Below are 56,378 nucleotides of genomic sequence, written 5' to 3'. Positions count from 1 at the left end.
AGCTTATTATATTTATTAAATAAGAAATTTACCGGATGATCTTCCCACCTAGGAAGATCTTTTTTTGTGAATTCTTGTACGTAAACTCCTTCTGTTTGTTAACTATGCCTTGCAACGTTTATACTCGTTTTGCAGAAGACCATACACATCAACATCCTCGTACGTATTTTGCAAACGTTTATTTTGCCTTAATGTTCCTTCCTTTTGTAAGCCTGCCTTCTTTAATACTTTTTTCGATGCGTTGTTTCTTGTTATCGCTGATGCGCAAATTTTGTTTAAGCTCAAGTTAAATCCAAATTCGATTATCTTCTTTACCGCTTCCGTCGCAAACCCTTTTCCCCAATAATCTTTCCCAAGCCAATACCCGAGCTCACCTTTATTATGATGTTTATCAACCCTTAACGTAATCGTGCCGATTATTTCATTTAATTCCTTGCAAACGATTTTTAAAGGGTATTCGTCCCCTTCGTTTATTTGCTTTGGTTGAATTGATATCCATTCCTTAGCATGTTTTAATTCGTAAGGATGTGGAAGACCGATGATATCCGCCAATACTTTGTCGTTTGCTAAATCTCGAATTCTAATTGCATCTTCTTCTTTAAAAGGCTGTAAAATTAAACGTTCAGTTTCTAATATCAAATTCATCCTTTATCCCCATTCTTATTAATTGTTTTATATCTTTATCCTCAGCAAGTCTTATATTTATCTATTTCTCTCAATAGTAAGAAAAGGCAACGGATCCTCCGCCGCCATTTTCGTTCTTTTCTAAGAAAAGCAATCTAGCCTTGCATTTTACTTTTTTGCCGAAATCATTAAAAACATAGGTCTGCGAAGTTCATCTTTCATGTCAGGTATCGTGTTTAGCATTTCCTCAGAAGGGATCGGTTCTTCAACAGCACTAATCGTAAAACCAGCCTTCATTACGTCATTTAAATAAGTTGAAATCGTCCGGTGATATTTTATGACGTTATTCGTTAGAAATGTTGTTTCACGAATTCCTTCTGATTGATAATGGTCAACTGCCCAATGCAATCTGTTCCCTTTGTCATCATAATACCAGTCTTGCTCATCTCGTGACGTGAAAATTGGATGCTCTACTGAAAAAACAAAAGAACCTTCAGGCTTTAGACTATCATATACCTTTTTGCAGACTTCCCTAAAAGACCGAATGTAATGAAAAGCTAACGAACTGAGCACGATATCAAATTGACCGTTTGAAAAGTCTATTTCCTCTATCGGCATTTGAATATATGAAATCGCTGGATCATCCGTTTTCTCACGTGCCTTTTGTAGCATCTTTTCAGAAATATCAACTCCGATAACAGAGCTTGCTTGTTGCTCCCTTGCGTACCTACAATGCCAGCCGAAGCCACAGCCTAAATCAAGTACACTTTTATTTTTCAGCTTAGGCAGCAGTGCTTTAAGAACATGCCATTCACCAGCAGCCTCAAGTCCCTTAACTGAGCGGGGCATTTTTTCATATTCTGAAAAAAACTGAATATCATCATATTTATTTTGCTTCATCTTCATCCATCTCCTATAAGTAAAATAGCCTCCTAAAAACAATCTAATATTCTATTTAGGAGGCTATCTATCTTCTTCTAACCACTTCCTACACCCCAATCAAATTATTTATGCACTTTTTCCGTTCTCAAGATGTCACTAGTCGTGGATTAAATAAGCTAAAATTCATTTATCAGATTTTCCCGTTGGCAAATATTTTGTAAAATACGCTGCAGCAAGGATACAAATGACCGATAATGACCAAATAATGATTCCTTCCCACGGAAAATCAATAGCTAAGCCAACCGTTTGGATGACAACGCTTAGTAAAAGAAAAAGCATCGTTAATCTTTTTTTCAACGTTTTTTCTCCTTTTTTACTATATTAATTCAACGATTTTTCTGTACATTCCTGCTTTAAATGGAACATTACGGAAAGATGTAAGCTGATTATTAGCTTTTTCAATGGCTTTTATTGATTGAAGCGAAGGACATGAGACCTCTGCTTAGAGAAGTGTGTCAACGGGAGACACACAGACGTTCACGAAATCAACACTCAAATTTAATAGAGCGCTCTAAAAAGGGTATGAAAATTTTCCCAACAGTACATTGAAACGAACATATATTCGTGTATAATATTCATAAGCGAGTAAAGGAGGGAGTTCTTTGAATTCTATTGATTTAATTATTTTAAATTTTAATGAAGTTAGAAGAAGAAGCATAAAGGTTTGGACATCTATCCATGAGGATAAGCTCCATTGGAAGCCTGATGCTGAAGCTATGAGCTGTATTGAAATGATTCGACATGTACTTGAAAGTGAACATTATTACCATCTTGCCCTTTTAAATAGAGGGAGTTTATCTGCCTTCAATTCCCCTTTTGAAAACAGACCATTTACTACAGTTCATGCTGAATTGGAGTTTGCAGACCCTTATCGAGCTAAGTTCATCGACACAGTTCAGTCATACTCTGAAGAAGATTTACAAACGATAAAAATTGACCGCTCTGACTCAGGATACATAAGAGATTTAGGTGACATGCTCCTACGTATTGCCTATCATGAATCAGTCCATACAGGTCAGTTACTCGATTACTTAAGAACAGCAGGAGTTCCAAGAATTCGCATCTGGGACTAATTCTATTTATAGGTACTTTCACAATGGTGTACATCTTTTTCTAATCGAATGCCATGGTTATAAGTGCAAGCAATCGTAAAAGGGTGAAGTTATTTATCTTCACCCCTCAATTAAATATCAATTATCTAATTGTTTATTTCAACAAATTGTTGAAGGTTATTTTCAATATACTTATTTATATTGCAAATAGTCATCGGGGCAATTTTTATGAACTCGTCATATAACGAATTGATTGATTCCTGGAGCTCTTTATTAAAATTCAGATGCTCACGGGTAATCGCAAAGTCTTCTAATGTAGCTGGGTGATCATGTCGTTTTAGTACTAATTCAATTTTATCAAGCAATGAAACGAACGAATCATCATCAAAATACTTTATACTAGCTTTAAGTGCTGACCAACTTTTCGGCTGAGCCATAAAATATGCGCTCCACCAATAAAACTCAGGAATTGATTTACTGACATGATGATAATACACATAAAACATAAATAATGCTTGCTGCCCTTCGGTTAGTTGCTTGTAAAACTGTTCTTTCATTTCGGAAATAGGAATACTGGTTTCCTCTTTCATTCTAGCTTTATACACATTAATAAGAGGTTCAAAGCATCCTTTGCTAAGGTCAACACGTGTTAATAATTCATAATCTTGACGATTCATCTTTACTAGCATATAATCACTCCCTATGCGAATTATACAGCATTTGGAAATGAACGTATATTTTATTACGACAAAGTATGAATAAACTTCTTTCCACTTTTTCATCTTGCTCTTATTTTATAAAGAAAATTTCCCACCATGATAACAATAGTAGGTATCTGCTTTAAGATTTTTAATTTTATCCAAAGACTTTTCTGCAGTCTCAATATCTAAACAAAAATGTGGGTTAGCAATGATTAATTTTTGATTTTCATTCACAGCGGCATCACCTGTTATAACACTATGTAAGCTTGGGAAATATAATGAAATATGCCCAGATGTATGCCCTGGGGTAGCGATTACTTTACATTTGTTATCTAAAATCATATCACCATCACGTACCTTTACATCGATTGGAACATGCTTCAAGTTTTTTAACTGCTGGATAAAAAGCTTGCCGAACTCAATTTCTTCATCAGGCATTTTTTCAAGTATTTCTTCAGCTTGAACGAGTCTCTCTGACTTTATTTCTCCACTAATGTATTTGGCTTCCACCTTACTAGCTATTATAGTTATCCAAGGATATTTCTCTTTAAAATCATATAAAGAACCTATATGATCATCATCATAGTGTGTAATAATGATATTTTTTAAATCCTTCATTTCATAACGATTTTTTATGATTTCATTTTCTATTAACGATAGAAAATTTGAATATCCTGTATCTACAAGGGTTAATTCATTATTGTCGATAATTAGACTAGGATAAAGATAATTTTTTTGGCTATTAAACTCAAATTTAATTGGTAGCTCTATTATTTTCATTTCCCTCGCTCCTCACTCACGAGATTTGTTTAATCTCCCTACTTAACCTCTATAACAAATGCATACACGGCATCTCCATTTGATACGTTTTCCTGCTTTTCATCCATCCAACCTATCGCATATGAATAATAATATATGCCTTTTTCCATAGGTGCAGAAAAACGGTTATTTTCAGCCTGAACTTCAGTTTCTTTATTATTGTATATTTTGGAAACGTGGATTTCATTTGGCTTTGGCTCATAATCCATTTCGAACGTTATCTGTTCCCCCGCTTTTACTTCAATCGGCTTTTTCCCCTCTAATAAGTCGACTGTTCCAGCTGTATCAACACATATACCTTCCCCTTTTGAATGCCAACAATAGGATCCAAGTGTTGTAGGATAGCTTTTATTCGCAATTTGTATCGTTGCTTTCGGCGGTTCTTCCCCTGATAAGCCATTATTTGAACATCCCATTATCAACGTTCCAAGCAAAACGAAGATGCTTAATAAATTCCATTTCATCCATATTCCTCCTTTTCAATATAGACGAATTACTTTCACTTGCGTTACCTATTTTTCTCAATTTTTTTGCTTCATCTAATATTGAAGTAGAGAACCGCTATTTTTCACATAAAAAAACGTACCTGCTTTACATTGAGATACGTTTAAATGAAGTTCCATTAGACTAGCTCCTTTAATCGTTTCATTGCAGAGTGAACGGTCAGTCTATGAAAGGAAATTAACTTATTCTTGTAAATAACTCCGTAAACACCATATGGAGTAGGGGAAATGCGCAGTAATTCTTCTCTCGTTTTTAAATCAATGATTTCTAAAGATATTCCTAAATGATTTGCTGCTTTCACAATATTGTCTGTGGAAATATCGATAAATGGGCATTGCGGTGTACGCACGATTGTTAAATCGTTAAATGATTCAAGTCGCTCATCCCAATTATTCGGGAAATATGGCGAAACTGCATGTTTTAGCTTATAAACTAGTAATTCAAATCCATATGGTGCCTCATCAACCTTAATAAAGTTATTTTTCATAAAAATTTCCTTACTAGGTGTCCACGAGGTGTCAGGATTCGTAACGACGATTACACCAGCTTTATTTCGTTCCTTTGCCTCTTGTATACATTGTTCAATCAGCTTTGTAGCATAGCCTTTTCCCGTAATATTTACCCATAAGCAGTGAATAACGAGATAATTTTCCCCATAGACTGCACGTGAACAATATTCAATTGGCGCATATTCAATAAACCCTGCTGGCTTGTTATTCTCCATGATTTTTACATACTTTAAGCCTTCGTTAAATCGCTCAACAAGCCATTTGTTCTTATTTATGTAACCTGTTGAATTTGGCTTACTCCGCAGACAATAGCATCCTGCCTCAGCCATATTCTCTTCAACAATTTGGACCATTTCAATTGTTCTCACCTTTTTCTCTCCTCCATTATTCAGGAACCTAATGAACGATCGTCAAGCTTAAAAAATTTCGGAATAAAAAACAATGGATAGATTAGCAAATAAAGATTTGGTATCCACCATGAAGGATCAAAATCACCCCTTATTGCCCAAAACGATATCGCCTGTAATCCGGAACAGGAAGTCAGAATCAAGGAAATCAGTGCCATCTTACTCCAATTTGGATTTCCTTTTTTATAAAAATAGAGACTAGTAAGTCCAGTTATTGAAATGAAGATATCTAATGGCAGGAATGACCAATTCCAAGCACTTAATATCGGATTGTTATAATCTTTGAAAAGATAGGAGTCAGGAATAATATGTAATAATGTAATGAACCAATATAGGATAAAACCTACATCTGTTATCCAAAAAAATACTTTTAATGTTTTCAAAAAATCCACCTCTTCTAAATAAATGACATTACTAGATTACGTTAATAAAAGGAAAAAGTTTCAAATAATAGATTTAGAGGAGCTGACATTTGAAAAAAATCACTATACCTGTATTTACCTGTTACTAGAATCTAGCAACACTTCTTTGTTTCGTTCGATAATTTCATCTATTGTTAAAACAAACATGATTCAATCTAAATATTTCCCTTTAATATATACATTCCGCCGGCGGATTCGATTTCTATCAAACCTTTAAAATACATCTGAAACGCACTATCCCTGGGTACTTTTCACCTAGGCTTGTTATTTTAAATCCACACTTTTCATAAAAATTCACAGCTTCTATATCGGTCACTGCAAATATAACAGATAAAGCATGTACATCTTTGATATACCGAATCATTTTGCTTCCTATTCCTTTCCCCCGATGATTCGGCATTACAGCAAGATGCTTTATTTCACAACGATTTTGACCTAGCAATTCAATTCCAATACAGCCTATAACATCCTCTTCTAACATAAATCCATATAACCTTCTACCATCTGTTTGAATATATGTTTGGTATATCCCTTCAACCTTTTGTTTTGAGGTTGCGAACGATAAAAGCTCCCGTAATTGAGGATGGATATGTTCCACTTTTATTTCTACCATCCATACACTTCCTTCTGCATTTATGACAAGCTACCACCATGTATCAAAATTACTAATGCCCTACCATTTAGTCATAGTTGCCTTAAAAAATGTTTTGTTCTTTTCATATATAATCGACTGTTCACCTTCAATGTTTCTATATAACTTTGTTCCAGGATTTAATGAATTTGAATCACCATTCTCTACATTGAGTTCAGGGTCTGTATCACCATCAACTATATTTCTAGTAACCTCTCCAATAAATTCACCGACATCATTTTTATGAACCTCACTATTGGTTAATCGGTAAATTTTGTTATCCACTTGAACAAATTCATATCCCCATGAAGCTTCCGCGGTAGTTAAAAGAGTTTTGCGGGAAAGTTCATCGTCATTACATGCAACTAAAATCATTAAAATAAGCAATATAACAATTATTTTCATGATTCTCTCCTACTATTTAATCATCTTAAGTGAAATTATCTATTTTATCGAATAAGAGACGATACTTTCACTTTTTCCTCCCAATATAAAGTAAATGACTAGAAACCCCCAGAATATAGGGATCTGTTGCATGCTCCATAATGAATTGAATGATTTTTTCTTCTTCTCCTTTATCCTTCCAATAATCCCAGCTATCTTCATGCAAAATTGCCCCTACATTTGAGCCTAATAGCTCAAGAGTTTCAAAGCCGTTCTCCTCCATAAACGGTTTCATTTCATCAATATTAAAATAGTATGCACCTGTAAATCGTCCTTCGTCTAAATGATTGAAGCAACCGGTTTTCGAAAAATCATTTATTGCATCCATGCTATCATTTGGCTTCCATTTCTCAGGTGATAAAAGTGACGTAAAAATATGCCTGATTCTTGGCATAAACGCAACAAATATAATTCCTCCTTTTTTTGTAACTCTATTTAACTCTTTGATCGCTTTTACCCGGTCACCTTCATCCTGTAAATGGTACATTGGGCCAAGCATTAGGGAAGCATTAAACTGGTCACTCGCTACCATATTTAGCTCCCTTGCATCTGCGACAAGAAAATCTTTGAGTTTATCGTTTATCGCTAGCTCTTCCGCTTTCTTTTTTGCTTGTTCAACTAATTTAGGTGTCAGGTCAACAAGTGTCACATCATAGCCTTCTTTAGCTAATTCAATTGAATATTTCCCTGGTCCTGCCCCGATATCTATTATTTCCCCTATTTTTGGTAAGTATTTTTTTATGTAAAACCAATTTACTTGAAATTCGATAGGCTCCCTGTCAAGCCTGCCCCATTCATCAAATTGACTATAGTAGTTTATTAGATTCCTCATATAGGTTCCTAAAATTGTTTTCCAATATAAATTTCAGCATTTTATCTACGATCATTTAAGCGCTGCCAAAATGTAAAATAAATAATCTTATTCTTAAGCCTCCCATATCCTCTCAACATAAACTGAATGCCCTAAAACTGTTAATTTATATACATCGGGATTTGTCAGCTGACGCCACTCATTAAATCCAAATCGTTGATCAAAGGAGTGTAAGATTAACGACATTAAATTGCCATGAGTAACAATCGCTATATGTTCTGCATCCTTTTGTAAATACTCCTTAATAACATGAATACCTCGATTCATCGCATCCTTACTTGATTCTCCACCTTCATACGTAAGCTCCAAATCCGCAAATGTTGCCTTTAGCATTTCCAACCAGTTTTCATTTGGTGCCTTACATAGAATCCTTTCAGATAGCCGGTCGTCTACTTGAATCGTACGTCCTAGCTGTTCTGCTAATGGTTTTATCGAGTTTAATGCTCTTGTATATGGACTTGATATGATACAATTGATCGGTTTATCTAAGAAAAATTGTGCAAGCTCCTTCGCTTGCATTAAACCATTATTTGTTAAAGCCGCTTCAGGCTCTTGCCCCTTAGCCTCACAATGACGGATCAAATATATGACTTTTTCTTGTCTATTCATTTTTCCACTCCAATACGCAATAATTATTTGTTCTCGTTATCCTATCTATCAACATAGCTACCCAAGAAAATTTACAAAAAAAGTAACTCTATTTTTGCTAGATTTAATCGAAAGAAAAGCTATATACAAAAAAGGGACTAATCAAAGCGATTAGTCCTCATCTTGATGCTTTATAGGCGTCATATTTTTCCCGAAAAAAATGACTAACTGAAAGTGCCAATGTCGATAAGAAGTCACTTATAACAGATAAAACACCGACAATAAGTTCCATAATTACCAGCTCCTTCAAGTTGATTATCTCATTTTCAACTTGAATATTCCATACATTTCTATTTCAAAAATATCGCTTTTACTCCAAATTGCTTTTCCCTAAAGAAAAACCATCAAATAACCGTCCGCCATAGGGCTGTAAAATATGATCTACTAATTGAATTACTGCCGTTTTGCTGCCAGTTCGGTAAAAACGATCAAAGGCCTCGATCAATTGTTTTGTGAATTCTTCATCATATTTTCTTAACGAGCGAACCGTCCATTTCGATGCACCCATCCATTTACGATTTGTTCTAAGTACGAATTCACTTGCTAGCTCTGCAAGTGTATTGGCAATAAATATTTCCTCTCCACGATTAGAACAACCGATAAAATCTTCAAGTGCATCAGTTATAAAATATCGCTTTGTATTGATCGTTTCAAGAGACCATTCTTCTGGACCTTTGACTAAAAGCTTTTTCGCTTCCTTTTTAATGCATTCAACTACACCATCATCCTTTAGAATTATTCCTTCTGATACCATAGTTGGTAAGGATGGCCTTGCCCGCCTACAGTCATCTTCGAAAAATTGTTGGTATGAGGTAAGATTATGCACAAAGACTTCAATAGCCCAGCCGAAATCTAGTAACGACTCTCGATAAGATGAACGAACGCTTTGATCGAAAATAACAAGGTCAAGATCAGATGTTTCTGTTCCTTCACCACGAATAACACTCCCGGCTAATAAAGCTCCTTGACATTTTGGAAAATACTTATCGATAAATTGATGTGCTGCTTCAAGAGGACTTATTTTATGTAACTCCCCAATTCATTCACCTCTATCTCCTAATGATTGTAACCAAATAAAAATGCTTTTTTTCTATCATAACGAACATTTTTCAACAGTTCAGCTAAAATCTTCAATCAATAAGAGCTTCCCATCATGAAAACGAAAGATTGATGTTCCTTTTAATTGTAGCTTATCACCACGGTTTAATCCGTTTGGCAAATCCATTGCAAGGGTTGCCTCATACTCAATTTGTATCTTTACTCTGTCATCGATTTCTTGATAATCGATCATTGTCTGATGCCGATTAGAAAAAACCTTCGCAGACTTTTCAGCTAACGTTCTAAATTCATCTATACCTTTTGTTTCTGCAGTCAATTCACCATTGGAATAATTTCTAAATACAATCTCTTTATCTAGAAGCTTTATCATTTGCTCGATATGAAACGAATTGTAAGACTCAAGATACTTTTCAATGATTTTTTTACGCTGTTCACTATCCATAAAATCATCACCCCAAAATAGATTATGAAATATATATTCCACAGAACAGATAAATCCCCTTTATATGTAAGAATTGATAATACGATCAAATAATTTAAGAACAATACCTCAGTAAAAAAATAAGACTGTTATATTAAACGTATTTCCTCCAACTATGCAACTAGGTAATTTAAACTATTTATGACCAATCGAAAAACACCATTATTTTCCACTCAGGCGTTCTAGCTTTTTCTATGCTATAATAGAATAGAATGTTGTAAGAAAAACACCACATTTTAAGAATCTTCTCTATTTTATAGGATGAAAGTAATAAGGCTCTTCATTTCCACATTTCTTCATGAATAATCCCCATAGTATTTAGAAAAGCCGAATGAAAGCAACTAATTTCATTCGATTAACTAGGAAAAGGAAAGGGTGTTAAGGATGAATTTAGATGCTGATACGATTTACTGTTTGGAAAACCCTGAAGCAGGGATAAAAAGAATCGCTACTGGTAAAGAGTTAAAATATGAGGATGTCGTTAAAGAGGTTTTTGGTGTTGCGGATATTAATGATCTTATGATGATGATTGAATATAACAAACAGTTTCAATTAAGTGTTTGTAATGCACACGGTATTCAAGAGGACGAAATTAAATTAGAAATGATTTTCCGCGTTGCTACTGCGCAGGATAAGAAACAAGCAATTGCCATGAATACTGAAGGTAATGTATCATCTTAATCGCTTTAATGAAAGAGGTTTCGAAATGCTTCCCTTTACAGAACGCGTAGTACGAATTATCAAACATATTCCTCCTGGAACTGTCATGACGTACGGACAAATTGCAAGGCTAGCAGGAAGTCCTAGAGGCGCCCGACAGGTTGTAAGAATCCTTCATTCAATGAGTGAAAAACACCAATTGCCTTGGCATAGAGTTGTGAATTCAAAGGGGGAAATTGCGCTGAAGGATCCTGAGGCGTTCCATGCCCAATATACCTTTCTGACCGATGAAGGAATTATCATTGGTTTAAATAACCGAATTGATTTGAAATTATACCAATTTATTCCTGCCGAATTGTAATTAAGAAAAAGCCCTCTTTTCGGAGGACTTTTCCTTCAAAGAACCTTTTTTATTGATCCTTTCTATTTTCGTCACCCATATCTTGTGGATCTTCAATGACATCTTCTGGATCTCTATTCCCATCATTTTCATCATCTTTATTGATTGTGTCGTTTTCATCAACACCAGGTACTGTATTGTCTCCATCATTGTTATTACCATTTGTATCTGGTGTTGTATCCCCATTGTTACCATTGTTATTGTTATTGTTATTATCATCCTCTAATACATCATCTGGTGCTGGAGCCGGATCAGGTTCATTATTATTACAGCCGACCGCTACCATAAAAGACATCATAATCGACGCAAGCGTAAGAAGCCATTTTCGATTCAAAGTGAATCCTTCCTTTCAAATTAGTTTTTAATCACGTTTATTTTCTCCACGGAAAACATTAATATGTATCGCTAGCATTATTTTTTTCTTTTTTTACAACCAAGCTAAATAAAAAACCTTCCAACACAATTTCTGTCAGAAGGTTTGCATAGCAGAAGTGTTAAACGTTCGATTTTTCCCATTCTGTGTACAAACCAGTTCCATTGCATGAATGACATTCAACTGTGTGTCCTATATATGTGGTAGTAATCGTTTCAAAGCCAACGCCTTTACAAATTGGACATTTCCCCTCAAGTCGCATTTTTTCTATATGCTTTTTCCGATTTGCATCATACCAATTCGCTAAAAATGTTAATAGCTTCATTATCATCACCTTTTTCATACATTGTATTCAAAGAGTGAGGACAAGGTGATTGGAATACAAAAACTTATTTTAAGAAATACTTAAGATGTATCCTTCACATTTAGTAAAAATTACTCCTCATACTTCGCTGCCTAATAGGTTTTTACATTAGCACACATTGCTTTTAAATGAGTTTTCAAATTCCTAATGTCGCTGAAAAGTCCTTTAAAAGGGATATGCTATACTTCGTACTGTTCATCCAAGAAATCATAGTATTTTCCTTTCATTTCCTTCCGTTTTTCAACAACTAGTACGGAATACAACACACCGTAAAAGTAACCTGCAAACGATGACTTAATAGACCCGAGCTTTTTCGCAAATACCGTTTGTTTAAATGCATAAATGACCTGATCGATAACATCTTCAAGCTCCTTTTGCAATTTCATTTTGTTATAGACAAGGATGACTCGTTTCCAAAGGTGATAAATATCCATTGCAGAGAAAAATGGTTTTGCTGCATTGACAAATAGAGGATTAACTGTATCTGGTAAAAAGCTCGTATCTAACTGTTCAACCGTTGGCTCGATCTCTTTCTTAACGTTATTAGGTTTTAGATCTTTCTCACAGAGTGAGTCTTGCTTTTTCTCTGTTTTATTAGGAGTGTCAGCTGGAGTGACAGCATGCGGTGACACATCAGTTTTTAACGAATCAATTGATGCAAAAGGCTGAATAATAAGGATATTCACCCCTTGCTTCCCGTTCATTCTTGCAGTAGGAATTTTTTTAATGAGCCCCTTCTCAACAAACTTCTTCACAGCACGCATTGCTGTTCGGCGACTTACATTTGCCTGCTCAGCAATATACTCATATTTCGCAAAGGAAACGCCAATGACTTTAACAGAATGTCGCCAAATTTGTTGCAGCACCTTTAAATCTCCTTCTGATAATTCCCATTTATGCTTATATAAAAATCCACGTACAGCCTTATCCATCTCTTCTGTGCTTTCGAACGATTGATATGTTTTAATTGTTTCGAAAGTAAGTTTTTCCATGATTCTACTCTCCCTTAAAAAGATTCTCAAAGGTTGTCCATACTTCGAAAAACCTCTGTCATTTCATATATAGGGATGTAGTGACCGTCGGGTAGCGTCACGGACAAAATTTTTTTAATTTTTTTTAATTTTTTTTAGAAATGAACGCGAATAGTGTGAGACTTCTCCTTAGAAATTAATTCAATCGCAAGGTTAGTATTCATTTTATTAATTCGTAAATTAAATTATTTAATATATTTTGGAATATTTTTTTATTTCTTTAATCTATCTATTTACTTTTTCAACCTCTTTATGTAAGATTGAATTATAAATACTAAAGGAGGGAAATATGGCGTATCCTCTTATTTCAGAGTGCCCTGTTTGTAGTAAGCAATTAAAAATCACAAAGCTACAGTGCACTCATTGTCATACTACAATTGAAAATGAATTTGAACTCTCAAAATTTGCAAGGCTTAACAAGGAACAGCTTAGTTTTATTGAAACCTTTCTAAAGTGCCGTGGAAATATTAAAGAAGTGGAAAAGGAACTTGGTATATCGTATCCTACCGTTCGTGGAAAATTAGACGACATCATCTCATCTCTAGGATTTCCTACCACTAAGAAGGTTGAAAAAATTGATCGTAAAAAAGTAATTTTGCTGCTGGAGAAAGGTGAAATAACAGCCGAAGAAGCAATTAAGATATTAAATGGGGAGGAATCCTAAAATGAGTGAGGAAATTTCAAGAATATTAACAATGGTTGAAGAAGGAAAGCTGGATAAAGAAAAGGCTGCTGAATTAATCAATGCACTGCAAGAAAACGGTAATCAAGTCAATCTAAATAAACAAACCTCTAGTTCCTACTTAAATAAAATGCTAAAAATCCGTGTTACTTCAGAAGATGGTGACAATGTTAATGTTAATCTGCCAATAAAACTCATAAAAGCTGTTTTAAAGGTCGGAACAAATATCGCTGAAAAATTTCCTGAATCTGAGAAATATATAAAGGATTTAGATGTTGAACTTTTAATTGAAGCTATTGATAATGAATTGGACGGACAAATTGTCGATATTACCTCAGCAAACGGTGACAAAGTACTGGTTGTTATTGAGTAAAATGATAAAGATAAAAATTAAAGTGAAAGCCAGACGATTTATTATTCTAGTCCCGTATGCCTTTTTACATTTTTCCCTTAGAATCCTCACTTCAAAGAAAATCCTTGTGCTTGTAAATCGTGCAATTCAAAAGGGAAAGAAGAATTTTCAAATCCCTTATATAAATTGGGATGATTTAAAGCTCTTGCTAAAGGAACTTTCAAAGGAAAAAGGTCTCCTGTTGCTTGAAACAAGCTTTAAAGATGGAACAGAAGTTACTATTAAGTTATAAAGCACAATTCCTCTGTGCATTGGAATTGTGCTTTTTTTCTGCAGGTGGTATGGTTCACTATGCTTGATGGTTTATTGTCATCCTTACTGTACAATCTGGAAAACATCAGAAATGACAATAATCCTTTTTTGTTACCGTACGTGTTAGTACAAGGTAATTTACTTTGATTTTAGATATTAAAACCCTTCAATTCTTCAAAGGTGTTTCTAACTTTATTTTGATTAAACATCATCTTTACTAAGATGAAGAATCAATGCAGAATCTCTGAGAACGAGCACAAATTCATCAATAGCTTTTTGATGTTGAATTTTAGTATTTTCAACATCAAAATTTCAATCCCCATCAGAATACCGTTCCACTTTAACCTTCCTATGAAATACTTATCCAGCCAAAATAACAGCGATCAAAAAAAGTATTTGTAAAATCGTTCGTGGCAAAAGAGAAGTGCTTGGTCTTCCACCAATGGTGATCCCTTTTCGTGCAGCGCGAATATTAGCTGGGAACATTACAATAAGTAAGAGTGCCAAACCAAATGAAGCAATCGTTGAAGTGATGGGAATTAATAAACCTAAGGCGCCTACGATTTCGAATATCCCTGTAATGGTCACGATGAAATCAGGATTTGACAGAGATGGAGGGACCATTTTAATAAGATCCGGACGTCTTTTTCCCCAATGTGCCGTTGCAGTAAATATAAACATTAGAGCAACAGCAAATCGTAAAGAAGTTTCCCAGTCAGCAAAATAAGACAATCCAAGAAAACCGCTCAAGCGAAAAATTAAGAATGACACAATCAATAGAATAAACGGAGCCATTCGTATTCCTCCTCATATTAAAACCTTGGAAGTATTTTACTACTTGTCATAGATTATTTTTTAAATGTCTTAAATTCTTTATATCTCCATTCACGATCACATCAATATGCGCAGAAATAATCTCGATGTCGAAATCCCACCATTTAATTTCTAGCAATTCGGTAACAATTTCTTCTGGAAAACGTTTTTTTATTTTCCTTCCAGGATTCCCACCGACGATCGTGTAAGGCTCTACATCATTTGTAATAACTGATTTAGCTGCTATAATTGCACCATCCCCTATTTTTATTCCGGGCATAATGACAGTATCCATTCCAATCCAAACATCATTTCCAATTATTGTATCACCTTTAAATGGTAGCTGTTCTAACGTTGGCGTATAGTTCTCCCAACCGTGCCCGAAAATATTGAATGGGTACGTAGAAAAACCATCCATTCTATGATTAGCTCCATTCATAACAAACGTTACCCCAGGTGCGATAGCACAAAACTTCCCTATGACAAGTTGGTCACCGAAAAATTCGTAGTGGTATAACACTTGGTCTTCAAAGGATTCACCATTTCTTGCATCGTAATATGTGTAATCACCCACAATAATGTTTGGTCTTGTAATTGTATTTTTAATAAATTGTACAGCATCATTTCCTTTAATCGGATATTTTTCGTTATGATTTGGCCCATGCTGCTTATTTGATTCCATAGCATCTACATCCTTTCATGATTTTTATAATATACTTAGCCTACCTATCTTATTGCATTCCTCAGCAAACCAAATCGCATCATCGGGTCCTAATACAATTCCATGCGGCTCAGCATTTTGTGTAGGAATTTCATATTCTGTAAATTCACCTGTCATTGTCATTCGACCAATTTGATTACTTCCCCATTCCGTAAACCATAAAGCACGATCAGGACCTGTTATGATTGCATGAGGGCGAGCATTAGCAGTAGGGATGGTATACTCACTTATCGTTCCCGAAGGAGTAATTCTGCCGATTTTATTTCCGTTAATTTCTACGAACCAGATGGCGTCGTCAGGTCCACATGTAATACCTACAGGACCAGCATGCTTTGTAGGCAAAAGATAATTTGTTATCTCACCAAAAGGTGTAATCCGTCCAATTTGATTACTTTGATTCTCAGTAAACCAAATCGCATCATCTGGCCCAGCAACAATAAAGGATGGATAGGCACTAGGATTCAGTAAATCATATTCAATCATTTCACCTGAACGCAATATCCGTCCAATTCTATTTCCATTCATTTCCGTAAACCAAATGTCTCCATTGTGCCCTTCCGTTATTCCAAAAGGTGCTGAATTTGGGTGCGGCAAGACATATTCAATCACTTCACCTGCTGCTGTTAGTTTTCCAATTTTATTAGCCTTATTTTCCGTAAACCATACATCCCCCTTTGTTGTGGAGATTATAGACATCACACCTGCATTAGAAGTCGGAACAGCAAAATGAGTGACTTCTCCATTAACTGTTATTCGACCAATTTGATTGGCTTTATGCTGTGTAAACAAAAGCGTTCCATCTTTTCCTGTGGTTATTCCGTAAGGCCCTGAATCTATGTTTAAAAGTTCGTATTCTTCTATTTTTACAGTCATGGAAATCCTCCCTATATAGAATTTGTTTTAATAATTCTTTCGAGAATAATTGGATTCCTGTCAATGAAATTTGTTATCACTCATAAGTCACCCTAGGAAATAGTTTTTGCATCATTTCTTTTTGATTTCTATTATTGTAATCATTTATTATATTGGTCACTTAAGTAAGTAGACTTTTTGATTATGACAAGTTCTCTTCTAGTTGAATAATTTTTTTAATGATTTCTTCTCGCTTACTTTCTTCTAAAGGGAGGAACCTTGGCGGAGCTGGCAAGTTAAACTCAAGATGTGAATGAGATAACTCAAACAGTAGAGTTCCTATCTTTTCTTTATGTTGATTTTCAATCACAATCCAAAAAACGCGTTTTTCATGATGAGGTGTGCCCCACTTAGCCTTTTCCATCGAATTTCTAAAATGTAGACACTCACCAATAACAAAGTCATCTTCTTTCGTTTTTTCTATAGATCGAAAACCATTTTCTTTTAATCGTTTCCAAATGGGTGGAATAAGTTTATCTAAATACATGCCATATGTTGCATCTTCATATTTCGGAAATAGCTGTTCAAGCTCTTTGATATTCCTGTTCAATACTTCTATCCAATATTCTTTTATATAAGTAGATAGCATTTCTCCTAACTCATCGATTGTCATTTCCGGTTGAATATTTACTGTTGTCAAATGAATCCCTCCTTATTTTTTCATCCTATAAATCAAGCTTACAACATTAAAGCCAAATATAAAGTTCTTGGAAAATATGGGTGATTTTGCAACACCTAATTTGATAAACTTTACATATTGCTACAGTTGATAAATTGGGGAGTGGCTTCATTGAAGAAAATAAGACCTATAGATATTGCAAAAAAATTAAATATTAGTACAAGCACTTTAAGAAGCTATGAAGATAGAGGAATTGTTCCGAAACCTGAACGGTCATCCACGGGTTATAGAATATATACAAAGGAACATATAGCATATTTTGAATGTATCGTAGCGATGTCTCCTGGGTTTGGAATGGATATAACATCAGCTGTTTTAAAAAAGTTGCAACAAAAAGAACTAGACGCTGCTCTTTGGATACTAAATAATGCCCAAGTAGCAAATTATGAAGACAAAATGATTATTGATCGCGTAAATAAACACCTGGAAAACTTGAATTATGAACACTCTATGTCTATAGGAGAACTGTCCCTTCAGACAAATATTCCTCCTTCGACTATTCGATATTGGGAAAAGGAAGGATTTATTACGTCCAAAAGAGGAGAACTTAATAACTATCGCCTATTTGACCCATTCCAGCTCATAAAAGTATTATTAATGAAAATAACTCAGAACGCAGTTTATTCATATGAGGTCATTCAACTAAAAAAGGAGATTAAGGAATTAAACCACCATGATCTTGAAGAAGTTAGAACTGTAATAGATGCTATTCAAAACCATTTGAATAATCGTAACCAGAAACAGCTTAAAGGAATATTTTCTCTATATAAATTGACCGAAATATTAAACCTTTATTGAATATATAGTTTTTTCTATGATATTGTTCGTACCTTTAGCATGTATGCAAAAACGCCACCCTTTATTACAGGATTGGCGTTTTTAGCTAATGTAAAGCCATTACCTTTTGTTATCTTTATCTACTCTGACATTTCCTGCCGCAACATTAACTAATTACGCTCTAGCCATTTGCACTAAGCGCCAACAAATGTTTTAAGTTGTCATCAATAAATTTATTATCGACAATGTTGATTCCGCGACCAGCAAAATGACCCCAGATCGATTCAATAGGATGACAAACTGCATTGGGGATAAGCTTAGCTTCGTATTTGTTATCGTCTACTGTACAGAATAAATCTGTGCTCCCTGGCATGATGCAGGTAATTGCTTTAATCGTTTTAAGTGCCGCATCGAAATCACCATGATAAGCGGGGTTTGCACTAATATTTGCATTTTGACCTGTCCATAACATTGCCAGGACATTGTGCGGATTCATCTTCATAAAGCTATCTTCCCAGACCCCAGCTACAAAACCTTCTAATGAGTCATATCCCATTTCACGATAAAGTTCCTCTCTGTAAAACGCTTGCGATACTCCCCATCCCGCATAGACATTGCCAACAGCGCGCATGTCTGCAGAAGTCAACTTGTTTAGTTTATTTGACTCGAAACCAACTGCAGCCATGAGGGCAGCTTTCATTCCGTTCAAGACCACATACGTTTGTGGCCAAGTCTTTGCACCTCCGCAGAAAGGGGCGATTCGTTCCACCATGTCGGGATAGCTTGCCCCCCATTGGAATGATTGTATGGCTCCCATTGACCATCCAACCACGAGGGCAATCTTTTGAATACCGAATTTTTCGGTCACCAGCCGATACTGGAATTTAACGTTATCATAGATGGTTACCTGAGGAAAATTAGCATTGTCAAATGGCGGAGGCGTGTTACTAGGAGACGAAGATAATCCGTTCCCTAGCAGATTTGGAACGATAATGAAATATTTACTCGGATCAAGTGCCATACCGTTTCCGATCAACCATTCATTCTGAACATGCTGGTCCCCAAAAGCAGTTGGATAGATGATGACATTATCTTTCTTTTCATTCAGCTTTCCATAAGTCTTATAAGCAAGAAAAGCATTCGGTAACGTCACCCCTGATTGCAATGTTACGTCACCTAAATTAAAAATCTCATATTCCATTGTCTTGTCGCTCCCTTCAAATGAAACACAAACATTTAGAATGTACTTCTTGTTGTTAGTATAAAGCTGTGATAACCTCAATTAAAGTGAACAAAATTCAAAGTAGTATTCAAAAATATTGAAAGAAAAATGGGGGTAGTATGATGGAATTGCGCCAACTGATTACATTCCGTACGGTTGCATCAACTTTAAATTTCAGTCGGGCAGCGGAAGTGCTAAATTACGTCCCCTCCAACGTCACAATGCAAATAAAAGCATTGGAGGAAGAGCTTGGTGTTCGTCTCTTTGACCGATTAGGCAAGCAGCTCGTTCTCACGACTGCTGGTAAACGCTTCTTAACTCATATTCAAAGTGTCCTAGACAAATTGGATGAAGCTCGCAGTGTCGTTCATGACACTGAAAGTCTAAGCGGCACCTTAACGATAAGTGCCAACGAGGTTCTATGCGCCTATCGGCTTCCAGCTGTCTTTCAGCTTTTTCGTTCGCGTTACCCGAAAGTTCGTCTCATCTTCCGCTCTGTTCCTAATCAGCAACTCAAGCAAACGCTATTCGAGGGTACTGCGGATGTCGTTTTTATGCTAGACGAGTCCATTCTCTCAACAGGACTTACAGTAGAACCTTTGCTAGAAGAAACCTTCCGCTTTTTCGTCTCACCAGATCATCATCTTGCGAAACGAACTGTACTCCAGCATGAAGATTTTCACGAAGAAGTGTTCCTTGTTAATGAAAAGGGTTGTACCTATCGAACCATGTTTGACCGATCATTTGAGAAAAAGGGTATTGATAGTATTACTTATTTAGAATTTCAAAATGCCGAAGCCATTAAACAATGTGCAATTACAGGAATCGGTATTGCCTTTCTTCCTGAAATAACAGTGGAAGCAGAAGTGAAACGAGGTGAACTTGTTGCTCTTCCATGGCAAATTCCCAATTTACACGTATATACACAGATGGCATGGCATAAAGACAAATGGCTTTCACCTATCATCTTATCTTTTATTGAGGCAGCAAGAGAGGTGATGGCTATAGAAGAGGAGAATAAAACCGTTTAGTCTATTTTACGAATATTCCCCTAACTTCTGAGGTTTTCTAATTGGTACTTTCTATCAGGAAATTCACCTATAGTAGTAAGGCATATTAGTGTGACAACTAAGAGCCTTACTCATGCTCCTCTATATACGCACCCTATATTAAGGGATTGGCGTAAACGTAGTTCAATAACTTTAACAAATAACAACTAATCCATTTTGATTTATGTATACAAAATTATTACTTTAAAGCCAAATAAGCAGCCTTCCAAATGTGCCCCATAAAAAAATGATCAGTACCATTAACACTGCAACAGTGAGTAACCAGGCCCTTTCAAATAAATTGTACTGCTTCTTCACTGCATACCACTCGGCAATAAGAATGACGATAAAGAGAATGAGAAAATCACCAACGATATCTAGAAGCTTCCACAGAACAATATTGGTCAAATGATGAGCTAGCATAACGTCTCCCCCTCTTTACATGTTTATTCCAAAAAATCAGGTTAATCTTTTTTATTTTTGACGCTACTCCACCTCTGCTTCCCCTGTATATAAAGGATGAAAGGTGGTGAGGGAAATGGCGGTTGAAACATTACTTGAAACTCAGCTAAGCCTTGTTTTTGACATGGGATTAGATGAAAACGGAAAAGCGAAAACGAAACGGAAAAGCTACAGCAATGTGAAAGCATCTGCAACACCAGACCAATTTCTACAGGCGGCACGGGCGATCGCAAGCTTGCAAACAGAAGCACTTCTTTACGTAGAGCGAAATGATACAAACCAAATCAATGCGTAAGGAGGAAAACCTAACAAGCAAAAGGAGGGAGAAATTTGGCTAAAACGCTGGAACTTCAATTTTTAAATAGTGCAGGGAAAACAGTCAAAATCAGCATTGATTCACCTATCGAACCAGTTGACAAAGCTACACTTAATGCGGCAATGGATTCGATTCTTGCTGCAAACATCTTCGTTTCAAACGAAGGAGATTTTGCTACGAAAAAAGGCGCAAGAATCATTGACCGTAATGTAACAGACATTACTCTTATGTAAAATAATAGGGACAGTCCCCAGAAAGGTATTGGGGACTGTCCCTTATTTAAGCATTATTCTTCTCCTCCAAATGTTTCTCTAAATACGGATTGGCTTTCATCCGTTAATATTCCCCGAACAAAATTATCATTTTCCTGTTCTAAAAATTGGTATTCAAATTGAATTTCATCAACATTTATAAAACCTTGAGCTGATTGTAATACCTTATCAAAGTCACTAAGTTTGCTTTGATTGAGTACATCTAATAACAACTCATCATGACGAAACAGCTCTTCCATTACTGATGCAATACGGTTATTACGGCCAATACCACCCATAGGGTCGGACTTTCTCATATTCATATAATCAACTAGCTGTTCTGCTTCTGTTAATCTCATTTTCCCTTCCTTAAATTCACTCCCACCTTGCTTAAAATCAAACTCGTTGATTATCTCGATTCCATTATTTTTTTCAATATAGCTTCCAAGCATATTAGGGTCAACATCTACAACCTTTGATACCTTTATTGCAAATGCTTCTTCAACTGCTTCCTTTGTCATCGGTTGTTCATAATACTTATCATTTATATAAAGATTTTTAGGAATTGTTATATATTTGGCACTACCAGTTTCTTTATTCAGATTCATTAAAATGATGCTTGGGCCACTTTCCTCAATATGTGTAACAAATAAATAATTAACACTTTGTTTTTCACTGGCTTCCTCGGTTTCCTCACCAATTCCTACACTTGCCAAATTTCTTTTATCGAATGACTCTGAAACATTAAAAAACAATATTAGAGCAACCGCAACAGCTAATAATGAGGCAACTAGAGGTGTATAGTTTTTTCTTTTCCTTTTATTGTATACCTTATCGATCGTCCGCTCCTGCATCCTTTGTTCAAACTTTATATCTTTATAGATGGTTTTATCCAATGAGTCCTTTAATTTGGTCAACTTTTCCTCCATGTTCCATTACCTCCTTTATGTACACATGCCTGAACTTTTCTCTCCCGCGACTTAAGCGGATCTTCACGTTAGATTCACTAATGGATAAAACCTCTGCTATCTCTTTAATTGATAATTCCTCGTAATAAAATAGATTTAATACTTCTCTATAATTTAAAGGCAGCTTAAATAGGCAGTTTGCTATTAAATAAGAATCATCCTTTTCGATTACACGTTCCTCAGCACCTTTTTCCTTACTAAATGCCGATATTTTTCCTAAAGTGAATTGATATAATTTATTTTTCGGGCTTCGGAGAAAATCTTTTGATTTATTAACACCTATTTGAAAGAGCCATGTCTTTAACGTTGATTTCCCTTCGAATTGATCATATTTCTGGGAAAATGTAATAAATGTTTCTTGGACAATATCCTCAGCTGATGACCAATTTTTCACATAGGAATATACGAGCTTCAATAATGCCGTTCCATGTAACTCCATAATCTCCCGTAGAAACTGTTCATCAACAAAATCCTTTTTACTGTTCAACATACTCACCCCCATTTAACAAGCTATCCTTTAGACGGTACATTTGTCATTTGGTTACATTTTCCGCAAAAAAAGAGTGCTACTTAAATAAAAGTAACACTCCTAAATGGAAGAGGATAGGTTTTAATCTCCCCCTCCATCTCCACCACCGTCGCTTCCACCTCCGAAATCAAAGGGCCAATCACCACCACCAGTATCACCGCCAGATGAACTGCTGGTCCGTTTCGAGTTTTTCTTTTGAGGTGAAACCTTTTTCTCTGTTATGTGCTTAAGTGGCTTTATGACAGATTCAATCATATTCATTATCTCTTTATCAAATAACACAATATCGTCGACTCGTTCATGAGGAAATTTCCTTTTAAACCTGGAAATAAATTGCTTTCCGACACCTAGGACAATCGCAGTCTGTACGTATGTCATGAAGCTTTGCTGTCTTTTTTCTGTCGGAATCCCACCGTATTTCAGAATCCTTCTCCATCTCTTCACTGCTTCACGCTTAATAATCATTTCCTTTGATAGCTTTACTCTTGGCGTTAAGATGATGAGTAAAATCGATAAAATAACAAGGTTAAAATGCGTGACAATACTAGTATCATCGTGACTTTGCGCTGCGAAAAAAAAGCTTCCAATAAAATAAAAACATGCAGCTCGCTTTTTTAACGAGTACTTCCAAACGAGAAAGGCTCCTATTATGAAGCAAACGGCCGATAGACAAATAGTTAGCCACGATTTCGCATCAGCAATAAACATCGATAACACGAGAATGAGATGAACGATAACGAGCGCTACACTAAACACCTTTAGCAAGCGATTTTCCTTTATACTAAATTCTACTTGAAACTCTTTTTCAATTGCCTTTTTCCAATCCTTTACTTCACTTAATAGTCTACGTAATTTACGTTTATATCCCTTTTGGTTTTTTTCCTTCTTCGATGGCTCAGCAATACTGTCTAAAATAAGCCCCTGAGTCCCATCAGGATGGTGACGAAACAGCCATCTTAACAGGAATAAATCCGCATCCTTTAACGCCCTTCGTTTACCTGTATAACTAAAAAGCAATGTAATCTTCGGAGCATTTTCTACTTTCTGGAACCGATAACTAGCTGGAACCTTTTTGATACTAAGAAATCCCTTCTGGTAGATCGAAAATACACCTGCAAGAAAATCATGAAGCTTAATTTCCCCTTTTCGGTAAACATAAATCTGGAAAACAGGGCTCCAGCTCTCAATTTCAGACAGTGGTATAGAACGTGCCTTCCATTTTGCTATTAATATATGAGCTTTCAGCAGGGACAAAAGAACGAGTCCAATAAGCACCCATTGTACGTGCGATAATACCTTTGCAACGAGTTCAAATCTCGACTCACGAAGCTGATAATTCTCTTCACGTGCAATCGCATCTTTTAATCGCTCTTCCCTTGTTGTCGAGGAGTCTTTTACACTCATTTCAGATAAATGATTAGCTGGAAATAAATAATACTGTGTCAACGTATCATCTTCTGAAATCAAATCGGTTTTATATGTAATTGAATATCCTTTTTGTTCAGTAAATTCTCCACCATTTCGATTATAAGAAAACATTTCGATTTCTTTCCCTTGATAGCTATGTGGCATGAAGAGAACTTCAATGGTAACATTGTGCAGATCCGCTTCATTGAAGGTGAAAAAGTTCCATTCTAATTCCGCAGTATCTTGATATTTTTTCGCTGCTTCATTTATTCGATACCGATAATAAATTCGCTTCACTTCATCCTCAGCATTAAGCTCCGAAAAATAAGAGCTATATTTATTACTATAGTCAACATTTACTCGCTCTAGATTTTCATAAGAGAATTCCCCTAGCCTTTTTCCTTGAGGTGGAAGATAGCTTTCAAAAAACTCTACACCTTCATGACCTAGTAGTTCTAAGCCTCGTTCAGCATATTCCATCTCTCCCTTAACGTTATAGGTGAAAATCTCCTGAACATATAAATCACCGTCAGGAAGAACTTGAGCCTGAACATCTACTTTGTCAATCTTAAAAGAGTTATCATTTTGACACCCTGTTAAGATGATGATGAACAATAAACCAATGAATCTATAAATTTGTTTCACTGTCTCTCCCCATTATCTGTAATAGTATCCCTTTTAGTCTAACTTACAATCTATTGGAACGTCTCGGTACTAAAGGATGATATAAAGCACCTAATAATAGGTATAACAGACTATAATTTTCCATTCAGTTGAAATTTCATTAAATAAAAAGGTATAATGTACTAGAAATTTATCCCGTTTTTAATTTAAAAGACTGAGAGTGTGAAGAAAATGATAAACAAGAAAAACAAGCTTATGCTACTCATTACAAGTTTAGTCATTATTTTAGTTATTATCGTTAATATTTTAGGTCGTTTTTATCATTTATTTGACCATGGACATGTAATGGAGCATAGTGTTACATCCTATGAAATTGAAAAGAGCTTCAGTCTGCTTTTAAATCTATTACTATTTATTCCAATCTTATTAGTCCTAGCAAGCTTCGGACTATATAAGAAAAAACCATCTCATCAAGCTATTCCCTACCTTCTTACACTTGCATTAACATTTGGTAGCATTGCCATCATCTCAGGTGGAGGGGGTAGAGTCGAGTTTCATTTCAGTATTTTTATGGTTGTTGCTGCACTTGGATACTATCAAAATATTCGATTACTCACCTTGATGACAACCATTTTCACACTTCAGCATTTGCTTGGATTCTTCATTTTTCCTGAGGTTGTTTTTGGTGTACATAGCTATTCATTTTTTATGTTAATTATCCATGCTTGCTTTTTACTTTTAACGTCAAGTGCTGTTGGGTGGCAGGTCGTTTCAACGAAATCAATCGAAGATGCTTTAATGATTCAGCAAAGAGAGCAAAGAGGGAAAATCATTGAGGAGATTGTGACGAGTCTATCTTCGACTTCAAAGCAGCTTACACAGCTTTCACAGCTTTTAAAGAACGATGCCCAATCTACGTTTCATGCGAGCTCACAGCTTTCAGAGGCCATTTCTCAAGTAGCTAGTGGATTTGAAACACAAAAGCATTCAGTTGAAAAGAATGTTGCCATTATTTCTTCTATTTCATCAGGGATTCAAACGGTTAGTCAAAATGCACAAATTGCTACAGAAAAAGCCAACATATCTGCTGAACAAGCTAATAAAGGTTCCAAATTAGTTTTAGATTTGTCTAAACAAATCACTGAAATAAATCAATCAGTTGAGGAGTCATTTCATACAATTACAACATTACATAATAGCTCACAGGATATTGAACATATTATTGAAGTCATTTCAACGATATCGGATCAAACGAATTTATTAGCATTGAACGCATCAATTGAGGCTGCTCGTGCTGGGGAGTATGGAAAAGGCTTCTCAGTTGTTGCAAATGAAGTTCGCAAGCTTGCAGAACAATCAGCAGAATCATCGAAGCATATCGCTGCCTTAGTAAAACAAAATCTTGTCGAGGCAAATAAATCTGTTACCGCAATGGAACGAGTGAAATCTAACGCAAAGTCTGGTTTGGCGTTAATTCAAGATTCGAATCGTGTTTTTAACCAAATCTTTGAGTCATCGAATTCAGTTGCAACTCAAATAGGTGAGATTTCTACGCTTGCTGATAAGTTAAGCTTATCATCTGAAACAGTCAATTCTTCTATGGTCGATATGGCATCAGTTACAGAAAAATCAGTCCAAAGTACACAGCACGCTCAACATACGACTGAGAAACAGCATCAGCAAACAGAAAAAACGATGAAGGCTGTCTTTGATTTAAGTCAAGTTATCGAGGAATTAGAAGCGGTTATCACAAAATTGCAAGTAGAGCAGTAGAGTCGTTTACAAGCTTTCTCTTTAAAGTATCAAACCAGTCCACTTATTAAGACCAAATGGACTGGTTTGGATAAATACTTGAATAGTAATTGAAAAGATGCTCCTGCTAATCTAGTGAATTAGCTATTCACTTCTGCATTAATGCTTGATTTCATTAAGTCTACACTTTCGAATAAGCTGCCGATTTTTTCATCAGCCTTCATAAATGTTTCGTTTGCAGCATCTAAAGATGGTGCGTCTTTTTTCAATTCCTCTGCCTTTGTCTCATATGATGCTTGAAGATCCTTAATTGCAGCTTCTAAATCAGCCTTTTGGTCTTTTAAATTAGCTGGAACCTCTATCTTCTTTAAATTCTCAGCAACAGCTGTTGCTGATTCACTCGCTTTTGTTTTCATTTCAGCAGTTGGTTCTGTTTCTGAAAGCTCGTATGCATTTAAATCGCCATCCACTTCATTAATAGATTGCGTGATAGATACGTAAAACTTCATTAATTCCTTTTTCGCATCTGTTTTCGAATCAGCTGTATCCTCTGATGCTCCTGCTGTCTCTTTATTTTCACCTTTATCCGCACAAGCTGTTAAGCCAATTGATAAAATCAATACGGAAAATATAAACCATAGTTTTTTCATCCTGTTTGTACCTCCATTTTGTCTAGTCTTGTGTAGTCACTAAAAAATAAGCTTCTTCGCTTTCCACCTTTTGTATTATAGAGAAATCAATAACCAATTTCAACCAATATTTAGAAAAAGAGTCATAGGATCATTTTCTTGTAGCATATCCTCTAGTAGTCTAGTAGTAAAACTGCCTTTTTTATTGAAATCCATTCATGTCCCTATCCATTTTCACTAATGCTTCATAGTATACAGTACCTAATTTAAAGGCGGTGATATGTATGGGTTACAATGGAGGTTATAACAATAGCTTTGCTTTAATCGTTGTCTTGTTTATTTTATTAATTATCGTTGGAGCTTCTTTCTTTAATTACTAATCGCGAATTCAGCCTCATTAATTGTTTCATACGCAAAAAAGGAAGGGAATCATTCCCTTCCTTTCACCACTAAACTATTTACATATATTATGCTTTCAATAAAGCCTTTTCTTCCTTCTTACTTGCGGCTTTCTTTTGTGCATATTTACCTACTAAAATAACAGCAGCAATGACTAAAATTTCAAAGCCATATTTAATAAAGCTATTTTCAAAGAATCCGCCTAGGAAATGTTCACCGACAATCATTTTTGACGCAGTCCATGCTAAGACACCCGCACCAATTGTTACGATAATTGGGAATCTATCAATCCATTTAAGAATAATTGTACTTCCCCACATAACGACAGGAACAGAAATTAATAATCCAACGATAACTAATAGCATATTACCATGGGACGCACCAGCTACAGCCAATACATTATCTAATCCCATCAACGCATCAGCAATGATTACTGTTCGCAATGCTGCCCAAAAGTTTTCACCGGCTTTGACGTCACCGTGATCATCGTCATCAACTAGCAATTTATATGCGATGATGACAAGTAAAAGTCCACCGACTAAGTGTAAACCAGGGATTTCTAATAGCCAAACAACGGCTAATGTAGCGATAATCCGGATGATAATCGCACCTACTGATCCCCATAAAATAACCTTCTTTTGTTGTTGCTTCGGTAAGTTTCTTGCAGCTAGTCCAATTAGGATGGCATTATCACCAGCTAGAACTAAATCAATAACAACGATAGATAAAAGTGCAGTGAGAAAGTCCATTCAATCATAACCTCCAAGTTAGAAATATAATGCGATTCTTATAGAAATTGAACAAAACAAGAAAGAGACCTTTGCCAATATGGCAAAGGTCTCGCTAAGCACAATTCTTATGCCAACAAAGCCGATGAACCCAAGTTCATGTGTAATGACGACTTTGTTTCAGGAGTTTTCCTGACGCTACTCCCCTTTACGGTGGAAGTTCAAACAATCACGTTCTATAAGATAGTTAATATTATACGCTTCGTTTTCTCCCATGTCTATAAAATTGTGAATTCAGACTTTCTTCTGTTCAATACTTGCGGACGGCAGCTGCAACGATATAATCGTTTGTCCTCCTGTGCTTTTCTTTAATATGAGGTCTCCACCTTGAGCCTTTGCAAGCAGTAGGCTAAACGGCAACCCTAAGCCTAAACCGCGCTCAACATGCTTTTTATTTTCCCCACGATAAAAGCGCTCAAAAATAAAAGGCTGTTCTTTCTCTGAGATCCCGTAGCCATTGTCAATGACATCAAGAACAACGAAGTTACCATAAGCATAGAGCTCTACTGCTATTTCTCCTTTGTCTCTTTCTTTCACTGCATGAAGGCTATTATTTAATAGATTCACAATGATTTGCTGGAGACGAACATGGTCAGCCAATGCTACAAGCTGGTCACCTTTAACAGTAAATGTTAGTGTCACTCGTTCTAGCTGTGACTGATGAACAATTTCCCATTGGTAAACAATTTCCTTTACAACCTTTGCTAAATTAATTTTCTCCCGCTTCACTTTTATTGTTCCCGCACTAAATCGATTAAAATCTAATAAGTCCTCAACCATCGCTTGCAGTTTTTTTGCTTCCTTTAAGGACATTGTTAAAAATTCCTTTTTCTTATCATCAGAAATAACATCATCATTAACAGCCTGAATCAATGCACTTACTGATGTGATCGGGGTTTTCAGCTCGTGGGTGACTCCAGCTAACAATTCCGTACGCAATGCCTCAAGCTGCTGCAGTCGATTCGTCATTTCCTTGAAGGACATGATTAGCTCGTGCAACTCCTTTTCCTGGACATCCTCATTCAACTGGATATCATAGTTCCCCCGCATCAATTCCCCTGCTGCTGCTGCCACTTGCTCAACAGGTCTTGCCATTTTCCTTGATAAGAAATAGATAACAAACCAGCCTAGAATAGCTAGACCAATTAATAAAAGAGCTAATAACTGATACTCCTCTGGGTTAATGTTTTTAAAGCCACCAATCTCTTGGACAATAATAACCGCGCCAACCGCTTCTTCATCATACTTAAAAGGTGAAACGACTGCATACATCGTATGATTATTTGCAAGAGTTAGCTTTTGTACGGTTAATTCGCTTGGAATTTCAATTAAGCGGTTTAATTCCTCTGGATGGATTTCCATTTGCGGACCGGGGCCTCCCCTTTGTAAAACTGTCATTCCCTCTTCTGTTTTTATATAGTAATGAAGGGGCACACGATTATTTACGATTTTTTCACGGGTTTCAAAATTAAACCTTTCATCTGAAAACTTCCCATTTCCAAACTCTAGTCTTTCTGAAACATCCTGGGCAAGTAATTTCGTTAGCTCAAGTTGATTTTCGATTGTGTTATGCCTTATCCAAAAGATCGAGACGACAGCAATAAGGATAAGTCCAATTATTAGCGTTAGTAAATATCTTCTTGTCCAAAAGATAAGCAAGGGTGTTTTTTTATTGTTTTTAGTTAACATAGAATTGGTAACCCAATCCCCGAAGTGTTTTAATTTCACCATCAGCTGGATCCCACCCACTTAATAATTTTCGAATTCGTTTGATTGCAAGGTCAACTGCGCGGTCACTTCCTTCATAATCATATCCCCAGACATTTTCAATCAGCTGTTCACGTGTAAAGGTTTGGTTTGGATGCTCTGCTAAAAATAAAAACAACGACAGATCTCTAGGTGTAAATTGAATTTCGACACCGTTAAGAAAAATTTGATGTGAGAGAAAATTAATTTTTAATGTACCATATAATTTCACTTTATCTGCATCCTCTAGCTGCGGAGACCTTCGCAAGACAGCACTTACTCTAGCAAGAACCTCCTCGGCAACAAATGGCTTTGTAATATAATCATCCGCACCACCATCAAAGCCTTGTAGCTTTTCGTTTGTATCAGATAAAGCGGTAAGCATAATGACCGGGCATGAGCTTTTTTCCCTAATATCCTTTAATACAGACCAGCCGTCTAGCTTTGGCATCATCACATCTAATAGAATAAGCGATGGCTTCACTTCATCAACCTTCTGTAAGGCTTCCATTCCATCATAGGCATATTGAACCTCATAGCCGTCCTTTTCTAAATATGCACCTAAAACCATAGAAATTGCCAGTTCATCTTCTACTACTAAAATCGTCTTCATTTTTCCCATTTCCTTTTGGATGATGTTTTGTATTGATTATACTATTCAATACTAAAAATAGAAAAAAAGACTGTCTCAAAAGCAGAGGGGCAGACCCTGTTGAGACAGCCACTAAGGCTTAATGACGCAATGCTTCTAACGGGCTTAAACTTGCTGCTTTATTAGCTGGGAATATCCCAAAGGCAACTCCAATAATGATTGAGAAGCTTACAGCCACTCCTACAGCTAACCAAGAGATTGTCACACCCATATCAAGTAAGACAGATAAACCTTCAGCACTTCCGATTCCAATGAGAACACCTAATAATCCACCGAATCCACTTAATACAGTCGCCTCAATTAGAAATTGGATAAGGATATCCTTCCGCTTCGCACCAATTGCTTTACGGATGCCGATTTCCCTCGTTCGTTCTGTTACGGAAACGAGCATAATATTCATAATTCCGATTCCACCAACAATAAGGGAAATACTTGCAATTCCTGCTAAAAGCAATGTCATCGTATCTGTAACAGATGTTAATGCTTCAGCAACATCAGACTGATTGCGAACATTATATTGTGTATCGTCTCCGCTGAATTGGCTATATAGGAATCGTTCAATTTTCGCCATTCCTAATTCAACCGTTTCCTCTGACGTCATTTTTACATCAACGGAGTTAATGACCGTTTGCTCTAAAAACCGTTGTGCCGTTGAAAATGGGATTAACACCATATCATCAACTGAGCCTTGGAGCTCTTCACCTTGCTCAGTTAAAACACCAATGACCTTAAACGTCGTTCCGTCAATTTTCACTTCATTGCCGACTGGACTTGTAAACCCGAACAATTCGGTCGCGACATTTGCTCCAAGTACCGCGACTTTATTGCGACTGTCCTCGTCAATATCTAATATAAAGCGTCCAGAGCTCATCGTCGTTTCCTGAACCTCCTCATATGCTGGTGTAACACCATTAATTGTCACACTCTCCATACTTGTCGTCCCATTTTTCACCGTCCCACTTCCTGACACTGTCGGTGAAACGGCAGCAACCTCCGAATAATCTGCGAACGCCATCACCTCATCATAATCTACAACTTCCTCTGTGCTTGTATTTCCTTGGATATTGACAGATACCATCGTTGTCCCTAATGAAGAGACATCCTCTGAAACCGATTGTGAAGCACCTTGCCCTAGTGATACAAGTGCGATAACAGCGGAAACACCAATGATAATCCCTAACATCGTTAAAAATGCCCTAAGCTTGTTTGAAATAATATTTTTAAAAGCGATTTTTATTGCTTGACCGATTTTCAATGGACGAGCGCCTCCTCTCTTTCACAGATTTTTCCATCCTGGATACGAATAACTCGCTTCGCCTGATTCGCAATATCCAAATCATGGGTAATGAGAATAATTGTATGACCTAAATTGTTTAACTCCTTAATAAGATTCATCACTTCAATCCCTGTTTTACTATCTAATGCACCTGTTGGCTCATCCGCTAGGAGAATCGGAGGATTTCCAGCAAGAGCGCGGGCAATTGCCACACGCTGCTGCTGTCCTCCTGATAATTCAGTTGGCTTATGGCTCGCACGTTCTGCCAAGCCCACCTTTTCTAATGCATTCATGACGATTTCTTTCCTACTGCTCGAATTCATTCCACGATAAATAAGGGGAAGCTCGACATTTTCATATGCAGTTTGCTTTGATAAAAGATTAAAAGATTGAAAGATAAAGCCGATCTTTTGATTTCTCACATCAGCTAATTGTTTTTGCTTAAGGGAAAACACATTTTTCCCCTCTAAAAAATATTCTCCAGAATCAGGTATATCCAAGCACCCGATCATATTCATGAGCGTTGATTTCCCTGAGCCTGATGGTCCAATGATGGCAATAAAATCTCCTTTGTTAACAGAAAAGCTGACATCATCTAACGCCTTTACCGTTTCACCGCCAAGTGTATAATGCTTACTAATATTGCGAATTTCTACGATTCGTTCCTTCTCCATCATTGTCCAGCACCTCCTCGATTTCCCCCCATGTTACCTGAAGGCATTCCACCTGAAGGCATGTCACCACCTGGGAAACCACCTTGCATCATTCGATCCCTCATATCTTCCGTACCGCCTTCATCATCACTACTTGATTGAAGTGTTGGCAGAACAATTTCCTCTCCTTCACTTAAACCACTTGTGATTTCAGCAACCTCTTCGTTTTGAAGTCCAACCTCAACTGTTTTTTGCGTTGTTTGCGGCTCAGTTGCTGCATCTTCTTTTGCCGTTTCACCTGATTCACCCTGTTGATTTTGCTCCACTGTTGTTTCTGTGCTTGCTTCATCAGCTTTAACAAGAACATAATACTCATCTCCCTGCTTTTGCACAGCTGAAACAGGAACTGTAACGACATTTTCTTTACTTTCTGTTGTGATTGTCGCTTCTGCCGTCATCCCGACTTTAATACCTGTCGGCTCATTGATTTTGACGTTAACAGCAAACTGAGCAACACTGCTATCTGATTCATTCGCCTCTTTTGATACGCTCGTTACCGTACCAGTAAATTCTTGATCAGGTAGCGCACTTACATCGATTTGAGCTGTTTGTCCAACCTTTACTTTGGAAATATCTAATTCATCCACATTTACAACCATTTGTAAATTGCTATAATCTGTTACTTCGATTAGCTCTGCACCCATCGATACCATATCTTCAGCTTCAACATTTAATGTTGTAATTTCACCGGAAAACGGTGCTTCAATTGGGTCAATATCATCATCCTCAAAGGTAATTAAATCGTCCCCTTCTTCAACCGTATCTCCAACTTCAACAAGCACTTCTTCGACTACAGCATTGTTCTCCTCTGAAAGAATCACTTCATTATTTATCGTTGAAATACTTCCTGTTCCACTTATATTTACCTCTACATTTCCCAGCTCTGCAACTGCTGTTTGCGTTTCCGTAACGGGTGCACCCGCCTGTTCATTTTTATTTTTGAAAAATGCATAGGCTGTTACTCCACCTCCAACAATAAGTACGAATACAATAATTGAGATTATCCATTTTTTCATTTTTATCATCCTTCCTTTTTTAAACGATTTATTTAATTTAGTTGTTAACGTAAACTTTGATGCTTTTTTAGCCGTTATTGATTTCCGCTTTAGTGCTCGCTTTCCGCGGAGTGGGTGGTGAGCCTTTCGATGTAAACACCTACATGAGTCTCACACTTACGCTCTAAAATCTTTACAAAGTTTAGATGGGGATTTCCTAACTAAAGTGAACAAGCTGCTTACATGAATTAGGATAAGCCTCTAATGTGTCAGGTAAATGTCAGGATGAATTTTTTATTCAACTTTTTCCTAAATAAAAAATAACCCCAATATCTTGGGGTTATTTTTTATTTCTATTTCGTAAATCATCCGCATTTTCCTTTGACTCAAATCCTAATTCACGCCAAGCATTTTCTGTTGACCATGGCTTCTTTCGATTATTCGAAACGCCATAATAGGTTCCATACTTTACTGTCGTTTGTAGAGCTAGGTCAAAAAGCTGGACTGTATCTTTATGAGTTAATAATGTATGGATGAGCCGTTCATCCTTTGCTACTGCCTTTGCTTCATCTTGATGAACACTACCAATTCGCAAATTGATGACAGAAAGGCTTTGATCCTTTTCATGGGCTAAAATATGCCCAAGCTGTTCAGAGGCTAATTTAAGAACCCCGTATAAGCTTCTTGAAAAAGGATAATCTTTAATCGTAATTTCTCTCCCTAATGTTGAGTAGCCATCCCGTTCATAATAATCTGTTGTATGATTGCTGCTGGCATAGACAACCTTGGGAATTCCGAGTGTTTGTGCTGCATGAAGAATATAGAACGAAGTAATAAAATGAATGGATGTCATTTGCTGAAAGTCATCAATCGTATGTAAGTCATTATCGGTTTTAATCGTTAATAAATTTACAAGTGCATCCGTATCTTCCGGAATAGCCCGCAGCAATTCTTCAAAATTAGTCGCATCCACTTGCTTGTATTCAACTTGTTCCTTCGGCCTATTTTTATCTAAGACAGTAAATTGATAGCGTTCCTGTAATCCGTTTATTAAAATCGATCCGATCGTTCCTGCTCCTCCGATAATTGTTACCTTCTTTTTCATGTTTACCCTCCATCAATAGTAAGTGTTTTTCCTTACCTATCCACTTTGATTTTTCTAAACAGTGAAATTTTGTTACGTATAGAGTGTGTCACCAAGTGGCAAATCATTCGATGAAGGAGGGAGGAGACATAAAAAAAGGAATGTTGCACCGTTACCGGACAAAATTCCTTTTTTATCTATTTCATTAAAGAACGATTTCTTCCATTAAATCCTTCAGCTTGTTTGATGTTTCTGTTAAATTTTCTATTTCCAACATAAATTCAGTTACAAGCTTAGCTTCCTCTTGTGATGATTTTGCAATTTCTCCAAAATCAACCTGCAGCTGTTCAATTGATTTTTTAATCGCACTAAGCGTTTCTTCTATACTAACTGTCGCTTCCTTAGAATCAATGGCAAGCTTTCTTACTTCAGTAGCTACAACGCCAAACCCAGCACCTGCACTACCGACTCTCGCTGCTTCGATCGCAGCATTCAAACCGAGTAAATTTGTCTGGTCACTTATTCCTTTTATTGTGCCTGCTACTTCTGTAATTTTCGTAGAATGCTTAACCGTGCTTTTTGTATTTTCAGCTATTTGCTCAGATGTTGCCGATAATTCCTCTGAATGAGCAGCAATATGCTGTACCTTGCCTAAGAGAGATTCAGCAATAGTATCTATCGCTGTCACAATATGGTTGAAGGTATTCTGTTTTTTTGTACTAATTGCTGCATTAACAGCTGCAACTATTTGCTCATTCTCATCTTTAATAGGAAAAGATATGCTCACGAAAGGGACGCCAAATTCAGCCTCTGGCACCTTCACAACCGTTGTTCCAGTTTTATTTACCATTTTAAAATTTACATAACCTTCAGGAAGCGGATCTCCAGGTTTATGACCAAAATCCAATTCCTTGCTCGGTGAGTAAAATAAATATTTTTCATGATCAAATACCGTAATCATCGTTTCTTCTCTTAACATCATTTTGATATAAGGGATAGATGTTATAAATGCTTGTACTTTATCCAAATAATAAAACTCCTTTATTCTCATTTACATTATTTTTATCGACAGATTTTATGAATCCTAAAGTAAATACTTCAAATTCAAATAAAATTGTAATGATACTTAATTAGTGAACAAACTTCTTTCAAACCCTTCACAGCGAATCAATTTCCTCCGTCAATTAATGCATGAATGCTCATAAACCTCTCAATATTTTTACATTATTGGGCATTATATTCCTGTAGACGCATTATTTCCCAATCACGATATGACATTTGTCATGTTCCTTATATGACAGCTATGTCTGCAAAAATATCTGCCATCACTTTATACTTGGTGTATCAATATTGAAAGGAACGAAAAAATGACGATACAATCAACTAAACAATTAAGGAAGCAAGTTGCTCCCTATGAAAAAGCAAATACAAAAGCAAGTATAAAGCAGCTTATCAATACGTTAGGGCCTTATTTTCTTCTATGGTTTCTTGCGTACCAAAGCTTGTCTATTTCTTATTTTTTAACGCTCGGCATCTCAGTGATTGCAGCGGGGTTTTTAGTACGGGTTTTTATCATTTTTCATGATTGTTGTCATTACTCCTTTTTTAAAAATCGAAATGCAAATAAAATTTTAGGAACGATAACAGGTGTATTAACATTATTTCCATACAGTCAATGGCAGCATGATCACTCGATTCACCATGCTACTAGCAGCAATCTTGATAAGCGGGGCACAGGGGATATATGGGTTTTGACAGTTGATGAATATTTAGCTGCTCCTCTTTGGAGAAAAATCGCCTATCGAATTTATCGCAATCCTTTCGTCATGTTTGGCTTAGGTCCAATCTATGTCTTTCTCATTATGAACCGTTTTAATAAAAAGGGTGCAAAGAAAAAGGAACGATTGAACACGTATTTAACGAATTTTCTCATTGTTTTTGTCGCAGTACTTCTTAGCTGGCTGATCGGTTTTGAGTCATTTCTTCTTGTTCAAGCGCCAATCTTTTTAATCTCAGGTACACTCGGAATTTGGTTATTTTATGTCCAGCATACGTTTGAGGATTCTTATTTTGAGGAAAACGATGAGTGGAGCTATGTCAAGGCTGCTGTTGAGGGTAGCTCTTATTACAAGCTTCCAAAACTTTTGCAGTGGCTGACAGGAAATATCGGGTATCATCATGTCCATCATTTAAGCCCAAGAGTTCCTAATTATAAGCTTGAGGACGTTCATAACAATACCGAACCATTACAAAATGTCCCAACAATTACACTATTAACGAGCTTAAAATCGTTAAAATTCCGCCTATGGGATACAAGAAACAAAAAATTTGTTGGCTACAATGTCATCTCACTTTATAAAAAAACGGGTGAACAGTAAGGCTAACAATGACGGTAAAGAAACTCTATGGTACACTAAAATATGTAAGTTTCAACCTAAAAATTAGCTAGCTACAAAGGGCTAACAGAAAATAGGATTAACAAAGCAATTGGTTTTCTGAGCCAATTGCTTTTATTTAAAGGAGAAACGTTGCATATGAATGGCACGACAAAGAAAAAACGGCTTATACCGTTACAAAAATTCAATGGAATTTCCCCTTATATATGGGCTTTTCTCAGCATATTACCGTTTTATTTTATCTTTCAATCTTCATCAACAATCGAAATAGTTGTCGGTATCATTTTAACCATTCTCTTTTTTATTACGTTTCGTTATGGTTTTATCGTTAAGGGATGGCGAGTCTTTCTTTTAACCTGTATTCTAATTGGAATATCGTTTACTACGACCTACCTTTTTAATTATTTTTATTTTTCCTTTTATATCGCATATTTTATCGGGAATATCAAGGAACGCATCTCCTTTATGACGTTATATATCATTCATTTAGTTAGTACGGCAGGAGCACTTAATGCTAGTTTCTTTTTACATGAAGATTTATTACTTCAGCAGCTCCCCTTTGTATTAATCAGCTGCATAAGTGTTATCCTTCTTCCCTTTAGTGTTTACAATCGAAAGGAACGGGGACAGCTTCAAGAAAAGCTTGAGGATGCAAACAAGCGGATATCGGAATTAGTGAAAATAGAAGAACGGCAACGAATTGCTCGTGACCTTCATGATACATTAGGGCAAAAGCTATCGATGATTGGATTAAAAAGTGATTTAGCGAGAAAAATCATTTATAAAGACCCGGAAAAAGCACGAACAGAAATGGTTGAAATTCAGCAAACTGCCCGAACCGCTTTAAACGAAGTGAGAAAAATCGTTTCACAAATGCGGGGAATTCGCTTGCCTGAGGAGATGCGGCATGTAAAGCAAATTTTAAGCGCAGCGGAAATCACTTTAGTAAGTGATGATGATTTTACGATCGATAATGTCCCATTACTAACAGAAAATATTTTAAGTATGTGCCTAAAGGAAGCTGTAACAAATGTTGTTAGGCATAGCGGTGCAACGACGTGTCACATTTCAATCAACCAATCATTAACAGAGGTTGAAATGATGATAAAAGATAACGGAATTGGTCTTACTAAAGATACGTATCGAAAAGGGAACGGCTTGTCTGGAATGAAGGAAAGGCTTGAATTTGTTAACGGCACACTTGATATTTACTCAGAGGCTGGAACAACATTAGTCATTAAAGTACCAAATGGGGTAAAGAAAGTGTAAGAAGGAGGAGAAGGGTATGATTCGAATTGTCATCGCTGAGGATCAGCAAATGCTTCTTGGTGCATTAGGATCGTTACTGAATTTAGAGGATGATATGGAGGTAGTCGGAAAAGCAAGCAATGGTGAGGAAGCACTTGCGCTTGTTCAAAGGTTTAATCCGGATATTTGCATTATGGATATCGAGATGCCTGGAATGACAGGTCTTGAAGCAGCTGAAAGACTGAAAGGCCTTGGCTGCAAGGTGCTCATCTTAACTACCTTCGCTCGTTCTGGATACTTTCAACGTGCTTTAAAGGCTGGAGTTAGTGGCTATTTGCTGAAGGATAGCCCTAGTGAAGAATTAGCAAACTCGATAAGAAACATCATGTCCGGAAGAAGAGTATATGCACCTGAGTTAATGGATGATATCTATAGTGAAGAAAATCCATTAACAGAACGGGAAAGAGAAGTACTAGAGCTCGTTGCAGATGGAAAAAACACAAAGGAAATCGCCGACCAGCTCAGCATCAAAACAGGGACGGTTCGCAATTATATTTCGACCATCTTAGAAAAGCTTGATGTAAAAAACCGAATCGAAGCCATATCACAATCAAAGGAAAAGGGCTGGTTTAAATAGAGGGGACAGTCCCCCAATGCGTTAAAGCGCTGGGGGACTGTCCCCTATTTTTACAAGCTTAATCACGCTTGCTTCTAAGCTGTCCAATGTAAAACGCTTGTACGTAGAAACTTTGATGCTATACGTACAAGCGTTTCCCCTACATTATATCGAAATCGATAGTCCACCCTTTTTAGAAAAATGGATAATGATTTGTTCATTTGTTAAAGTGACTTTCGGCTGTAACTGAAATGAATCACTAAACGTTTTTTCGCCGTATACCGCACTTGCTAGCAAAGTGACGCCTTGATGAACCTTCGTTTTGATCGTTGGAATGACAGTCCGAGGGTTTATGAGATTCGTATTTGCATTCGGGAAAATCAATTCTGCCCTTCCATTTCCATAAAGTGTTTTTACCCCACTAGCTCCTAGTTGATTCCGTACAAAGGCTTGCTCTTGCTCTTGAATCTTCGTAAGCTCATCATCATTCAAGCCTAGAGCAAACCCACCATCTGCAGCATCTAGCTCTCGATTTGTTTCGATGCGATGAATTCTAACATGCCATGGATTTCCTGGGACAAGCCATGTCTTCACTTCAACATCATGCCATGGCTTCCATTTCATATAAAGATAATCTTCCTCAACACGAATTTCTTCACTTTTTCGTTTTACACGATAAAGATTGTCTCCTTCACTTAAAGCGAGCATACAATCAAAAGCACCCTGGGCTAAGCCCCATTCTGCCCTTGGGACACTAAAGCCAAAGACATTTGAATAGACAAACTTTTCATATTTTGCCGATGTATGAGTATGCTCGTTTGTTGAGATATGCCCTGTGTTAAAAGCAAGAAGGTGGCGATTTGTGTCATCTTTATATAACGCTAAATGTGGCAGCCTTTGGATCGATTTCGGTTCTACATCTTTCGGATATTCCTCTTCCTGGACCTGCCAAAATGGATGCTCTTCATCTAAAGCGAGTGGTAAAAAGGTCTTTAATGCCCAATACGGTGAGCCAGGAGAATTGTAGTTTTCCGCCATTACAAGATTAGGATAAACATAGCCGACGGTTAATCGATTTGACTCGTTAAAGATCGGCTTATTAAACCACCATCGTAAATTTCTAAGGATAAGCCCCTTCATTACCCCTAATGAGAAAGGCTCGATATTTCCAAAGACACAAGCACTCCAAAAAGCAGCTTGTGCGAAACGATACGTTAGACTTCTTCCATAAGGGAGTGCAGACCCATCTGAAGCAAACCAGTGAATGAAATCCTTCGCAAACACTTCCGCCCTATTTTTATATGTAACAGCGCGAATCGGATCTTCCTTCTCCATATATTTCGCATAAATTAATGAATAATAATGGATGGCAAAAGGACCGTAATAATCGCAATGACCATCGATTCCATCGGCGTACCAGCCATTTCCTAAATAAAATTCATCGATTCGCTGTAAATTTCGTTCAACAAGCTCTTCATCGTAAGGCTCTCCTACAAATTTTAAGCCGATGTTGACAAGAACCGGAAAGAATAGCCAATTGCAATCATGTGCTTTCACATGATTGATTTGACGAAGCCATCCACTTAAATTTGCTCGTTCTTGTTCATTAAGTGGCTCCCAAATTTTATCTGGAATAAGGAGGAGCGCTAACCCAAAAACAGCCATTTCAACAATGCGTTGGTCATAATCGTTTATCCTCCCCCAATATTCCTCATGGGCTGGGTTTGTTCCATTTTTTATTCCTTGTAGATGAAAATCCCATATATCATATTCTTTAGCATCTCCAGCAAGTAATGGAACAAGTCCCCAAAGAATACGAGAAAAGCCTTCCATTCCCGCGATAGAATCGGAATACGCCACACCAGAGTTCCCTAATTGTAGTCTAGCAAAGCCATCGCTATAGGATGATTTTAACGGGTTACATATTTGTTTTAACGCTTGCTCCACATCCTCCTTCGTTTTAAGAGGATTTGTTTTTATTTCGGCTTGGGTCGTCTGCATTGGTTTGATCGCTCCTTATCTCGAAATTTACCTTCAAACATTCATTACCAAACTATCTCTCTATCACCCTTTAACATTGTTAACCCTTCAACAAAATAATAGTCTCCATAAATAAGTGGAACATCGATGTTTTTCCCCTCCGGATAGTGACTTGTTCCATGGAGAATGAGCCCGTCTTGATCTAGATTTTGAAAATCACCATAGTTTTCGTAGAGGGAGCGAAGAATTTTTGTTCCAGCCTCGCGATAAACGCTCTCCTCTGTTGCCGCTACATGCTTTGATAGCTGCAGTAATCCACATGCTGCAATTGCACCTGCTGAGGAGTCACGGTATTTCGTAACTTCTTCTGGAATTCTGAAATCCCAATATGGTACATAATCTTCTGGTAAATTTGCAATAAAGAAATGAGCGACATTTTTTGCCGCCTGTCGGAAGGAATCCTTTTTCGTATAACGGTAAAGCAATGTTAAGCCATAAATTGCCCATGCTGTCCCCCGCGACCATGCTGAGTCTGGCGCAAATCCTTGTCCGCCAATCGCCTCTACTCGTTCCCCTGTTGCGGAATCAAAGCGAATAATATGATGAACAGATCCGTCCTTGCGAATAAAATGATTTAATACTGTCTCCCCATGCTTTTCAGCTATTAAGCGATACCTCGGATCACCCGTTTCCTCAGATGCCCAAAATAACAATGGTAAATTCATGACACAATCAATGATTGCCCAGCCTGAATTATTATCTCCTTCCTGCCACGGATTCCAGGCACGTATGAAATTTCCCGCGGAATTAAATCTTCCTGCAAGCAAATTCGCGACTAAAAGCGCACGTCGTTTTGAATCATCAGCACCGATTATTTTGTACCTTGCAACACTCGTTAGCGTCCACATAAAGCCCATATCATGATCGAGGCGATAGTAATCTGTTATACAATCGTCAAGCCGCTCCTCACAGTGCTCTGCTATTTGCTTTAATGAATCATCGTTTGTTTCCCGGTAGACAAGCCATAGTAGCCCTGGCCAAAAGCCAGCCGTCCACCAGTGAGGCTCCTCTAAACGGTATGTTCCCTGGACACTTGCATGAGGAAAGTTCGCCCCGATCCGCTTACTCATCGCCAAAACCTTTTGTTCAACATTTTGCCATGCCTCGTCAACCCAATGATTGGTTTTCGTCATTGTTTCCACTCCTTTATTGATAACCCTTACAAAATATGCTTTTCCAAAGCAAAACATGTTCTATATCCTATGATTGATTCTCTATATGCAGCAATCGCTATGAAATCTGTCCTCTAAATTCCATTGGCGTAACACCGACATTATTTTTAAAAACTTTAATAAAATAGCTTTGGTTATCATAGCCTAATCTTTCACAAATTTTCCCGACTGGCTCGATTGTATGCTCGAGTAGCTCCTTTGCTCGATTGATTTTTAATTTTGTGACATACTCAACAAATGTTTCACCAACCTCCTTTTTGAAAAGACGGCTGAAATAGCTTGGATTTAAATAAAGATAGCTTGCCACTTCATCAAGACTGATTTTCCTTTCTAAATGCATGGAAACATATTTGCATGCTTCCATCACTTCGCGGCGCCTAGACCCAGCGGTAATTTTCGCAACCGAGTGCATAACCGTTTGAAAATAGCTGTTTAACCAATCACTTAATTCATTTAATGAATCTATATTTAAAATTTCCTCATGAAGAACCTCCATCGTATAGGTTGTTTCAAAAAATTGCAGTGCCTTTAATTTTACCTTAAGGTCCAAAACGAGCTTTAACACCCAATCCTTCACAGCATCAGAGGAAATCTGCTGGTCCTTAAAATGCTGTATCCACCCTTTAACAGTTGGAGCGACTCTTTCTTCATTCCGCTCAAGGATAAGCTGTCTCACCTCTGTTGAAGCTTCCTCATACCATGAAAAAATTTTGTCAGTAAAATATGTGCCTGTTCGCTTCTTTTCAATGGCATCCTTCTCCATATAGAAGCGCTGATTCGTGTTCATTAACAATGTACCAAGCTCATGCTTTAACGATTGCTCATTATGAAAAACATCGCCAATCATCATCGATAACGATACATGCAAATGGTGTGCAACAGCTCGTTGGACCTTTCGCAGACACTCTGCTGCATTCCCAAAGCAGTCAGATTTTAAGGTTGGTTTAAATGGGAAAAAAATGAACGATTCCTTTGCTTCAAAGGAAAAAAATACTGGGTTCATCTGTTCCCTTTCTAAAATCTCTAAAATAACATTTTGCAGGGAGTAGCTTAGCACATCTGCTGATTGATATGCGTCCTTTGCTAGCCTGTAATCTTGAATAAAACACAGTACTGGAATATACGATTGTTTATGCAAATGTAAGCCAAAGGAGCTTGCTTCCACATACCATTCCTTTGCATGATAAATCGATTGATAAATTGTTTTACGAAGGAAATCTCGCTTCATCGATTCTTTATTTCGTTCCACAATTTGCTGTAGGTGCAGCTCCTTTTCCTTTTTTTGCTGCTCAGCATCAAGCTTTGCCTTAATTCTCTTCAGAACAGCTGTTAAGTCCTCTGGATTAAGAGTGTCCTTTAATAAGTAATCCTGTACATTTAGCTTTAATGCTTGCTGGGCAAATTCAAATTCATTATGGCAGGTTAACACACAAACTTGTAAGCTATCATCCTGTTCTCTTAATCTTCTCGTTAATTCAATCCCGTTTAATTTTGGCATCCCTATATCTGTTATTAATAGATTCGGCATCTGTTGCAGGGCATGCTGAAGTGCGCTCTCACCATTTTCATGAACACTTATAAGCTCAAAGCCTAGTCGGTTCCATTCTATCGTTTCCGATAAAAACTCTAAGACAGGATAATCATCATCTACTAGCATCACTTTATACATTAGGTCTTTTACCTCCTCTTGATACATACATCATGATTATTGTTCCGCCTCCGTTCGAGCTATTCACTTCCATATGAAATGCTTCACCGAATGTCATCCGCATTCTCTCGTACACATTAGATAGGCCGATGCTTGAAAACCCTTGCTTATTTTTGTGTGGACCAATCTCCTCCCTATGTGTCATTTTCTCTCTCACATCAGCTAATGTTTTCTCATCCATTCCTTGCCCATTATCCTCGAGAACAATAAAAAAATCATTATTTGCAATATAGGAGTTTAGCGAAATAAGACCAGCACGTTGATTGAGGCCATGAATAATCGAATTCTCGATAATTGGCTGTAAAATAAAGCGCGGGATTTTTTCAACATTTGCTTCAGCAGTAATCGAAACGTCAAATTGAACCTTTTCCTTTTGCCTCATATTCATTAAGTTGATATAGTCCTTAACAATTTCAACCTCTTCCTTAAATAGGATCATTTCCTTTTCCTGATCAATTGTCATTCGCAAAAGCTTTGATAGCGAGCTAATCATTTCTGCACTTTCTTGATCACCTTTCCTCATCACCTTCATTCGAATCGAATTTAAAACATTAAAGAGAAAGTGGGGATTGATTTGTGCCTGAAGCATCGCAAATTCCGCCTTACGCTTTCTCACCTGAGTTTCCGTTATTTCAGTAATCATCTTGTTGATTCGCTCAAGCATTTGATCAAACGAGGCTGATAATCTCCCAATTTCATCATTACTATTTATTTTCGTACGAATCTTCAAATTCCCTTCTTGAACAGCAGCAACGACATTCCCTAAACGGACAAGCGGTTTTGTAATCGTTTGCAATAAATAAGTTAATAAAAGGAAAAATACGATAAATGAGATCAATTGCACGAGAAACATTTTATTGAAAATCGAATTTATTTTATTAATTGCTTGCATATAAGGTGTTAATGAGACAAGCTTCCAGCCAGTATTCGTCACTTGGTGGTCAGCAATTAAATAATCGTGACTGCCAATTTTAATAATATTTGAGAAATGTTTATCCTGCATCTGCTCTATATAAGGAAAGGATTGACCAATTTTCTCGCTATTTGCATGAGATAAAATTTGACTATCCCCATTTAGTAGCATCATTTCTTCATTGCCAGGTAGGTTTTCAAACACCTGATTTAATTTATTTTCCATAATCGTAACGATGACATAGCCATAAATTTTTAAATTGGAATCCCGCAATGTCCTTGCGACAGATATTTGATATGGATTTGTCTCTTTTTCAGATGTAAATACAGTTGGCTGACTGCCAATCCATACAGCTTCATATCCATAAACATGGTCCAATTGCTCAAACCACGGCTCTTCGAAAAATTCTTTCGGGTTATATTCACTAATCGAGTAGTTTGTATAATGTTTTCCGTTTTTCAGAAGAATGGTTACATATGATTTTTCGCCAACTAACGTAATATTTTCAATCGTTTTTACGACTCGGCTATACTCGATATATTTTTCATATTCTTCACTAGGTAAAACGTCTTCGGCATGACTAGCTGGCTCTTTTGCGTTATTTTTTAAAATCGTATTGAGCTCTGAATCAATTTGAATAAAATTAGCGATATATAACATATCATCAAGCAGCTTTGTCACATATTCCCCTGCTAATTTTAGCTCCCTGCTAGCATTAGAAATCGCTTGCTCCTTCATCGCATCCTTCGATAAATAACTATTAACAGATAACGTAATCATTGCCGGAAGCACAATACAAATCACTGAAGCGATAATAAGTTTAAATCGAAAAGAACGGGGCGACAATCTTTGGTTTATTCGCTTCCACATACATACCTCCCATTGAAATGTTAGCACCTCTTTTAAGATAAGAAGGATACTCACTCGGTGCTAATGATTCTTCTTTTCTCTTATACTACCATTACTTTAGAAGGTTTGAAGAAAAAGTGACCAGAATGAATGGCTCGCCCCTAGTATTTAAATCTCTTTATTTGTTATTATCGATAATTTCTTGAACACGAGTTTCCGCGGCCTTTATCGTTGTCTCAACATCCTGTCCATCAAGGATCATTTTTTCATATTCTTCATTTATCACTTTGTAAAGCTCTGCTTGGTAAGCAACAGGTGGAATCATTTTTGATGATTTTGCATTTTTTAATACATGGATTAGCGATTCTCGATCAACTTTTTCCGGATTTTTTGTTTCGGCTAGAATTCCATCAACGATTGATTCCAAATCCTCATCACTTACGCTGTTCCATGATGGAATATTTTTGCCTTGAACAATTTGTCCTTCTGTTGTATACCAGCGGATAAATGTGTAGGCCTCTTTTTTGTGCTTTGAATTCGCTGCAACAGACATAAAGTCAGTTGTTACCGGTGTATAGCCACCTTCATCATCCTTGTTATTTTTCGGATATGGGGCAATTGCCACATTAAAATTCAAAGGAAATTGGTCTGTTCCACCAAGCTCTGTATTCATCCAGCTTCCGATCAGAATTGTACTAGCATCCTGGTTGAAAAATTGATTCCGATAATGAAGCTTTTGCGACATAATATCGGTATATGGAGTCGCTGATTTATCCTCTACCTCCATTTTCAACCTCATTTCTAACGTTTTTTTGAATAATGGATTGTCAAGATTCGAGGTACCGTCTGCCTTAACGAATTCCGTATTGTCTTCTTCACTTGCAAGAGCTAATTTTAAATATTCCAGCCAGCCGCCACCTTGTGGACCATGGAAATATGTTCCGTAGTGATCAGCTGTTGTCAGCTTTTTCGCATAGTCCATAAATTCGTCCCAAGTCCAATCGGTCGGAACTGCTAATCCTGCTTCATCTAAATGATCCTTATTTAATAGTACATACCAAGGGTTGAATTTACCAGGAAGAGCATAATAATTATCATCAATCTTCGTATCAACCTTGTATTCCTCTGCAACTTTGTAGCCTTCCTCTTCAATAAATTCATCAATTGGTGCAACCATTCCTAAAGCGACACGTTGTGCATATCCTGCAGGGTCACTAAACATAAGGACATCTAGCTGTTCACCTGATGCAGCAGCTAAATCAAGCTTTTGCGACGCCTCTTGAGTATCACCTTTTTCACTAAGAATCACTAAATCTACCTTAATATTAGGATATTCCTTTTCAAAGGCAGCAATTGTTTCCTTCCAATTATAGGTTGCTTCATTTCCATGTGTATGAAACTTAATTGTAACTTTATCTCCGCTTTCTTTACTATCTCCAGACCCTGATGCATTTTCCCCACCACCTGTACAGCCTGCTACTAAACCGATTAGCAACATAAAAGCGACAAACATAACAAGTATTCGTTTTTTCATTTTATATCCCCCTTATTTTTCATACTCCCACTTAAAGACACATAAGTAAGCCCTTACAAAGCAAAGTATAGCAAATGGCTATTTGATCGAAATGTAAATAATTTTACCTTCTTATGACTTTTTTGACTAAATGATTATCCTTTTACCCCGCCAAGGGCAATTCCTTCGATGACTTGCTTTTGCCCGATAATAAAGACAATTAATAACGGTAAAATTGCTGAAACTGCTGCAGCCATAATAAGTGAATAAAATTCTCCGTTAATCGTCGTGAACTTTTGCATCGCAAGCTGTATTGTATATAACGCATCTGTTCTTAAAAAAATAAGCGGATTTTGGTAATCATTCCATGTCCAAATAAAACGGAGAATTGCATATGTCGCCACAGCTGGTCTGACAATTGGCAATGCGATTGACCAAAAAATTCGGATATGTCCTGCACCATCAATTTTTGCTGCATCAATATAATCGTTATGAATCCCCATAAAAAACTGTCTAAGCATAAACGTTCCAAGTACGCTAAAGCTTCCTAATAAAATAAGGCCCAAATGGCTATCAAATAACCCAATATTACGATATAAAATGAATTGTGGGACTAAGCTTGCTTGCGGTGGAACCATATATGTTGCTAATACGATAAAAAACAGCCATTTCCCTGCCGGAAAGCGGACCTTCGAAAATCCATATGCTGCAAGCGCAGAAACTGTACATGAAACAATTGTCGTTAACACGGCTACTTTAATGGAATTCCAATAATACGTATAAAAAGGAAAGTCACCAAACCATACCTCTCGATAATTGTTGAAGCCATTCCATCTTTCAGGTATCCATTGGATTGGAAACGTAAAAACATCTGCCTCGATTTTAAATGAAGTCGATAGCATCCAAACGAAAGGCAGCATGAACAAAATACTAAACAAAAACACAATAATAGTTGTGATAATCTTTTGTAGTTTTATCGTCTTCGCCATATCCTTTCCTCCCCTTTAGTAATTAACCCATTTCTTTTGTCCAAACCATTGAATAATTGTTATCGCAAATACGATGACAAAGAGGATAACCGCCATGCTTGAGGCATAGCCAATATCAAGATTCACAAATGCTGTATCATATAAATGCCAAACGATCATGCTTGTTGAATGCATCGGACCTCCCTTTGTTAAAACAGCAATTAAATCAAACACCTTAAACGTTGAAATAATTCCCGTGATTAAGAGGAAAAACGATGTTGGTGAAATCATCGGAAAAGTAATATGACGGAATTTCACCCAAGCATTTGCTCCATCGATATCAGCTGCTTCATAAAGCTCCTTCGGGATCGATTGAAGTCCTGCAATGTAGATGATTAAATTAAACCCAACGGAAATCCAAATTTGAATGAGCATAACGGATAGTAATGCAAAGTTCGGGTCAGCAATCCATTTTGGCGGATCGTCTATTCCTAATGACATTAATGTTTGATTAATTGGACCTGCTGAAGGATGAAACAATACTTGCCAAACAACTGCGATCGCAACAACACTTGAAATATACGGCATGAAAAAGGCTACTTTAAAGAAACTCTTCATGTAAACGCTTTTATCAATAACAACAGCTAATAATAACGAAATCGCCATACAAATCGGTACGGTAAAAATAAAAATGGCATTATTGATTAAAGATTTCCGAAACACGTCATCACTTAAAAGCTCTTTAAAATTAGCAAAGCCAACCCATTTTAATTGGTCGATGCTTGCAACAAACTTCCAATCTGCAAAGCTTAAAATAAACGTTGCAAATATCGGAAGCAGCACTAGAACGGAAACCCCAATAATCATTGGTGATACAAAAAAGAACCCTACTAAATTCTCACTTTTTTCGATTGTCGATTTTTTTCGTTTACGTTGAATCATCTTAGATGATGGAGATAGTTCTGTCTTTGTACTCATAGGTCATCACCTCTCTTTGTAGTATGGTTCCATTATAAAAAATCACATTGTAAGACTCTTAACGATATTTTGCTAGGATTGCAATAATTTTGACTTTTTTTACTCATGCCGAAAAGGAAATTTATCCCTGTTGGGAGAATTTTCTTTATATCAACAAAAAAGGAGATACATATGAACATAAGAAACGCTACTGTAGAGGATGTACAAGCATTAGCTCATTTGATGAATCAGCTTGGCTACCCAACAACAGTCGAGCAAATGAAAAAAAGATATCACATAATCAAAGAAAACCCAAATCATTACACTCTCGTTGCATGTAAAGATGGGAAGGTAATTGGAATGGTTGGATTCTACATAGATGTTCTTTACAACGCTGATGATCTCTATGCTCGAATTATTGCTTTTGTCATTGATGAGAACTACCGGAGACAAGGTGCTGGGAGAATGCTATTGAAACAAGCGGAAACAATTGCAAAAGATCTTGGTGCTAAAGGAATTGGCTTAAATAGCGGAAATCGACCGGAACGCCAAGCTGCACACCGGTTTTATCAAAATATGGGTTATGTAGCGAAGAGCACGGGGTTTGTTAAAAATTTTGAAGCGTGAATATACGCTTGCTTTGGAGGGATCAGTGTTGGTTGAAATCATTCATGTCAATGAACAAAATGTTGAGGACTACGGTTTTTTTTGTATGCGAAGCAAACCAAAAAATGCTGGTTATCAAAAAAAATTAAGCTGGCTAAAGGAACGCTTTACAGAAGGGCTATCATTAAAAATCATTCAAGAGGATGGTAAGCATCGTGGATTTATTGAGTACATCCCTGGAACGCATACATGGAGAGCGATAAACGCTAAAAAATACATGGTTATCCATTGCTTTTGGGTTGTTGGAAAAAGCAAAGGAAAAGGGTATGGCAGCATGCTTTTGGACGAATGTATAAAAGAAGCAAAAACGCTTGGCTTATCGGGAATCGCTGTTACGACGAGCAATAAAACATGGCTTCCTGACAAATTATTTTTTGAACGAAAAGGGTTTACTCTCGTTGATAAAATGGCTGAATTTGAATTAATGGCTTACCATTTTGGTGACGACAAAGCTCCTCACTTTTACAATTGGCAGGAAACGGCTCGACAATATAGAAATGGCATAACCGCTTTTACCTCACATCAATGTCCATTTACTCATGATGCTGAGATGAATCTAAAGGAAGCTGCACAGGAGCTTCATATTGATGTCCAAATGATTGAACTGGATAGCTATCAAAAACTTCAACAACAGTCTCCAACCCCTTTTGGTGTCTTTACGGTTATCTACAATGGGGAAATTTTGACCTATCATCCGGAATCGAAGAACAATTTTTTAAAGCTTTTGACGAAAAAACGTCTAAAACAAGAGAGTTAAAAACACAGGATTTCAACCTTTAGTATCCTTCTCTCTTTTAATTTCCAAATAATGAAACTTTTCACATTTTAAATACGTTAATTTATATAAGAGCGAAGGAAGGGGAGTGCAAATGAAGATTGTCAAAACAGCGTGTGCCATTTTTATCGTTTTAATCATTTTTATCGGTGGTTATCTAACAGGAAAACTGACGACCCATGAGACAACTAGAGAAATCGCGTTCGGCTTTGCGAGCAATGAAAATACGGAGCAAATCAATTATAGCAAGGTCATTACAGATGCTAAGCATCAGGATATTATTGATAATGTTATGATGATTTTTATGCATAGAAAACCGCTACAGTCTCCTAATGCAGACTTAGGACATCCTGATACATATTTGCAAATGAAGAGCCCGAAGCAATCTACCTTACTGATTAACTCCAAGCTATGGTTCACAGACGAAGGTGCAGTGATTGGGCTATGCAATGGTGGGGGCTCGGAGCAAACGGAATACTTCAGTATTAATCAAGAGGATGCGGATTACTTAAAGGAGCAAATTGATATTGCCGACAATTAAACAAATCTTCCAGGGGGTAAATATGTTTACATATGAATCATTTGTTACGAATGGAGTCTTTACCTTATTAAGGCCTATAACAATTACATTAATGATTGTCTCGGCTATCATCTTTCTTCTCATCATTCTTCCAAAAACAAGAAATAGAGTAGTCAATGGCTTTTCCGTCATTAGTTCTTCTCTTATCTTGTCTATCATCTCTATACAGATTATGTTTTCTATTGGAATACTAGCAGATGAATTGAATCTTGCAGGCGATCCAACTAGTTTCATATTATGTGTGATGATTTTCATCTTTAGTTTTATAAATGTAATTTTATACTTTTGGAAGAGCGGAGTATTTACAAAAATCCTCTTTTCCAATTCAAAAAACGTCTGAACTAGGGTAGCCCTAAATTCAGACGTTTCGTTATGTCTACATTTTATTAAAACTCAAAATTATTACTTTCAGTTACATTCTTCACATTGTACCATTTACGCCCTACATCAGAGTACCTTGTATCTACCATTTTAACCTCACTTGTACTGCTATCTGTACGGAAAATTGCTTCATTCATATTTGTGATGACAGAGCCTTCGATGTAAACGCTCGTTTTAAAGGTAGAACCTCCAAGCTGCCGAATCATTTTTCCAGCATCTCTAGCCGTGAAATTGATAATATCAAATTGTGAAGGTGCATTTATTTGGAACATTTTGTCGCTTCCATGTTGGGCAAAGCCCCCTTTAATGACGACATGTCCAGATTCCTTTATTGTCATGGCATCCTCGCCAATATCTTCCCATACAACATTTTGAATAAGAGCATCCCCATATGTGTGCACACCATCAGCTGCAGGAGCACCTAATATGACATTTTTTAATGTTGCACCATCCTCTAATCGAAATACAGCCTTTTGCCCTTCTGCTTGACTGCCGTCTCCTACCGTATCAGGGTTGGCAACATAACGTTTTCCTTTCCCATCAAATGTTTCACCAGCAGGCACAACAATCGTTGCATTTACTGTAATCGTTTCTGGAGGCTTTACTTCAACAAGCTTCCATTGCTGATTTTCTCCGCCCAAATCTTCGTATTGCACGACATTTGCCCCGTTATTCTTTGAGGATTCATATACTTCAAGAGCCTTTTTACTATGGCGGTTAATTATTTTCACATAGCCATTACCTAAATCGACGATTTGCCACTGCTGGCTAGCTCCATTCCAGTCTTTCCATTGAGCAACATTGGCACCATTCTCATTTGACCAATTGTAAACCTCCATCGCCTTCAAACTGTTAACGTTTACAATTTTGTGATAGCCTTCACCAACATCAATGATCCGCCATTGCTGATTCGCCCCACCTAAATCATCATATTGGACAATATTTCCGCCATCAGCAGTAGACCATTCGTACACCTCTAATGCTTTTCCACTATATCGATTAATCAGCTTATATGTTTTACTAGAGTCATAGCTTGCAGCATAAGCAGTATTCATCACAGTAAATGTCGAGAATATCACAACTAATGCAGCGATGAGCGACACTATTTTCTTCAATGGACGTTCCCCCTATCAAAATATCAATCATTCCTATTCATTATTCTGACATTTCTTGGAGATAAGAACATTGTAATCGGCCGATACATAAACATTATACTAGAAAAAGATGGACATCCAAATATTGTAATCTATTTATCTTGAACCTTTAACATCTGTAACAATATTTTCATAATTGTCAAAAAATTAAATCTAAAAATCTTAACTAGCAATTTAACTAACCTTCGATTGCTTTTCCCTCATTATTAAATTTTGCATTTTCACTTACTTGCGAAAAAATTGAATATGAGATATACATGACAAAAAAACTTAGGCCACTGCAACCGAAAACGATAGCAGCACCAGGCAAAATGAGACAGATAAGAATATTTGTTATCCCCGCCAACCCGATCATAAATGTGCGAATTGGATGGGATATCCCAACTAATATAGCAGATTTATAATAGTGGAAAATATCTCCTTCAAACTGTACATAGACAGGAAAAATGTATAAAACGATCACACTGAACAAAAACGCGACAATCGCAAAAACCATTAAAAATAAGTAGTGAAGGATCCCTGTCATCGATTGAATAAGCACCCAATCAACATAAAGAATAATCGTAATAAATAGCAATGAGAAAAATAGCAAATTCGCTTTCACAAATTCCTTTTTAAAGCTTAGCCAAAATGTTTTAAAAATCGGAAAATCAGCTTCCTTTTGCAGCCATTTGCGAATGATTGAGAAAAGCGAAACTGTTGCCGGTCCGATCCCACAAATAAAGAGGCCTAGTATTGTAAAGCAAAGCCATAGTACGTTCACATAAGCCAATCTCGCAATCCATTCACAAATGCGATTAAAGCCAGACATCCAACCATTTGTCATATTCTCCACCTCGGAGTGATTTTTCCCTTTATTGTAATCATTGGCAACATTGCGAGGTAGAAATAATTTTGACTATTTTCAAAGTATTTTTACATAAATTGAAATTCTAGCTTTATATTGAGATGCTTTTCTATGCTTCTTACGCGAAAATCTAGAAATTGATTCATTTGTTTAACGCCAAAATGGTCGAGAATCGTAAATGTTTCAACTGTTACATCTAATTGTTCTTTATCATAATTTATTTGTAATGCTTCTTTTCCTTTGAGTAAAATGCCATTTTCCTGTTCAATTGTTTGGATGTTAGGGATAATGAAGCGTTCAACAACACTTTCCGGCATTTTATCGAAATGAAAGGTATCTTCGAGAGTTAATGTTGGTAAAGCTGATTTTTTCCAAACGAACATCCGATAGTATGTATTCAATATCGACCGTTCGTAGGCTTTTGTTAAGTCAAGCTCAAAACGGTCTATCTCTTCAGCCAATTGTACATTTACTACCTTTGTGTAATAGGTAGAGCCTGCGCCTTGTCCTTGATTGTTGATCAGTGGAACTGAATGACCATGTGAGCCGTTGCAAATAAAGGTATAACGCTTTTCCCCGAAATAATCCTTGCAATACATACCAGATCCTAAATCCTTTAGGAAGGCTTCATGATTTTTTTGTAAAATAAACTGTCCGAGATCATTATGATTATGCGGCTCGTGATTATTACCTCCCTTTGCGGCAAACGCAAAAAAATCGTTGTTTGCCTTGTGCCTGGAAATTAGCCATTGTGATTCGTTAAAATAGTTTGTTTCAGATTTCCAAGGCTTACCCTCAAGCTTGTCATCAAACCAAAGTAAATTGCGAAATGCCGGAGCCCACCTGCTGCAATGATCCTCTGTATAGGACGCTCGTAATTGCTGCTCTGGCACTTGAATATCATGAAAAACGTGATGCAAATAATGACTAAGTCCGAGAAACACACTCGCTTCCCTCTGTGCATCGGAAAAGTTAACAACCTTGTTTTTATAAAGAAAGCTCCTTTGCTGGAATAGGGCAATTTGGTGCACCTTTTGTGAGCAAAATAAGTCAATTTTCCCCAATGTACGCTTTTTTAATAAATCGGCAAAATAAACATAAAAACCGAAACCATATTGCCAATAACCATAGCCTTCAAGGCATGTTCCATCATCGTGAAAGCCCTGTAAATAATACTCCATCGTCTTTAATACTCTTGTCATAATCTCTGATAGCTCTGCTTCCTTATGAAGTAAATGGAGTGCAGCACTGCCAAGCGATCCAGCGCAAACCGCTGCCCAATTATGTGTCGCTGTTTCCCACCCTTGTTTGCTAGCAAGAAATGGTCGGAAAATCCGTTTGCATATTTCTGAATGAATTCGTTTAACGATTAAAGGAGATAAGCTCTCCTTTCCTATCGTATAAATTTCGCTTAAGGCAAACGCTGTTTCAGCTGCAAATAAATCAATTGTATAATTAACAGCTTCCTCATGCTTGGTAAGGGAAGTTGCAAATTTTGTTGCTGTTTCTGCACTATTCGTTAAATGGGCTGGTAAACACCAGCTATATTCATTAAGTATCGACCAAATGGTGTTTTCCAGCTCTAATAAATAATTTTGATTCTCTGGCTCAAGTAAGGACATGATGGCAAATGTGTTTAGACGTCTTCGCTTTGAGAAATATACCTTTTCATATTCAAGCCTTGACCCTGTCTTTTCAAATAATTGAAATAAAGTAAATGTTAGCTCCTGATCCCTTTCGTGTAAAAGCCTTGATGCCTCATCCTTTATTTCTAGCAGTAACGGTTGGATAGATGGTGTTTCTTTAATTTTTTTTAGCCATTTCTGTTTTTCTTCCTTATTGTTAAAAATAAGTGGAAATGAAGCATTATTGCTAAAGATTTGTTTAATTTCGGTGTAAGAATTCATCTTTACCTCCAGCATGTTATGTTACTGTTAATCTTCACCTTAACGATAACAAAACCCTTTTTTAAAGGTGTATTCCTTTTTCGACTAATTACCGTATATTTTTTACTTTTTTCCAAAATGTGTTTGCTTTAGAATAAATAGAATGAAGGTACCGGGAAGAGGAGAGTGTGAATTGCTAAATTCATTGAAATTGATTTATGAGATTACTAAGGGTAATGAAAGTATTTTAAGAAAAAACAAGTGGCTGCAATATCTTTATTTAACAAAGGAACAAATTGTCAATTTAGAACAGGTAGATGCATTAGAAAAAATTCCGAAAAACCCGATTCTCCCTTATGTTGAAAAAACATTGCGAGTTTTGAATGAAATCGACCTCCCAGCATATGAAAAGGAAATCATTGAGGAAGTGTTAATATGGTCTGAAGTTGCGAAAGGAGGGTTAACACATAAACGAAAGGAATGGCAGGAAAAGGGGTTCCAGCTTTCTATCCATAACATCGGATCCGCGCAAATTTATGCGGCAGAGCAAATGAATATCCCTTATCAAAATCGAACTATTGAACGTGAAGAGCTTATTTATCTGCTCATTTTAACACATGGTTTAGTCGGTCAATTCATAAGAGGTGAGGTCCGTTA

The 56,378-nt window shown here is 36.8% G+C and carries 65 protein-coding genes and 1 pseudogene (1 of these 66 only partly in view); 20 read left to right on the top strand and 46 right to left on the bottom strand.

The window, feature by feature from the left end; translation table 11 throughout:
- Positions 1-102 precede the first annotated feature (102 nt).
- From HU235_RS03275 to HU235_RS03265, 3 genes are all read right to left on the bottom strand, one after another.
- Entirely contained in the window at positions 103-645 is a 543-nt protein-coding gene (locus tag HU235_RS03275; RefSeq protein ID WP_174879332.1) for a GNAT family N-acetyltransferase, read from the bottom strand.
- A 147-nt stretch (positions 646-792) separates the two neighbouring features.
- On the bottom strand, positions 793-1,524 hold the full coding sequence (locus HU235_RS03270) for a class I SAM-dependent methyltransferase (protein ID WP_174879331.1): 732 nt from the start codon (positions 1,522-1,524) through the stop codon (positions 793-795).
- A 165-nt stretch (positions 1,525-1,689) separates the two neighbouring features.
- The gene (locus HU235_RS03265; RefSeq protein ID WP_170944291.1) at positions 1,690-1,863 is read right to left on the bottom strand and encodes a hypothetical protein; all 174 of its coding nucleotides are present in this window, start codon (positions 1,861-1,863) and stop codon (positions 1,690-1,692) included.
- Between the two features lie 305 nt (positions 1,864-2,168).
- Here HU235_RS03265 and HU235_RS03260 point away from each other — a divergent pair, with 305 nt between their 5' ends.
- On the top strand, positions 2,169-2,639 hold the full coding sequence (locus HU235_RS03260; RefSeq protein ID WP_174879330.1) for a DinB family protein: 471 nt from the start codon (positions 2,169-2,171) through the stop codon (positions 2,637-2,639).
- A 125-nt stretch (positions 2,640-2,764) separates the two neighbouring features.
- On the opposite strand, the gene HU235_RS03255 is transcribed toward HU235_RS03260, so the two are convergent.
- The 11 genes from HU235_RS03255 to HU235_RS03205 all read right to left on the bottom strand — a co-directional run bounded on the left by HU235_RS03255 (position 2,765) and on the right by HU235_RS03205 (position 10,117).
- Complete coding sequence (locus HU235_RS03255; RefSeq protein ID WP_174879329.1) at positions 2,765-3,307, bottom strand: hypothetical protein; 543 nt, start codon at positions 3,305-3,307, stop codon at positions 2,765-2,767.
- A 105-nt stretch (positions 3,308-3,412) separates the two neighbouring features.
- A complete protein-coding gene (locus HU235_RS03250; RefSeq protein ID WP_174879328.1) occupies positions 3,413-4,099 on the bottom strand; it encodes an MBL fold metallo-hydrolase in 687 nt (228 codons plus the stop codon).
- Positions 4,100-4,137: 38 nt separating this feature from the next.
- On the bottom strand, positions 4,138-4,602 hold the full coding sequence (locus HU235_RS03245) for a hypothetical protein (RefSeq protein WP_233452121.1): 465 nt from the start codon (positions 4,600-4,602) through the stop codon (positions 4,138-4,140).
- 158 nt (positions 4,603-4,760) lie between these two features.
- Positions 4,761-5,519, bottom strand: a complete 759-nt coding sequence (locus HU235_RS03240) for a GNAT family N-acetyltransferase (RefSeq protein ID WP_174879327.1) — start codon at positions 5,517-5,519, stop codon at positions 4,761-4,763.
- A gap of 20 nt (positions 5,520-5,539) precedes the next feature.
- Positions 5,540-5,941 (bottom strand): YvaD family protein, encoded by a 402-nt coding sequence (locus HU235_RS03235; RefSeq protein ID WP_174879326.1) that lies wholly within the window; start codon positions 5,939-5,941, stop codon positions 5,540-5,542.
- A gap of 244 nt (positions 5,942-6,185) precedes the next feature.
- Entirely contained in the window at positions 6,186-6,593 is a 408-nt protein-coding gene (locus HU235_RS03230) for a GNAT family N-acetyltransferase (RefSeq protein ID WP_174879325.1), read from the bottom strand.
- A gap of 60 nt (positions 6,594-6,653) precedes the next feature.
- Positions 6,654-7,016, bottom strand: coding sequence for a hypothetical protein (locus HU235_RS03225; RefSeq protein ID WP_174879324.1), 363 nt, complete (start codon positions 7,014-7,016; stop codon positions 6,654-6,656).
- Between the two features lie 67 nt (positions 7,017-7,083).
- The gene (locus HU235_RS03220) at positions 7,084-7,887 is read right to left on the bottom strand and encodes a class I SAM-dependent methyltransferase (RefSeq protein WP_174879323.1); all 804 of its coding nucleotides are present in this window, start codon (positions 7,885-7,887) and stop codon (positions 7,084-7,086) included.
- Between the two features lie 93 nt (positions 7,888-7,980).
- Positions 7,981-8,535, bottom strand: a complete 555-nt coding sequence (locus HU235_RS03215; protein ID WP_174879322.1) for a histidine phosphatase family protein — start codon at positions 8,533-8,535, stop codon at positions 7,981-7,983.
- 349 nt (positions 8,536-8,884) lie between these two features.
- Positions 8,885-9,400 carry a nucleotidyltransferase domain-containing protein gene (locus tag HU235_RS03210; protein WP_307190638.1) on the bottom strand — a complete coding sequence of 172 codons (516 nt, stop codon included), beginning with the start codon at positions 9,398-9,400 and terminating at the stop codon, positions 8,885-8,887.
- A gap of 291 nt (positions 9,401-9,691) precedes the next feature.
- Complete coding sequence (locus HU235_RS03205) at positions 9,692-10,117, bottom strand: nuclear transport factor 2 family protein (protein ID WP_307190637.1); 426 nt, start codon at positions 10,115-10,117, stop codon at positions 9,692-9,694.
- Positions 10,118-10,498: 381 nt separating this feature from the next.
- Here HU235_RS03205 and HU235_RS03200 point away from each other — a divergent pair, with 381 nt between their 5' ends.
- Both HU235_RS03200 and HU235_RS03195 read left to right on the top strand, forming a co-directional pair.
- Complete coding sequence (locus HU235_RS03200; RefSeq protein ID WP_174879321.1) at positions 10,499-10,795, top strand: hypothetical protein; 297 nt, start codon at positions 10,499-10,501, stop codon at positions 10,793-10,795.
- A gap of 25 nt (positions 10,796-10,820) precedes the next feature.
- The gene (locus HU235_RS03195) at positions 10,821-11,135 is read left to right on the top strand and encodes an MGMT family protein (RefSeq protein WP_095299622.1); all 315 of its coding nucleotides are present in this window, start codon (positions 10,821-10,823) and stop codon (positions 11,133-11,135) included.
- Between the two features lie 49 nt (positions 11,136-11,184).
- Here the strand turns inward: HU235_RS03195 and HU235_RS03190 are convergent, their stop codons facing one another.
- The 3 genes from HU235_RS03190 to HU235_RS03180 all read right to left on the bottom strand — a co-directional run bounded on the left by HU235_RS03190 (position 11,185) and on the right by HU235_RS03180 (position 12,903).
- A complete protein-coding gene (locus HU235_RS03190) occupies positions 11,185-11,508 on the bottom strand; it encodes a hypothetical protein (protein ID WP_174879320.1) in 324 nt (107 codons plus the stop codon).
- A 160-nt stretch (positions 11,509-11,668) separates the two neighbouring features.
- A complete protein-coding gene (locus HU235_RS03185) occupies positions 11,669-11,872 on the bottom strand; it encodes a methionine aminopeptidase (RefSeq protein ID WP_174879319.1) in 204 nt (67 codons plus the stop codon).
- A gap of 218 nt (positions 11,873-12,090) precedes the next feature.
- Positions 12,091-12,903: a helix-turn-helix domain-containing protein gene (locus tag HU235_RS03180; RefSeq protein ID WP_174879318.1), complete on the bottom strand. Its 813-nt coding sequence runs from the start codon at positions 12,901-12,903 to the stop codon at positions 12,091-12,093.
- A 328-nt stretch (positions 12,904-13,231) separates the two neighbouring features.
- On the opposite strand from HU235_RS03180, the gene HU235_RS03175 reads away from it, so the two are divergent.
- From HU235_RS03175 to HU235_RS03165, 3 genes are read left to right on the top strand one after another with little or no spacing between them, the layout of a single operon-like run.
- On the top strand, positions 13,232-13,606 hold the full coding sequence (locus HU235_RS03175; RefSeq protein ID WP_095299563.1) for a DUF2089 domain-containing protein: 375 nt from the start codon (positions 13,232-13,234) through the stop codon (positions 13,604-13,606).
- A 1-nt stretch (position 13,607) separates the two neighbouring features.
- Positions 13,608-13,997, top strand: coding sequence for an SHOCT-like domain-containing protein (locus HU235_RS03170; protein WP_174879317.1), 390 nt, complete (start codon positions 13,608-13,610; stop codon positions 13,995-13,997).
- A gap of 1 nt (position 13,998) precedes the next feature.
- Positions 13,999-14,268, top strand: a complete 270-nt coding sequence (locus HU235_RS03165) for a hypothetical protein (RefSeq protein WP_174879316.1) — start codon at positions 13,999-14,001, stop codon at positions 14,266-14,268.
- Positions 14,269-14,648: 380 nt separating this feature from the next.
- Here the strand turns inward: HU235_RS03165 and HU235_RS03160 are convergent, their stop codons facing one another.
- The 4 genes from HU235_RS03160 to HU235_RS03145 all read right to left on the bottom strand — a co-directional run bounded on the left by HU235_RS03160 (position 14,649) and on the right by HU235_RS03145 (position 17,374).
- Positions 14,649-15,083: a DoxX family protein gene (locus HU235_RS03160; protein ID WP_174879315.1), complete on the bottom strand. Its 435-nt coding sequence runs from the start codon at positions 15,081-15,083 to the stop codon at positions 14,649-14,651.
- A gap of 46 nt (positions 15,084-15,129) precedes the next feature.
- A complete protein-coding gene (locus tag HU235_RS03155) occupies positions 15,130-15,783 on the bottom strand; it encodes a Vat family streptogramin A O-acetyltransferase (protein WP_174879314.1) in 654 nt (217 codons plus the stop codon).
- A gap of 24 nt (positions 15,784-15,807) precedes the next feature.
- Positions 15,808-16,695, bottom strand: coding sequence for a Vgb family protein (locus HU235_RS03150; RefSeq protein ID WP_174879313.1), 888 nt, complete (start codon positions 16,693-16,695; stop codon positions 15,808-15,810).
- A gap of 181 nt (positions 16,696-16,876) precedes the next feature.
- The gene (locus HU235_RS03145) at positions 16,877-17,374 is read right to left on the bottom strand and encodes a DUF6022 family protein (protein ID WP_233452120.1); all 498 of its coding nucleotides are present in this window, start codon (positions 17,372-17,374) and stop codon (positions 16,877-16,879) included.
- A 150-nt stretch (positions 17,375-17,524) separates the two neighbouring features.
- Between HU235_RS03145 and HU235_RS03140 the strand changes: the two genes are divergently transcribed.
- Complete coding sequence (locus HU235_RS03140) at positions 17,525-18,211, top strand: MerR family DNA-binding transcriptional regulator (protein ID WP_145581186.1); 687 nt, start codon at positions 17,525-17,527, stop codon at positions 18,209-18,211.
- Positions 18,212-18,371: 160 nt separating this feature from the next.
- Here HU235_RS03140 and HU235_RS03135 read toward each other — a convergent pair whose 3' ends face one another.
- Positions 18,372-19,391 (bottom strand): alpha/beta fold hydrolase, encoded by a 1,020-nt coding sequence (locus tag HU235_RS03135; RefSeq protein ID WP_095299557.1) that lies wholly within the window; start codon positions 19,389-19,391, stop codon positions 18,372-18,374.
- 143 nt (positions 19,392-19,534) lie between these two features.
- On the opposite strand from HU235_RS03135, the gene HU235_RS03130 reads away from it, so the two are divergent.
- Positions 19,535-20,443: a LysR family transcriptional regulator gene (locus HU235_RS03130; RefSeq protein ID WP_095299556.1), complete on the top strand. Its 909-nt coding sequence runs from the start codon at positions 19,535-19,537 to the stop codon at positions 20,441-20,443.
- A 222-nt stretch (positions 20,444-20,665) separates the two neighbouring features.
- Here HU235_RS03130 and HU235_RS03125 read toward each other — a convergent pair whose 3' ends face one another.
- Positions 20,666-20,884 carry a hypothetical protein gene (locus HU235_RS03125; protein ID WP_095299555.1) on the bottom strand — a complete coding sequence of 73 codons (219 nt, stop codon included), beginning with the start codon at positions 20,882-20,884 and terminating at the stop codon, positions 20,666-20,668.
- 115 nt (positions 20,885-20,999) lie between these two features.
- Here HU235_RS03125 and HU235_RS03120 point away from each other — a divergent pair, with 115 nt between their 5' ends.
- Both HU235_RS03120 and HU235_RS03115 read left to right on the top strand, forming a co-directional pair.
- On the top strand, positions 21,000-21,218 hold the full coding sequence (locus tag HU235_RS03120) for a DUF1659 domain-containing protein (protein ID WP_095299554.1): 219 nt from the start codon (positions 21,000-21,002) through the stop codon (positions 21,216-21,218).
- A 35-nt stretch (positions 21,219-21,253) separates the two neighbouring features.
- Positions 21,254-21,472, top strand: a complete 219-nt coding sequence (locus HU235_RS03115; RefSeq protein ID WP_095299553.1) for a DUF2922 domain-containing protein — start codon at positions 21,254-21,256, stop codon at positions 21,470-21,472.
- A 53-nt stretch (positions 21,473-21,525) separates the two neighbouring features.
- Here the strand turns inward: HU235_RS03115 and HU235_RS03110 are convergent, their stop codons facing one another.
- The 3 genes from HU235_RS03110 to HU235_RS03100 form a co-directional block, all read right to left on the bottom strand.
- Entirely contained in the window at positions 21,526-22,419 is an 894-nt protein-coding gene (locus tag HU235_RS03110; protein WP_174879312.1) for an LCP family glycopolymer transferase, read from the bottom strand.
- Positions 22,379-22,945 carry a sigma-70 family RNA polymerase sigma factor gene (locus HU235_RS03105; protein ID WP_174879311.1) on the bottom strand — a complete coding sequence of 189 codons (567 nt, stop codon included), beginning with the start codon at positions 22,943-22,945 and terminating at the stop codon, positions 22,379-22,381. Before HU235_RS03105 ends, HU235_RS03110 begins: the two co-directional genes overlap by 41 nt.
- Before the next feature lie 123 nt (positions 22,946-23,068).
- The gene (locus HU235_RS03100; RefSeq protein ID WP_174879310.1) at positions 23,069-25,039 is read right to left on the bottom strand and encodes a DUF2207 domain-containing protein; all 1,971 of its coding nucleotides are present in this window, start codon (positions 25,037-25,039) and stop codon (positions 23,069-23,071) included.
- A gap of 210 nt (positions 25,040-25,249) precedes the next feature.
- Between HU235_RS03100 and HU235_RS03095 the strand changes: the two genes are divergently transcribed.
- Positions 25,250-26,791 (top strand): methyl-accepting chemotaxis protein, encoded by a 1,542-nt coding sequence (locus tag HU235_RS03095; protein WP_174879309.1) that lies wholly within the window; start codon positions 25,250-25,252, stop codon positions 26,789-26,791.
- A gap of 119 nt (positions 26,792-26,910) precedes the next feature.
- Here the strand turns inward: HU235_RS03095 and HU235_RS03090 are convergent, their stop codons facing one another.
- Positions 26,911-27,420: a hypothetical protein gene (locus HU235_RS03090; RefSeq protein ID WP_174879308.1), complete on the bottom strand. Its 510-nt coding sequence runs from the start codon at positions 27,418-27,420 to the stop codon at positions 26,911-26,913.
- A 263-nt stretch (positions 27,421-27,683) separates the two neighbouring features.
- Between HU235_RS03090 and HU235_RS03085 the strand changes: the two genes are divergently transcribed.
- The gene (locus tag HU235_RS03085) at positions 27,684-27,779 is read left to right on the top strand and encodes a YjcZ family sporulation protein (RefSeq protein WP_095299547.1); all 96 of its coding nucleotides are present in this window, start codon (positions 27,684-27,686) and stop codon (positions 27,777-27,779) included.
- A gap of 87 nt (positions 27,780-27,866) precedes the next feature.
- On the opposite strand, the gene HU235_RS03080 is transcribed toward HU235_RS03085, so the two are convergent.
- The 8 genes from HU235_RS03080 to HU235_RS25265 all read right to left on the bottom strand — a co-directional run bounded on the left by HU235_RS03080 (position 27,867) and on the right by HU235_RS25265 (position 36,079).
- Positions 27,867-28,547, bottom strand: a complete 681-nt coding sequence (locus HU235_RS03080; protein WP_174879307.1) for a TerC family protein — start codon at positions 28,545-28,547, stop codon at positions 27,867-27,869.
- A gap of 273 nt (positions 28,548-28,820) precedes the next feature.
- A complete protein-coding gene (locus tag HU235_RS03075) occupies positions 28,821-30,317 on the bottom strand; it encodes a HAMP domain-containing sensor histidine kinase (protein ID WP_095299545.1) in 1,497 nt (498 codons plus the stop codon).
- A complete protein-coding gene (locus HU235_RS03070; protein WP_174879306.1) occupies positions 30,265-30,945 on the bottom strand; it encodes a response regulator transcription factor in 681 nt (226 codons plus the stop codon). The genes HU235_RS03075 and HU235_RS03070 overlap by 53 nt, the downstream gene beginning before the upstream one ends.
- A 118-nt stretch (positions 30,946-31,063) precedes the next feature.
- Positions 31,064-32,239 (bottom strand): ABC transporter permease, encoded by a 1,176-nt coding sequence (locus HU235_RS03065; RefSeq protein WP_174879305.1) that lies wholly within the window; start codon positions 32,237-32,239, stop codon positions 31,064-31,066.
- On the bottom strand, positions 32,236-32,937 hold the full coding sequence (locus HU235_RS03060; RefSeq protein WP_307190636.1) for an ABC transporter ATP-binding protein: 702 nt from the start codon (positions 32,935-32,937) through the stop codon (positions 32,236-32,238). Before HU235_RS03060 ends, HU235_RS03065 begins: the two co-directional genes overlap by 4 nt.
- Positions 32,934-33,989: an efflux RND transporter periplasmic adaptor subunit gene (locus HU235_RS03055; RefSeq protein ID WP_174879304.1), complete on the bottom strand. Its 1,056-nt coding sequence runs from the start codon at positions 33,987-33,989 to the stop codon at positions 32,934-32,936. The genes HU235_RS03060 and HU235_RS03055 overlap by 4 nt, the downstream gene beginning before the upstream one ends.
- 319 nt (positions 33,990-34,308) lie before the next feature.
- On the bottom strand, positions 34,309-35,073 hold the full coding sequence (locus HU235_RS03050; RefSeq protein ID WP_174879303.1) for an NAD-dependent epimerase/dehydratase family protein: 765 nt from the start codon (positions 35,071-35,073) through the stop codon (positions 34,309-34,311).
- 184 nt (positions 35,074-35,257) lie between these two features.
- On the bottom strand, positions 35,258-36,079 hold the full coding sequence (locus HU235_RS25265; RefSeq protein ID WP_307190635.1) for a methyl-accepting chemotaxis protein: 822 nt from the start codon (positions 36,077-36,079) through the stop codon (positions 35,258-35,260).
- Between the two features lie 340 nt (positions 36,080-36,419).
- On the opposite strand from HU235_RS25265, the gene desA reads away from it, so the two are divergent.
- The 3 genes from desA (at position 36,420) to HU235_RS03030 (ending at position 39,333) form a co-directional block, all read left to right on the top strand.
- Positions 36,420-37,430: a Delta(5) desaturase DesA gene (desA, locus tag HU235_RS03040; protein WP_174879301.1), complete on the top strand. Its 1,011-nt coding sequence runs from the start codon at positions 36,420-36,422 to the stop codon at positions 37,428-37,430.
- A 156-nt stretch (positions 37,431-37,586) separates the two neighbouring features.
- Entirely contained in the window at positions 37,587-38,717 is a 1,131-nt protein-coding gene (locus tag HU235_RS03035; RefSeq protein ID WP_174879300.1) for a sensor histidine kinase, read from the top strand.
- A gap of 16 nt (positions 38,718-38,733) precedes the next feature.
- Entirely contained in the window at positions 38,734-39,333 is a 600-nt protein-coding gene (locus HU235_RS03030; RefSeq protein ID WP_095299535.1) for a response regulator transcription factor, read from the top strand.
- A gap of 144 nt (positions 39,334-39,477) precedes the next feature.
- Here HU235_RS03030 and HU235_RS03025 read toward each other — a convergent pair whose 3' ends face one another.
- From HU235_RS03025 to HU235_RS02995, 7 genes are all read right to left on the bottom strand, one after another.
- On the bottom strand, positions 39,478-41,313 hold the full coding sequence (locus HU235_RS03025) for a DUF2264 domain-containing protein (RefSeq protein ID WP_174879299.1): 1,836 nt from the start codon (positions 41,311-41,313) through the stop codon (positions 39,478-39,480).
- Positions 41,314-41,357: 44 nt separating this feature from the next.
- Entirely contained in the window at positions 41,358-42,485 is a 1,128-nt protein-coding gene (locus HU235_RS03020) for a glycoside hydrolase family 88 protein (RefSeq protein ID WP_174879298.1), read from the bottom strand.
- 97 nt (positions 42,486-42,582) lie between these two features.
- Positions 42,583-44,193 (bottom strand): response regulator transcription factor, encoded by a 1,611-nt coding sequence (locus HU235_RS03015; protein ID WP_174879297.1) that lies wholly within the window; start codon positions 44,191-44,193, stop codon positions 42,583-42,585.
- Entirely contained in the window at positions 44,186-46,015 is a 1,830-nt protein-coding gene (locus tag HU235_RS03010; RefSeq protein ID WP_174879296.1) for a sensor histidine kinase, read from the bottom strand. The genes HU235_RS03015 and HU235_RS03010 overlap by 8 nt, the downstream gene beginning before the upstream one ends.
- A 157-nt stretch (positions 46,016-46,172) precedes the next feature.
- The gene (locus HU235_RS03005; protein ID WP_095299531.1) at positions 46,173-47,528 is read right to left on the bottom strand and encodes an ABC transporter substrate-binding protein; all 1,356 of its coding nucleotides are present in this window, start codon (positions 47,526-47,528) and stop codon (positions 46,173-46,175) included.
- A 134-nt stretch (positions 47,529-47,662) separates the two neighbouring features.
- The gene (locus tag HU235_RS03000; protein WP_095299530.1) at positions 47,663-48,496 is read right to left on the bottom strand and encodes a carbohydrate ABC transporter permease; all 834 of its coding nucleotides are present in this window, start codon (positions 48,494-48,496) and stop codon (positions 47,663-47,665) included.
- Positions 48,497-48,511: 15 nt separating this feature from the next.
- Positions 48,512-49,417: a carbohydrate ABC transporter permease gene (locus HU235_RS02995; RefSeq protein ID WP_370877251.1), complete on the bottom strand. Its 906-nt coding sequence runs from the start codon at positions 49,415-49,417 to the stop codon at positions 48,512-48,514.
- Between the two features lie 207 nt (positions 49,418-49,624).
- On the opposite strand from HU235_RS02995, the gene HU235_RS02990 reads away from it, so the two are divergent.
- The 4 genes from HU235_RS02990 (at position 49,625) to HU235_RS02975 (ending at position 51,793) form a co-directional block, all read left to right on the top strand.
- Positions 49,625-50,059: a GNAT family N-acetyltransferase gene (locus HU235_RS02990; protein WP_174879295.1), complete on the top strand. Its 435-nt coding sequence runs from the start codon at positions 49,625-49,627 to the stop codon at positions 50,057-50,059.
- Positions 50,060-50,087: 28 nt separating this feature from the next.
- On the top strand, positions 50,088-50,855 hold the full coding sequence (locus HU235_RS02985; RefSeq protein WP_174879294.1) for a GNAT family N-acetyltransferase: 768 nt from the start codon (positions 50,088-50,090) through the stop codon (positions 50,853-50,855).
- 112 nt (positions 50,856-50,967) lie between these two features.
- On the top strand, positions 50,968-51,414 hold the full coding sequence (locus tag HU235_RS02980) for a hypothetical protein (RefSeq protein ID WP_174879293.1): 447 nt from the start codon (positions 50,968-50,970) through the stop codon (positions 51,412-51,414).
- A 22-nt stretch (positions 51,415-51,436) separates the two neighbouring features.
- Complete coding sequence (locus tag HU235_RS02975; protein WP_174879292.1) at positions 51,437-51,793, top strand: hypothetical protein; 357 nt, start codon at positions 51,437-51,439, stop codon at positions 51,791-51,793.
- Between the two features lie 46 nt (positions 51,794-51,839).
- On the opposite strand, the gene HU235_RS24970 is transcribed toward HU235_RS02975, so the two are convergent.
- The 4 genes and pseudogenes from HU235_RS24970 to HU235_RS02960 form a co-directional block, all read right to left on the bottom strand.
- Positions 51,840-52,421 (bottom strand): pectate lyase, encoded by a 582-nt coding sequence (locus tag HU235_RS24970; protein WP_255451827.1) that lies wholly within the window; start codon positions 52,419-52,421, stop codon positions 51,840-51,842.
- A gap of 24 nt (positions 52,422-52,445) precedes the next feature.
- Positions 52,446-52,889, bottom strand: a pseudogene (locus HU235_RS24965) (RICIN domain-containing protein); the annotation flags it as partial.
- 277 nt (positions 52,890-53,166) lie between these two features.
- Positions 53,167-53,814: a YesL family protein gene (locus HU235_RS02965; RefSeq protein WP_174879291.1), complete on the bottom strand. Its 648-nt coding sequence runs from the start codon at positions 53,812-53,814 to the stop codon at positions 53,167-53,169.
- Positions 53,815-53,903: 89 nt separating this feature from the next.
- Complete coding sequence (locus HU235_RS02960) at positions 53,904-55,742, bottom strand: heparinase II/III family protein (RefSeq protein WP_174879290.1); 1,839 nt, start codon at positions 55,740-55,742, stop codon at positions 53,904-53,906.
- A gap of 172 nt (positions 55,743-55,914) precedes the next feature.
- Here HU235_RS02960 and HU235_RS02955 point away from each other — a divergent pair, with 172 nt between their 5' ends.
- Positions 55,915-56,378: the start of a class I SAM-dependent methyltransferase gene (locus HU235_RS02955; RefSeq protein WP_233452119.1), read on the top strand. The gene runs 1,630 nt beyond the window's last position; 464 of the gene's 2,094 nt are visible here — the first part of the coding sequence; the start codon lies at positions 55,915-55,917; the stop codon falls past the right edge of the window.

The organism is Metabacillus niabensis, from assembly GCF_902829255.1.
Taxonomy (GTDB): domain Bacteria; phylum Bacillota; class Bacilli; order Bacillales; family Bacillaceae; genus Metabacillus; species Metabacillus niabensis.
This window is presented reverse-complemented; position numbering and strand designations above follow the sequence as displayed.

What these genes read in the sequence shown, in the direction of transcription:
- HU235_RS03275 (WP_174879332.1), bottom strand. Translation starts at nt 645, where the DNA reads ATGAATTTGATATTAGAAACTGAACGTTTAATTTTACAGCCTTTTAAA.
- HU235_RS03270 (WP_174879331.1), bottom strand. Translation starts at nt 1,524, where the DNA reads ATGAAGCAAAATAAATATGATGATATTCAGTTTTTTTCAGAATATGAA.
- HU235_RS03255 (WP_174879329.1), bottom strand. Translation starts at nt 3,307, where the DNA reads ATGCTAGTAAAGATGAATCGTCAAGATTATGAATTATTAACACGTGTT.
- HU235_RS03250 (WP_174879328.1), bottom strand. Translation starts at nt 4,099, where the DNA reads ATGAAAATAATAGAGCTACCAATTAAATTTGAGTTTAATAGCCAAAAA.
- HU235_RS03245 (WP_233452121.1), bottom strand. Translation starts at nt 4,602, where the DNA reads ATGAAATGGAATTTATTAAGCATCTTCGTTTTGCTTGGAACGTTGATA.
- HU235_RS03230 (WP_174879325.1), bottom strand. Translation starts at nt 6,593, where the DNA reads ATGGTAGAAATAAAAGTGGAACATATCCATCCTCAATTACGGGAGCTT.
- HU235_RS03225 (WP_174879324.1), bottom strand. Translation starts at nt 7,016, where the DNA reads ATGAAAATAATTGTTATATTGCTTATTTTAATGATTTTAGTTGCATGT.
- HU235_RS03220 (WP_174879323.1), bottom strand. Translation starts at nt 7,887, where the DNA reads ATGAGGAATCTAATAAACTACTATAGTCAATTTGATGAATGGGGCAGG.
- HU235_RS03215 (WP_174879322.1), bottom strand. Translation starts at nt 8,535, where the DNA reads ATGAATAGACAAGAAAAAGTCATATATTTGATCCGTCATTGTGAGGCT.
- HU235_RS03200 (WP_174879321.1), top strand. Translation starts at nt 10,499, where the DNA reads ATGAATTTAGATGCTGATACGATTTACTGTTTGGAAAACCCTGAAGCA.
- HU235_RS03195 (WP_095299622.1), top strand. Translation starts at nt 10,821, where the DNA reads ATGCTTCCCTTTACAGAACGCGTAGTACGAATTATCAAACATATTCCT.
- HU235_RS03185 (WP_174879319.1), bottom strand. Translation starts at nt 11,872, where the DNA reads ATGAAGCTATTAACATTTTTAGCGAATTGGTATGATGCAAATCGGAAA.
- HU235_RS03180 (WP_174879318.1), bottom strand. Translation starts at nt 12,903, where the DNA reads ATGGAAAAACTTACTTTCGAAACAATTAAAACATATCAATCGTTCGAA.
- HU235_RS03175 (WP_095299563.1), top strand. Translation starts at nt 13,232, where the DNA reads ATGGCGTATCCTCTTATTTCAGAGTGCCCTGTTTGTAGTAAGCAATTA.
- HU235_RS03170 (WP_174879317.1), top strand. Translation starts at nt 13,608, where the DNA reads ATGAGTGAGGAAATTTCAAGAATATTAACAATGGTTGAAGAAGGAAAG.
- HU235_RS03165 (WP_174879316.1), top strand. Translation starts at nt 13,999, where the DNA reads ATGATAAAGATAAAAATTAAAGTGAAAGCCAGACGATTTATTATTCTA.
- HU235_RS03160 (WP_174879315.1), bottom strand. Translation starts at nt 15,083, where the DNA reads ATGGCTCCGTTTATTCTATTGATTGTGTCATTCTTAATTTTTCGCTTG.
- HU235_RS03155 (WP_174879314.1), bottom strand. Translation starts at nt 15,783, where the DNA reads ATGGAATCAAATAAGCAGCATGGGCCAAATCATAACGAAAAATATCCG.
- HU235_RS03150 (WP_174879313.1), bottom strand. Translation starts at nt 16,695, where the DNA reads ATGACTGTAAAAATAGAAGAATACGAACTTTTAAACATAGATTCAGGG.
- HU235_RS03135 (WP_095299557.1), bottom strand. Translation starts at nt 19,391, where the DNA reads ATGGAATATGAGATTTTTAATTTAGGTGACGTAACATTGCAATCAGGG.
- HU235_RS03130 (WP_095299556.1), top strand. Translation starts at nt 19,535, where the DNA reads ATGGAATTGCGCCAACTGATTACATTCCGTACGGTTGCATCAACTTTA.
- HU235_RS03125 (WP_095299555.1), bottom strand. Translation starts at nt 20,884, where the DNA reads ATGCTAGCTCATCATTTGACCAATATTGTTCTGTGGAAGCTTCTAGAT.
- HU235_RS03120 (WP_095299554.1), top strand. Translation starts at nt 21,000, where the DNA reads ATGGCGGTTGAAACATTACTTGAAACTCAGCTAAGCCTTGTTTTTGAC.
- HU235_RS03110 (WP_174879312.1), bottom strand. Translation starts at nt 22,419, where the DNA reads ATGGAGGAAAAGTTGACCAAATTAAAGGACTCATTGGATAAAACCATC.
- HU235_RS03095 (WP_174879309.1), top strand. Translation starts at nt 25,250, where the DNA reads ATGATAAACAAGAAAAACAAGCTTATGCTACTCATTACAAGTTTAGTC.
- HU235_RS03090 (WP_174879308.1), bottom strand. Translation starts at nt 27,420, where the DNA reads ATGAAAAAACTATGGTTTATATTTTCCGTATTGATTTTATCAATTGGC.
- HU235_RS03085 (WP_095299547.1), top strand. Translation starts at nt 27,684, where the DNA reads ATGGGTTACAATGGAGGTTATAACAATAGCTTTGCTTTAATCGTTGTC.
- HU235_RS03080 (WP_174879307.1), bottom strand. Translation starts at nt 28,547, where the DNA reads ATGGACTTTCTCACTGCACTTTTATCTATCGTTGTTATTGATTTAGTT.
- HU235_RS03075 (WP_095299545.1), bottom strand. Translation starts at nt 30,317, where the DNA reads ATGGTGAAATTAAAACACTTCGGGGATTGGGTTACCAATTCTATGTTA.
- HU235_RS03070 (WP_174879306.1), bottom strand. Translation starts at nt 30,945, where the DNA reads ATGAAGACGATTTTAGTAGTAGAAGATGAACTGGCAATTTCTATGGTT.
- HU235_RS03060 (WP_307190636.1), bottom strand. Translation starts at nt 32,937, where the DNA reads ATGATGGAGAAGGAACGAATCGTAGAAATTCGCAATATTAGTAAGCAT.
- HU235_RS03055 (WP_174879304.1), bottom strand. Translation starts at nt 33,989, where the DNA reads ATGAAAAAATGGATAATCTCAATTATTGTATTCGTACTTATTGTTGGA.
- HU235_RS03050 (WP_174879303.1), bottom strand. Translation starts at nt 35,073, where the DNA reads ATGAAAAAGAAGGTAACAATTATCGGAGGAGCAGGAACGATCGGATCG.
- desA (WP_174879301.1), top strand. Translation starts at nt 36,420, where the DNA reads ATGACGATACAATCAACTAAACAATTAAGGAAGCAAGTTGCTCCCTAT.
- HU235_RS03035 (WP_174879300.1), top strand. Translation starts at nt 37,587, where the DNA reads ATGAATGGCACGACAAAGAAAAAACGGCTTATACCGTTACAAAAATTC.
- HU235_RS03030 (WP_095299535.1), top strand. Translation starts at nt 38,734, where the DNA reads ATGATTCGAATTGTCATCGCTGAGGATCAGCAAATGCTTCTTGGTGCA.
- HU235_RS03025 (WP_174879299.1), bottom strand. Translation starts at nt 41,313, where the DNA reads ATGCAGACGACCCAAGCCGAAATAAAAACAAATCCTCTTAAAACGAAG.
- HU235_RS03020 (WP_174879298.1), bottom strand. Translation starts at nt 42,485, where the DNA reads ATGACGAAAACCAATCATTGGGTTGACGAGGCATGGCAAAATGTTGAA.
- HU235_RS03015 (WP_174879297.1), bottom strand. Translation starts at nt 44,193, where the DNA reads ATGTATAAAGTGATGCTAGTAGATGATGATTATCCTGTCTTAGAGTTT.
- HU235_RS03010 (WP_174879296.1), bottom strand. Translation starts at nt 46,015, where the DNA reads ATGTGGAAGCGAATAAACCAAAGATTGTCGCCCCGTTCTTTTCGATTT.
- HU235_RS03005 (WP_095299531.1), bottom strand. Translation starts at nt 47,528, where the DNA reads ATGAAAAAACGAATACTTGTTATGTTTGTCGCTTTTATGTTGCTAATC.
- HU235_RS03000 (WP_095299530.1), bottom strand. Translation starts at nt 48,496, where the DNA reads ATGGCGAAGACGATAAAACTACAAAAGATTATCACAACTATTATTGTG.
- HU235_RS02995 (WP_370877251.1), bottom strand. Translation starts at nt 49,417, where the DNA reads ATGATTCAACGTAAACGAAAAAAATCGACAATCGAAAAAAGTGAGAAT.
- HU235_RS02990 (WP_174879295.1), top strand. Translation starts at nt 49,625, where the DNA reads ATGAACATAAGAAACGCTACTGTAGAGGATGTACAAGCATTAGCTCAT.
- HU235_RS02980 (WP_174879293.1), top strand. Translation starts at nt 50,968, where the DNA reads ATGAAGATTGTCAAAACAGCGTGTGCCATTTTTATCGTTTTAATCATT.
- HU235_RS02975 (WP_174879292.1), top strand. Translation starts at nt 51,437, where the DNA reads ATGTTTACATATGAATCATTTGTTACGAATGGAGTCTTTACCTTATTA.
- HU235_RS02965 (WP_174879291.1), bottom strand. Translation starts at nt 53,814, where the DNA reads ATGACAAATGGTTGGATGTCTGGCTTTAATCGCATTTGTGAATGGATT.
- HU235_RS02960 (WP_174879290.1), bottom strand. Translation starts at nt 55,742, where the DNA reads ATGAATTCTTACACCGAAATTAAACAAATCTTTAGCAATAATGCTTCA.